Origin of the sequence: Pseudoalteromonas sp. SIMBA_162 (genome assembly GCF_046535955.1) — a bacterium.
GTDB classification, from domain to species: domain Bacteria; phylum Pseudomonadota; class Gammaproteobacteria; order Enterobacterales; family Alteromonadaceae; genus Pseudoalteromonas; species Pseudoalteromonas marina.
On the sequence record NZ_JAWJBQ010000024.1, the window covers coordinates 1 to 47298 of the forward strand.

43 protein-coding genes, 1 tRNA gene and 1 pseudogene are annotated in these 47298 nt (G+C 38.8%); 18 read left to right on the plus strand and 27 right to left on the minus strand.

Going from position 1 to position 47298, the window contains the following annotated elements:
* From R0J88_RS15730 to R0J88_RS15745, 4 genes are all read right to left on the minus strand, one after another.
* A partial coding sequence (locus R0J88_RS15730; RefSeq protein WP_410900395.1) for a FimV/HubP family polar landmark protein occupies positions 1-1602 on the minus strand: 1602 nt, incomplete at its 3' end.
* Positions 1603-1951: 349 nt separating this feature from the next.
* A complete protein-coding gene (locus R0J88_RS15735) occupies positions 1952-2968 on the minus strand; it encodes an aspartate-semialdehyde dehydrogenase (protein WP_410900396.1) in 1017 nt (338 codons plus the stop codon).
* A gap of 45 nt (positions 2969-3013) precedes the next feature.
* A complete protein-coding gene (locus R0J88_RS15740) occupies positions 3014-4135 on the minus strand; it encodes a 4-phosphoerythronate dehydrogenase (protein WP_410900397.1) in 1122 nt (373 codons plus the stop codon).
* A gap of 152 nt (positions 4136-4287) precedes the next feature.
* Positions 4288-6510, minus strand: coding sequence for a TonB-dependent receptor (locus R0J88_RS15745; RefSeq protein ID WP_410900398.1), 2223 nt, complete (start codon positions 6508-6510; stop codon positions 4288-4290).
* Between the two features lie 463 nt (positions 6511-6973).
* On the opposite strand from R0J88_RS15745, the gene R0J88_RS15750 reads away from it, so the two are divergent.
* Both R0J88_RS15750 and R0J88_RS15755 read left to right on the plus strand, forming a co-directional pair.
* Positions 6974-8119: a porin gene (locus R0J88_RS15750; RefSeq protein ID WP_350654701.1), complete on the plus strand. Its 1146-nt coding sequence runs from the start codon at positions 6974-6976 to the stop codon at positions 8117-8119.
* A gap of 12 nt (positions 8120-8131) precedes the next feature.
* The gene (locus tag R0J88_RS15755; protein ID WP_350654703.1) at positions 8132-8539 is read left to right on the plus strand and encodes a phosphate ABC transporter substrate-binding protein; all 408 of its coding nucleotides are present in this window, start codon (positions 8132-8134) and stop codon (positions 8537-8539) included.
* Between the two features lie 212 nt (positions 8540-8751).
* On the opposite strand, the gene R0J88_RS15760 is transcribed toward R0J88_RS15755, so the two are convergent.
* The 8 genes from R0J88_RS15760 to rlmE all read right to left on the minus strand — a co-directional run bounded on the left by R0J88_RS15760 (position 8752) and on the right by rlmE (position 16944).
* Positions 8752-10377, minus strand: a complete 1626-nt coding sequence (locus R0J88_RS15760) for a methyl-accepting chemotaxis protein (protein ID WP_350654705.1) — start codon at positions 10375-10377, stop codon at positions 8752-8754.
* A 291-nt stretch (positions 10378-10668) separates the two neighbouring features.
* Positions 10669-10753 (minus strand) — tRNA-Leu (locus R0J88_RS15765).
* 66 nt (positions 10754-10819) lie between these two features.
* Positions 10820-11173, minus strand: coding sequence for a preprotein translocase subunit SecG (gene secG / locus R0J88_RS15770; RefSeq protein WP_006793902.1), 354 nt, complete (start codon positions 11171-11173; stop codon positions 10820-10822).
* A gap of 1 nt (position 11174) precedes the next feature.
* Positions 11175-11924 (minus strand): triose-phosphate isomerase, encoded by a 750-nt coding sequence (gene tpiA, locus R0J88_RS15775; RefSeq protein ID WP_410900399.1) that lies wholly within the window; start codon positions 11922-11924, stop codon positions 11175-11177.
* Between the two features lie 71 nt (positions 11925-11995).
* On the minus strand, positions 11996-13345 hold the full coding sequence (glmM, locus tag R0J88_RS15780) for a phosphoglucosamine mutase (RefSeq protein WP_410900400.1): 1350 nt from the start codon (positions 13343-13345) through the stop codon (positions 11996-11998).
* Positions 13342-14190 carry a dihydropteroate synthase gene (folP, locus tag R0J88_RS15785; protein ID WP_410900401.1) on the minus strand — a complete coding sequence of 283 codons (849 nt, stop codon included), beginning with the start codon at positions 14188-14190 and terminating at the stop codon, positions 13342-13344. Before folP ends, glmM begins: the two co-directional genes overlap by 4 nt.
* Before the next feature lie 114 nt (positions 14191-14304).
* Positions 14305-16248 (minus strand): ATP-dependent zinc metalloprotease FtsH, encoded by a 1944-nt coding sequence (gene ftsH / locus R0J88_RS15790; protein ID WP_410900416.1) that lies wholly within the window; start codon positions 16246-16248, stop codon positions 14305-14307.
* 66 nt (positions 16249-16314) lie between these two features.
* Positions 16315-16944 carry a 23S rRNA (uridine(2552)-2'-O)-methyltransferase RlmE gene (gene rlmE, locus R0J88_RS15795; protein WP_006793907.1) on the minus strand — a complete coding sequence of 210 codons (630 nt, stop codon included), beginning with the start codon at positions 16942-16944 and terminating at the stop codon, positions 16315-16317.
* An 87-nt stretch (positions 16945-17031) separates the two neighbouring features.
* Here rlmE and yhbY point away from each other — a divergent pair, with 87 nt between their 5' ends.
* A complete protein-coding gene (gene yhbY / locus R0J88_RS15800; RefSeq protein ID WP_006793908.1) occupies positions 17032-17328 on the plus strand; it encodes a ribosome assembly RNA-binding protein YhbY in 297 nt (98 codons plus the stop codon).
* A gap of 78 nt (positions 17329-17406) precedes the next feature.
* On the opposite strand, the gene R0J88_RS15805 is transcribed toward yhbY, so the two are convergent.
* Both R0J88_RS15805 and R0J88_RS15810 read right to left on the minus strand, forming a co-directional pair.
* Positions 17407-17916 carry a SixA phosphatase family protein gene (locus tag R0J88_RS15805; protein WP_410900402.1) on the minus strand — a complete coding sequence of 170 codons (510 nt, stop codon included), beginning with the start codon at positions 17914-17916 and terminating at the stop codon, positions 17407-17409.
* Positions 17913-19067 (minus strand): serine hydrolase domain-containing protein, encoded by a 1155-nt coding sequence (locus tag R0J88_RS15810; RefSeq protein WP_410900403.1) that lies wholly within the window; start codon positions 19065-19067, stop codon positions 17913-17915. The genes R0J88_RS15805 and R0J88_RS15810 overlap by 4 nt, the downstream gene beginning before the upstream one ends.
* 112 nt (positions 19068-19179) lie before the next feature.
* Between R0J88_RS15810 and R0J88_RS15815 the strand changes: the two genes are divergently transcribed.
* The 6 genes from R0J88_RS15815 (at position 19180) to R0J88_RS15840 (ending at position 24900) form a co-directional block, all read left to right on the plus strand.
* A complete protein-coding gene (locus R0J88_RS15815; RefSeq protein WP_039038535.1) occupies positions 19180-19983 on the plus strand; it encodes a hypothetical protein in 804 nt (267 codons plus the stop codon).
* Positions 19984-20074: 91 nt separating this feature from the next.
* A complete protein-coding gene (locus R0J88_RS15820) occupies positions 20075-20932 on the plus strand; it encodes a MipA/OmpV family protein (RefSeq protein ID WP_008127970.1) in 858 nt (285 codons plus the stop codon).
* Positions 20922-21305 (plus strand): DUF3019 domain-containing protein, encoded by a 384-nt coding sequence (locus R0J88_RS15825; protein ID WP_410900404.1) that lies wholly within the window; start codon positions 20922-20924, stop codon positions 21303-21305. The genes R0J88_RS15820 and R0J88_RS15825 overlap by 11 nt, the downstream gene beginning before the upstream one ends.
* A 21-nt stretch (positions 21306-21326) precedes the next feature.
* The gene (locus R0J88_RS15830; protein WP_410900405.1) at positions 21327-22031 is read left to right on the plus strand and encodes a response regulator; all 705 of its coding nucleotides are present in this window, start codon (positions 21327-21329) and stop codon (positions 22029-22031) included.
* 19 nt (positions 22032-22050) lie between these two features.
* The gene (locus tag R0J88_RS15835; RefSeq protein ID WP_410900406.1) at positions 22051-23343 is read left to right on the plus strand and encodes a sensor histidine kinase; all 1293 of its coding nucleotides are present in this window, start codon (positions 22051-22053) and stop codon (positions 23341-23343) included.
* A 204-nt stretch (positions 23344-23547) separates the two neighbouring features.
* Positions 23548-24900 carry a sodium-dependent transporter gene (locus tag R0J88_RS15840; RefSeq protein ID WP_006793916.1) on the plus strand — a complete coding sequence of 451 codons (1353 nt, stop codon included), beginning with the start codon at positions 23548-23550 and terminating at the stop codon, positions 24898-24900.
* Between the two features lie 60 nt (positions 24901-24960).
* Here R0J88_RS15840 and R0J88_RS15845 read toward each other — a convergent pair whose 3' ends face one another.
* Together R0J88_RS15845 and R0J88_RS15850 are read right to left on the minus strand one after the other, a co-directional pair.
* Positions 24961-25407: a GNAT family N-acetyltransferase gene (locus R0J88_RS15845; protein WP_410900407.1), complete on the minus strand. Its 447-nt coding sequence runs from the start codon at positions 25405-25407 to the stop codon at positions 24961-24963.
* Between the two features lie 101 nt (positions 25408-25508).
* Entirely contained in the window at positions 25509-26252 is a 744-nt protein-coding gene (locus tag R0J88_RS15850) for a sporulation protein (RefSeq protein ID WP_006793918.1), read from the minus strand.
* A gap of 267 nt (positions 26253-26519) precedes the next feature.
* Between R0J88_RS15850 and R0J88_RS15855 the strand changes: the two genes are divergently transcribed.
* Both R0J88_RS15855 and R0J88_RS15860 read left to right on the plus strand, forming a co-directional pair.
* Complete coding sequence (locus R0J88_RS15855) at positions 26520-28097, plus strand: cation:proton antiporter (RefSeq protein WP_410900408.1); 1578 nt, start codon at positions 26520-26522, stop codon at positions 28095-28097.
* 328 nt (positions 28098-28425) lie between these two features.
* The gene (locus tag R0J88_RS15860) at positions 28426-28641 is read left to right on the plus strand and encodes a DUF3820 family protein (protein WP_006793920.1); all 216 of its coding nucleotides are present in this window, start codon (positions 28426-28428) and stop codon (positions 28639-28641) included.
* A gap of 103 nt (positions 28642-28744) precedes the next feature.
* Here R0J88_RS15860 and R0J88_RS15865 read toward each other — a convergent pair whose 3' ends face one another.
* The 6 genes from R0J88_RS15865 to ilvY form a co-directional block, all read right to left on the minus strand.
* Complete coding sequence (locus tag R0J88_RS15865) at positions 28745-29989, minus strand: ATP-binding protein (protein ID WP_410900409.1); 1245 nt, start codon at positions 29987-29989, stop codon at positions 28745-28747.
* Positions 29990-30010: 21 nt separating this feature from the next.
* Positions 30011-30703, minus strand: coding sequence for a response regulator (locus tag R0J88_RS15870; RefSeq protein ID WP_008130048.1), 693 nt, complete (start codon positions 30701-30703; stop codon positions 30011-30013).
* A gap of 14 nt (positions 30704-30717) precedes the next feature.
* The gene (locus tag R0J88_RS15875) at positions 30718-31086 is read right to left on the minus strand and encodes a DUF3019 domain-containing protein (protein WP_410900410.1); all 369 of its coding nucleotides are present in this window, start codon (positions 31084-31086) and stop codon (positions 30718-30720) included.
* 13 nt (positions 31087-31099) lie between these two features.
* Entirely contained in the window at positions 31100-31819 is a 720-nt protein-coding gene (locus R0J88_RS15880; protein ID WP_248519250.1) for a MipA/OmpV family protein, read from the minus strand.
* Between the two features lie 287 nt (positions 31820-32106).
* The gene (locus tag R0J88_RS15885; protein ID WP_410900411.1) at positions 32107-33153 is read right to left on the minus strand and encodes a GGDEF domain-containing protein; all 1047 of its coding nucleotides are present in this window, start codon (positions 33151-33153) and stop codon (positions 32107-32109) included.
* Between the two features lie 112 nt (positions 33154-33265).
* Positions 33266-34171, minus strand: coding sequence for an HTH-type transcriptional activator IlvY (gene ilvY, locus R0J88_RS15890; RefSeq protein WP_288337670.1), 906 nt, complete (start codon positions 34169-34171; stop codon positions 33266-33268).
* 134 nt (positions 34172-34305) lie between these two features.
* On the opposite strand from ilvY, the gene ilvC reads away from it, so the two are divergent.
* The 4 genes and pseudogenes from ilvC to R0J88_RS15910 all read left to right on the plus strand — a co-directional run bounded on the left by ilvC (position 34306) and on the right by R0J88_RS15910 (position 40078).
* Positions 34306-35778 carry a ketol-acid reductoisomerase gene (ilvC, locus tag R0J88_RS15895; RefSeq protein ID WP_410900412.1) on the plus strand — a complete coding sequence of 491 codons (1473 nt, stop codon included), beginning with the start codon at positions 34306-34308 and terminating at the stop codon, positions 35776-35778.
* 178 nt (positions 35779-35956) lie between these two features.
* Positions 35957-37870 (plus strand): methyl-accepting chemotaxis protein, encoded by a 1914-nt coding sequence (locus tag R0J88_RS15900; protein WP_410900413.1) that lies wholly within the window; start codon positions 35957-35959, stop codon positions 37868-37870.
* Positions 37871-37989: 119 nt separating this feature from the next.
* Positions 37990-39164 (plus strand): annotated as a pseudogene (locus tag R0J88_RS15905) (tetratricopeptide repeat protein).
* Complete coding sequence (locus tag R0J88_RS15910; RefSeq protein ID WP_410900414.1) at positions 39161-40078, plus strand: M20/M25/M40 family metallo-hydrolase; 918 nt, start codon at positions 39161-39163, stop codon at positions 40076-40078. Before R0J88_RS15905 ends, R0J88_RS15910 begins: the two are co-directional and overlap by 4 nt.
* Here R0J88_RS15910 and R0J88_RS15915 read toward each other — a convergent pair.
* Complete coding sequence (locus R0J88_RS15915) at positions 40051-40365, minus strand: GIY-YIG nuclease family protein (protein ID WP_006793932.1); 315 nt, start codon at positions 40363-40365, stop codon at positions 40051-40053. The two genes, R0J88_RS15910 and R0J88_RS15915, sit on opposite strands and share 28 nt — an antisense overlap.
* Before the next feature lie 107 nt (positions 40366-40472).
* Here R0J88_RS15915 and R0J88_RS15920 point away from each other — a divergent pair, with 107 nt between their 5' ends.
* Positions 40473-40832 (plus strand): outer membrane protein assembly factor BamE, encoded by a 360-nt coding sequence (locus R0J88_RS15920; RefSeq protein WP_006793933.1) that lies wholly within the window; start codon positions 40473-40475, stop codon positions 40830-40832.
* 53 nt (positions 40833-40885) lie between these two features.
* Here the strand turns inward: R0J88_RS15920 and R0J88_RS15925 are convergent, their stop codons facing one another.
* Complete coding sequence (locus R0J88_RS15925; protein ID WP_138527437.1) at positions 40886-41209, minus strand: RnfH family protein; 324 nt, start codon at positions 41207-41209, stop codon at positions 40886-40888.
* Positions 41206-41646 (minus strand): SRPBCC family protein, encoded by a 441-nt coding sequence (locus R0J88_RS15930; RefSeq protein ID WP_410900415.1) that lies wholly within the window; start codon positions 41644-41646, stop codon positions 41206-41208. Before R0J88_RS15930 ends, R0J88_RS15925 begins: the two co-directional genes overlap by 4 nt.
* 145 nt (positions 41647-41791) lie before the next feature.
* Here R0J88_RS15930 and smpB point away from each other — a divergent pair, with 145 nt between their 5' ends.
* Complete coding sequence (smpB, locus tag R0J88_RS15935) at positions 41792-42271, plus strand: SsrA-binding protein SmpB (RefSeq protein ID WP_006793936.1); 480 nt, start codon at positions 41792-41794, stop codon at positions 42269-42271.
* A gap of 421 nt (positions 42272-42692) precedes the next feature.
* Positions 42693-45284 (plus strand): TonB-dependent receptor, encoded by a 2592-nt coding sequence (locus R0J88_RS15940; RefSeq protein WP_039038522.1) that lies wholly within the window; start codon positions 42693-42695, stop codon positions 45282-45284.
* A gap of 61 nt (positions 45285-45345) precedes the next feature.
* Here the strand turns inward: R0J88_RS15940 and R0J88_RS15945 are convergent, their stop codons facing one another.
* Both R0J88_RS15945 and fadR read right to left on the minus strand, forming a co-directional pair.
* Positions 45346-45951: a peroxiredoxin gene (locus R0J88_RS15945; protein ID WP_006793938.1), complete on the minus strand. Its 606-nt coding sequence runs from the start codon at positions 45949-45951 to the stop codon at positions 45346-45348.
* Positions 45952-46185: 234 nt separating this feature from the next.
* Positions 46186-46899 (minus strand): fatty acid metabolism transcriptional regulator FadR, encoded by a 714-nt coding sequence (gene fadR, locus R0J88_RS15950; RefSeq protein WP_006793939.1) that lies wholly within the window; start codon positions 46897-46899, stop codon positions 46186-46188.
* Positions 46900-47298 lie beyond the last annotated feature (399 nt).

Genomic DNA, 47298 nt, shown 5'->3' on the forward strand with positions numbered 1-47298 from the left:
TAAGCTGTCGATATCGTCCAAATCAAAGTCATCACTTTCTTCAACTAACGACTCTGTTTGCGTTTCATTAGCTGAATCATCATTTGCTTCATCAATTAAGCTGTCGATATCGTCTAAGTCAAAATCGTCACTTTCTTCAGAAGTTTTATCAGACGTGTCTACTGGTTCGGCACTCGTTTGATCAAGTAAATCATCTATATCAAAATCATCGGTCGCAAGCTCTTCGCTCAATGCTGCCATTTCATCGTTAGATTCTAAACTATCACTTTGTGGCTCTTTTTCTGCTGGTGAATCAAACTCAGGTAAGCTGTCATCTTCGTCAAATAGGCTATCTAAGTCATCATTACTTAAAATATCATCAGTGCCAGACGGTTCTTGGTCTAAATCTAAATCAATATCGTCCAAGCTATCATCAGCACTGTCGTCAAATCCTTGTTGCGTGAAAATATCGACTTCATCGTCTTCGTCACTTTCATCATCAAAAACAATATCGTCGCTAAGAAGGCCTTCTAACTCGTCTTGATCAAGTAAGTTATCTGAATCATCAAGTTCGTCTGAGTCATCTTCTAATAAATCATCATCTGGAAGCATGTCACCTTCGAGGTGATCATCTAATTGAACGCTCAAGTCATCCAATGGATCTGGAATGATTGGGTCATCAAGTGTATCAGTTGCTAAGTCATCCTCATTAGAATAAGTTGGAGTTTGCGGTAAAAATTCATCATCTGCTTGAGACTCTTCTTGATTGCCTTTTCTTTTGCGAAGAAACATAACAATTGCAAAGATAATCAATAATCCGGGAATGAACATTAACAGCCCAAGCACAATTGGGTTTGACAACAAGGCTAATAAGTCAAAACTGCTTTGAGGTTCAACCTCTTTAGCTTTTTGCTGGGCAATTATTTCATTTTGTTTTAGTATTAATTCCTTTAGCTGCAGCTGTATTTCACTATCTTGCCCTAATTGTTGGCGAACATTTTCGAGCTCTTTAGAAATTCCAGTCAGCTGTTTTTTAAGGTTATTATTCTCAACTAAAATCTCTTCAACATTTGTTACTGAACTTTTAAACTGTTGCTGTAACTCAACTAATTTATTAGTTTGGTCGGTTTTGATTTCTTTTATTTCTTTTTGTAACTCTTTTTTGGCGTCGTCTACATCAACTTTACGCGCTTGTGTAACTTGTGTTTGAGCTGATGTTATTTCTGTTTGTGTAAGTGTTCCGTTTTTTTTCTTTTCCCATAACTCGTCATCTTGCTCAGAACGCTGCCTAGCTAGTTGAGTATTCACACGTCTAATTTCAGATAAAGTGGGTATTTTTAAATAGGCCCCACTTCGCATATGATTGAGGTTTTGATCTAAAAATGAGTCGGGATTTTTGTTATACAAAGCCTGCATAACTTGATAAATACTTACAGAGTTATCTGGACGCACTTTTACGGCTATGCGCCAAAGTGTATCGGTGGGTTTAATCGGACCAATAGACCGCCCTTGAGCACCATAGTCAACGCCTTTAGGCCCCTTTAATTGGGTACTATCTTGTGTATATACAGGCGTTACTACCAGTGCAGACGCTAATATTATAAGTATAGCCAAACCGCGCATGCTGATCCTTTAATGTCTAAATGTTACAAAGCACCCTTAAATAGGTGCGTAAACATTGATTACTCTTGCCTTATCAGTCTAATGACTGACTCACATTTGTTATTACAATCTATTTTTGTTGCAAGCTCTATTCCAATTACAAACTATAAACCACTTAGGGCACAATATCCATTGCAACACATTGAAAAGAAATGCCTTAACAACACATTTTTAATATTGATTTATTGAGTATTATCAGTAACTTTATTAAATATTATAAAAAACGGCAAAAAAGTGGCGCTCTATTTAAACAAAAAGCGGCAAACACATAGTGCTTACCGCTTTTAAAGAGTGCTTAACATTTAAAATGTTACATATAATTTTCTATTAACTCTTCAGCTATTTGAACACTATTGGTTGCAGCACCCTTGCGGGTATTATCACTAACAACCCACATATTTAAGCCATGAGGGTGTGAAATATCAGCGCGCAAACGGCCAACATATACAGTATCGTTGCCACTGGCATCGGAAACGGCTGTTGGATAATCACCTTCATCGTCAATTAGCTCAACGCCTGGTGCATCATTTAACAGCTGTTTAACGTGTTCGAAGTCGTATTGCATACGTGTTTCAATATTAATAGATTCAGAATGACCAAAAAACACAGGAACACGCACACACGTTGGGTTTATTGCGATTGTTGTATCACCTAATATTTTGTGCGTTTCGTTTACCATTTTCATTTCTTCGCGGGTATAGCCGTTATCTTCAAAGCTATCTATTTGCGGAATAACATTAAAGGCTATTTGCTTAGGAAATATTTGATTATCCATTGGGCGTGCATTCATCAAGTTAGCTGTTTGCTTTGCTAACTCATCAACAGCTTCTTTCCCAGCCCCTGATACCGCTTGGTAAGTTGATACATTTATTCGATCAATACCATACGCATCGTAAATTGGCTTTAATGCCAACATCATTTGAATAGTTGAACAATTTGGGTTTGCAATAATATTACGATTTCTAAAGTCGGCAAGACTTGAGGCATTCACTTCTGGGACAACAAGGGGAATTTCAAAATCATTTCTAAAATGTGAAGTATTATCGATGACTATACACCCTGCGTCTGCTGCAATTGGGGCATATTTTTCTGATACACTCCCACCGGCAGAAAACAATCCAATATGTGCTTGGCTAAAATCAAAGCCTTCAACGTCTTGTACTTCAATTGTCTCACCACGAAACTTAATATCTTCACCTGCACTGCGGCTGCTCGCAAGCAAAAATAGCTGATCAACCGGAAATTTACGATCTGCTAATGTTTCGATAATTTGACGCCCTACTAAACCAGTAGCACCAAGTACGGCAACGTTATATTTTTGCGACATATTTTTTCCTTTTTAAACGATATTAAAACACCGTTATATTAATAATTAGTTGGTTAATGTAAAACCAAGTTGGCCTAAGGCAGCTAACTGCGGGCCATCACCTTTAACGGTTAAGGTGCTAAATTCTCTTCTTACAGGATAGTTTTTACGTAAACTATCAAAGCCATGAGACTCTATATGACGAAGTAAAATCCCATCATCTCTTCGTACATCGTAAATTGTATGCACTAAACGTGCTATGTCTAGCTCTGTGAAACTTGAACTAACAGTGGCCTGCGTAATAGCTGGTACCGGTAAAAAATCGCCTAACGATTTCATAGCTTCAACGCCTTTGAGTTCGCATAGCTTTTGATACAGCATTTGTGTACCTCTTGCCTTACCCTCTAAGGTATGGCCTGCAATGTGTACACTGGCATAGCGTACATGTGCAAGTAAATCTGTTAAAATATTAGGTTCATTTTCCCACACATCAAGCACTAAATCTAAATCGGCCCCTGCTTCCATTAAATCTAGTAAAGCACTATTGTCAATAACATCCCCTCGGCTGGCATTAATTATCGTAGTACCCGGTTTTAAGGCGTTAAGCCTTACTTTATCCATCATGTGAAGTGTTTTATGAGGCCCTTTTTTAACAAGTGGCACATGGAAAGTTACAATATCTGATTGTGCAAGTAGTTCATCTAACTCTAAATGCTCATTTAATAACCCTTGTGCATGTTTTAATGGATCGCACAAAAGCAGCTTTACATTTAATGCTTTTAACTTTTTAGCCAAACAACTGCCAATACTCCCGACCCCTACTATGCCAATAGTTTGGCCTGTTAATGGGCGGGCGTTTTCTTGGCTTAACGCAAATAAGCTGCTAATAACATACTCTGCAACAGCAATGGCATTACAACCAGGCGCACTAGTAAATGTGATATTTCTTTCTTTTAGCAGCTGTGTGTCTATATGGTCAATTCCAATAGTGGCTGTGCCAACAAAACTTAAATTATTCGCTTTTGCTAATAACTCACTAGTAACATTGGTAACTGATCGTGTGAGTAATACTTCTACGTCTATCAGCTGGTCAGGTTTTAAGTTACGTCCATCAAACCGCTCAACCTCACCAAAACCTGAAAAGTACTGCTCAACTAAAGGCATGTTTTGATCGGCAAGAATTTTCATCACAGAGTCCATTTGGCAATTAAGGGCGCTATTGTATCGAACAACCAGACCTTTGCACAAACTAAAAAGGCCGAATCAAAAACTGATCCGGCCTTTTTAGCAAAATAAAATATAATGTTTAAATTACATTGTATTTTTACGCAAACTTAAGTTTATAACTCAAAATCTTTTTTGAATTTTAAACCAAATTCACTACGGTCGTTGCTTCTCATAACACCAACAAAGCCTGATTGTTGTAAACGACCTACATCGTATACTTCATTCAGAACGTTTTCGCCATAAAGTGTTACTTCCATATCGCCATATGCGTTAGTGTAAGAGATGTTAAAGCCAACTAACTCACGCGAATCAATTGTTTCACTTTGGCTATATACTGACTGACCTTGCATTTCACTACGGTATGAATAATTAGCATTTAGTGCAACCGTTGCACCACTGTCTAAATCCATAAAGTATGATGGGGCAACCATTACAGTCCAGCGAGGTGTTAAAGCCGGTGAATCACCTTTACCAATACCTTGAACGCCGGAATCAACCTCTGTAATTTCTGAATCTAAGTAACCTACCGCACTTCTTATTGTAAAGTCGTCAGTGATAGCAACGGTGGTTTCAAGCTCTATACCTTGTGCTTTTGATTGACCCGCATTTTCAACAATAGTTACAAAACCACCACCCGCTGTTGGATCTGAAAACGGAAGTGCTAAATCAGTGTAATCAGTAACAAATACCGCTAACATCATAGATACGTTTTCGTGTACCTGGCCTTTCAAGCCCATTTCGTAGTTAACGGCTTTAGTTTCGTCGAACGACACAAACTGATCAGGTCCACCAAATGGACGTGGTGGGAAGCCACCAGTTTGATAACCTTTTTGAATTTGACCATAAACGTTCATGTTGTTACTGATTTGGTAAGATGCATTAATATCCCACGTCACAGCGTCAAACTCTGCACTTACGTATTTACGTTCAGCAAATGTAGGGAAAATCGCATCGGCATCTTTCTCATCTTTTGAGTATCGAAGGCCACCACCAATACTTAAATCATCTGTTAAATCGTAACTTGTATTAAAGTATACAGCGTATGAATTTGTTTCTTGGTTTATTTCAAAGTCACCATAGCCACCAAATGAAGGTGTAACACCATCGTTTAATAAACCATTAGGTGTGTTGAATGGGCTAAATACAAATGGACCAGAACGAGTGAAACCGTCTTCATTAAAAAAGTAAAGGCCTGATACAAAGTCCATATTATCGTATGTAGCATTTAGCTGGATTTCAAACGAGTACTGGTCTGCACCACCCTCTTCAGGGAACTCAGATAAGTTAAGAGGTGACGCATCATCATCAAGACCACCTTCGTATTCAGAAGTACGGTAACTTGAAATAAATTTAGCTGTGTACGTATCATCGATTGCCCAATCAGCAGTAAATGACGTACCCCACCCTGAGTAAGACGTAGATTCAATACCAGCAACGGTAGTACCTAGATCATCAGGGTCTGATGGGATCATGTCCTGTGTTAATAAAGGGAAGTCACCATTAAATACATCATTTGCATCAAGCGGCTCAGTTAACTCAATAGTGTAAGGAGATTGACCCGACTCGTTATCAACACCATCAAGTGAAAAAGTAAACACTAAATCGCTATTAGCCTGCCATTTAAGGGCTACGCGGCCGCTAAACTCTTCTTCTTCACCAATTTCTTTTTCTGGGTTCGCTAGATTTACTGCTTCGCCAACGCCGTCACGTGTTTTGTATGACGCACTTGCTGACATACTTAACTCATCATTTAATGAGTTATTAAAGTACACATCGCCTGCAATACGGCCACGGCTACCTAACTTTGCAGACGTTGTTAAAATACCTTCATCGCCCGGCTGTTTTGTAATAACGTTTACTGCGCCACCTAACGTGTTACGGCCATATAAGGTACCCTGTGGGCCGCGCAGTACTTCAACACGCTCAACATTTGGTAATGATAAGTTAGACCCCATTTGACGACCTAAGTAAACCCCATCAAGGTATACACCCACACCTGGGTCAGTAGTAATAATGTGATCTTGCAAGCCAATACCACGAATAAATACCGAAGCATGTGCTGCGTTACCTACACCGTAACGTGTGATGTTTAAATTTGGAACGTATTTACCAATATCTTCAAGGTTACTCATATTGGCTTTATCAATTAAATTAGCACCAATTGATGTGATAGCGGTTGGAGATTCAAACAAGCTCTCTGTACGTTTACGAGCAGTAACTTCGATTTTTTCAAACGCATCTTGCTTTGCTGTTGTTTTGGTTTCTTCAGCGTTTACTGAGGTAGTCAGGGCAGCAACTATTGCTAGGCTTAACTGTGAGAGTTTGCGTAGTTTCAAAATATTCTCCAAAGGATACCGTAAATTATTTATTATGCATTTACTGGTGCAACCAGTAAGTTTTGGGCATAAAAAAAGATGCGTGGTAGCATCTTTCCTCTGGAAGGGCATTATATTACACAATTGTGAATTTATGTATTTATTTTTTGATAAAAGTAAAAATGTACCTAACGGAGGAAAAGTTAACACGTTGCAGCGATACTTACTTCTTATGCAATTACTGCATAAAACCTCACGCTATAAATATACGCTCTCAAATTTAATTGGCTGCAACTTATTTTGATATTTTACTTAAAATCAGCAACCTGCATTAATAATGTCAGGCATCCCCCCTTAAAAAATAATAAAAAAGCATTAAATTAATCGATTTTTACTACTAACTTGCTAAATTGATTAGATATAGCTCTATTTCACTTCTATAATACGTCTGAATCAACATCTAATTAACTAATAGGAAATACATATGAAAAAGCTATCTGTAGCAGTAGCATTATGTGCGGCTTTAGCAACAAACTATGCTAGCGCCGAAGTTCGAATTAATGGCTTTGCATCAATTGTCGGTGGAAAGAGCCTTGATAGTGACAGCACCTTATATGGATATGATGATGACATTTCATTTAAAAATGAAAGTATTTTTGCATTACAGCTATCAGCAGACCTAATGGAGAAGCTAACGGCAACAGCTCAAATTGTTGCTCGTGGTGATAATGATTTCGACGCAGAGTTTGAATGGGCCTACGTAACTTATGAACTAAGCGACGAGTTACAAATTAGCGCGGGGAAAATGCGCGTACCATTTTACCGTTACTCAGATTTTATTGATGTAGGTTACGCTTACCGATGGGTTCGCCCGCCTCAGTCTGTTTATAGCATTCCTTTTTCTACTTATGAAGGTTTAAGCTTATTACACAATACGCAGCTTGGCGATTGGGATTCAACAGTACAAGTCATGTACGGTAGTTTCGATGGTGAAATAAACGCAATCACTGAAAAAACTCAAGCTGAACTTAACGATTTTGCTGGCATTAACTGGACGCTTGCATATGACTGGTTCAGCGTTCGTGCTGCATATTTGGTTGCAGAAACATCATTTGCACTTGACGGAACAGACCCTAGCGGCGCTGCATTAAATGGATTAGAAGCCGCACTTCGAGCAAACAGCTTAAATACTTTAGCTGACGATATTGCAATAAACGAAGATGACAGCAGCTTCTTCGGGCTTGGCTTCTCAATTGATTACGATAATTTCTTATTTGATGCTGAATATACACAATTTGAAGTAGAAAACAGCATTTTGACTGAGCAAACACAATACTATGCATCTGTAGGTTATCGCTTGGATGACGTTATAGTTCATTTCACGTATGAAGATAATGACGACAAACATGATGCATCTCGCTTCGATCCAATTGCAACAGTACCAAGTCTGAATGCTGCTATAAACGGTGCATTGACAGGTGTTCAAGCGCAAAGCAATGTATACACTATCGGCGCGCGTTATGACTTCCACCCTTCTGCAGCGTTCAAAATTGATTTTAGCCGCTTTGAAGATGATGTAACTGATACAGAGACTGATGTTGTTGCTGTTGGCGTTGATCTTGTATTTTAATTGGAGCATATAATGAAAAAATTAATTTTAGCTAGTGCACTTTCATTGTGCTCAATTAATGCTTTTGCAGAAGTTGCGGTAATAGTTAATGCTGGTAACGCAAATGCTCTAGACGCAGATACAATTAAAAAGATATACCTTGGTAAAGCCAAGTCATTTGGTGATGGTACTAAGGTAAATCCAGTAAACCAAGATGGCACCGCTGCAGCAGATGAGTTTAACGATAAAGTTGTAGGTAAATCTAGCAGCCAGCTTAATGCTTACTGGTCTAAACTTGTATTTACAGGTAAAGGGACACCTCCAGAGAAATTAGGTTCAGATCAAGCTGTAATAGATTTTGTAGCAGCGAATGCTGATGCTATCGGCTACGTAGATAGCGCAAAAGTTAGTGACAATGTAAAAGTGGTTGCGACCTTTTAGCCGTTATCCCGTAAATTAAAAAAACCACCAAATGGTGGTTTTTTTGTACCTGTAAAAAGTTATGTCTGTTGGCTTAACAAGGTAATCTCGTGTCCATTCTTACGTTCTAAGTTGTTCTATTGTTGCAGGCTGGTAGTACATAACTAGCTAGATTTCAAAACAACAAAGCCTCCAAAAGGAGGCTTTATAGAAACTTTAGCTGTGCAAGTTAATTATTCAATTCTGAATTTGGCAGTAGCGTCTAATAGATTATCTGATAGGTAATGTAGGTTTTTAGCTACATCTCTTACAGCCAGTAATGAGTCCATGGTATCTTCAAAAGAAACATGCATATTAGATACATTTTCTACAACCATGGCTGCAACCGATGTTTGCTCTTCAGTTGCTGCTGCTATTTGTGAGTTCATGCCATTTATTTCTAGCATTTGCTCAGCAATTTTCTCAATTGATATTCCTGTTTTTTCAGCCGCTGTCGCATTATCTGTTGCCATATCTCGAGCTGAAGTCATAGCGGTAACCGAATCATTAGCAGCGGTAGTTAAAGCACCTAGCAATTCGCGTATTTCATTCGTTGAATGAGCGGTTCGTGAAGCAAGTTCTCGAACTTCATCAGCTACTACCGCAAACCCACGGCCATGTTCACCGGCACGTGCAGCCTCAATAGCCGCATTAAGCGCAAGTAAGTTGGTTTGATCGGCAATTGAAGTAATTACATTCAATATTTGTGATACGTTTTTTGTATCGTCCGCAAGTTTATTAATTGTTGTTGCTGCTTGGTTAATTTCATCACTTAGCGTACGAGATGCATTGACAGACATTTGTACCTGGGTACGGCTTTGCTCTACTTCTTTTTCTGCCGTTTCAGCCGCGTGTGATGCATTTGCTGCAGATTGAGAAATATCACCAACGCTTTGCTTCATCTCTTCCATTGATTGCTTAACAATTTCAGCATCTGTTGTTTGTTTTGTTGTTGCACGTTCCGCCTGCTCCATACCCTGTACTAAACGGGTAGAGTTTTCCATTAATGGTTCACATACAGCAATTACTTCAAGTACGGTTTCTTTTAACAGCGCAATAAAAGCATTAAAGTTAATAGAAACTTGGCCAATTTCATCTTTAGAATTCACGGTTAATTGAGTACTTAAAGACCCTTTACCATTCGCTAATAAGCTTAAGTTATTTGCAGCATCGCTTGCTGAGGAGCCGATATTTTTAGCAATCCAAATTGCCATAAATAAAAGCAGCAATAAAGACACGATAGACACAGCAAGCATTAAAGTAAGTGCATTGTCAGAACGTGTGTTAGTGCTTTCAACTAATTCAAAAAAACGATTATCAGCTTTTTGTTGCGCTGCTTTAAAGCTCTCTAAAACAGAACTATAAAGACTTGTTTTTAACTGGGCTTGCTGCTGAATTTTACTAAAATCGGCAGTGCCATTTACCATACCATTAGCAATTGTAGCTGATATCTTCTCGTAGTCGGCTAATTCTTTCACTACATCATTGCTAATGTAGCCATTACTCATTTGCTTAATTAAATTTATATTTGATTCAATTGTTTTGTAAGTATCATCAGCTTTAGTTATTAAGTCTTGCTCGCCAAATGTAACTGCTTGGGTGTAAAGCTCATCTAGTTTTTCTAACAGCCCTACGTTCGCTGATGTTAACTTTACAACCTTATATGAAGAGTTGCCCATTTCATCTAAAGAAGCTCTATTATCATCTATGGCAAGAAAATTAATTAATACCATAATTATAAAAGCAACAACTGCAATACATGTTATTGCATGTATTTTTTTAGTTATGCTTAGGTTTTGAAAAGAGAAGCCTGAAGCCATACTATTTACCTTTTTGAGTTATCTAAATTTATTATCGGCTCAATACTGATAAGTGTGAGTTAAATTTGTAAAATTTCTAGTTTTTTTTTCATTTTAATCATTAATTAAGCTAAAAAATGAAATTAACACAAATAAATAGACTTTATTGGGTACACGATGTGTTTCCTGTTAAAAATTTCACCAAAGAATCTAAATTATTGTTATAACACAAACGTTTCAAGTGCAAAAAACAATCAAAGCAAATTTTAGGTATAAAAAAACCAGTAGCATAATTGCTACTGGTTTTAAATTTGGTGCGGATGGGGGGACTTGAACCCCCACGCCCTAAAGCACTACCCCCTCAAGGTAGCGTGTCTACCAATTCCACCACATCCGCATTTTAAATTTTTGTTCGCTTATTTTATTTGTTTGAGGTTAACAAATAGCTGAACAGTAAACTGTATTAGTTTGGTACGTCTGAGTTACTTTCTTTATTAGAAGTAACTGGAACATCTTCTTCAACTGGGACTACTGTTTCAATAGCAGGCGCTGCCTCTAGGTTTTCCCATTCATCAGTCTGTTTAATCTGACCGGCTGTTAAATTACCTAAAACAATACTCAACACAAAAAAGACTGTCGCTAGGCTTGTTGTTGTCTTTGTCATAAAGTTACCAGCACCTGAAGAACCAAACACAGTCCCAGAAGCGCCTGCACCAAATGATGACCCCATATCAGCACCTTTACCTTGTTGGATTAAAACCATACCAACTAAAGCTAAAGCTACAACTAAATAAACTACTAATAAAATTTCGTACATCTTATACGGTCCCTTTTGCACTGTTACAGATAGCAGCAAAAGATGCTGCTTTTAGACTGGCACCTCCAATTAGGCCACCATCAATATCTGGTTGTGCAAATAATAATTCGCTATTTTTTTCGTTAACGCTTCCACCATATAAGATGGTAAGCCCTTGTGCTAAATCACTGTCTAAAGACGCAATTTTGTCACGGATAAATTTGTGAACAGCTTGTGCCTGTTCTGGCGATGCAGTCTTACCTGTGCCTATGGCCCAAACGGGCTCGTATGCTATCACAGAATCTTTCAGCGCTGCTACACCTAATTTTTTAATTACCGCATCTATTTGAGCAGCAACTACATGTTCTGTTTGTCCACTTTCTTGCTCTGTTTCACTCTCGCCAACGCAAAGAACGGGTATTAAACCAGCTGATTGAGCTCTAGCAAATTTATCAGCAATAACATCGCTTCTTTCGTTGTAAATACTACGACGCTCTGAATGGCCAACTAGCACATAATTTACGCCAAGGTCTTTCAGTAGTTGTGCATCAACTTCACCAGTAAAAGCGCCTGGCGTGTTTTCAGATACAGTTTGAGCACCAGTCTTAACACCGCTTGCAATCATTGCTGAAACAAGTGGGAATGGAGGAAATAAAATAACATCTATTTCTGGTGATTTAATACTATTAATAGCATCCGACATATCTTTGACTAGCTCTATTGAACCATTCATTTTCCAATTGCCAGCGACCATTGCCTTACGTATTGCCATTTTCCACTCCACATTAGAAAGCGGGCGAGATATTAACTTTTCTCGCCCAAAGTTACAAGAGGTTATTGTTATCAATCAGGTTGTTTGCTCATAGATTCGACAATCTCTGCAATCTTACGTGCACTGTCTAATACTATTTTTTCTTGTTCTGCTTCAACCATAACACGAACGACAGGTTCAGTGCCTGATTTACGGAGTAAAACGCGGCCTTTATTACCTAAGTTTTGTTCCACTTCTTCGACTGCCGCAAGGACTTTTGGCGCCGTTGTAGGATCGGTACCCGGTGTATAACGCACGTTAATCATTTTCATTGGGTATTTTGTAAACCCGGCGCCTAAATCTTGAAGCGTTCTATTTTGTGCAACCATAGCAGCCAGCACTTGCAAGCTTGATATAATACCATCACCCGTTGAAATTAAGTCTAGATTAAGTACATGCCCTGAGCTCTCTCCGCCAATTTTCCACCCTTTTTGCTGAAGTAATTCCATTACATAGCGATCGCCAACTTTGCTTCTAGCAAACTCAATGCCTTTTGCTTTAAGTGCATTTTCAAGGCCCATATTTGACATAACAGTACCAACAACACCGCCACCTAAAATATGATCGTTCGCTGCCTGACAAGCAATTATATAAACTAAGTCGTCACCATCAAATACACGGCCATTATGGTCAACCATCATTACACGGTCGCCGTCACCATCATAAGCTATGCCTACATCGGCTTTATGTTCAAGTACTTTGCGTTTTAACGTGTCTACATGAGTTGCACCACATTCATGGTTTATATTTACACCATTTGGCTCACATGCATGAGTAATTACGTCGGCGCCGAGCTCTCTCATGACTGATGGGGCTATATGATATGTTGCGCCGTTAGCGCAATCTACAATCACTTTTAATCCCTCTAAAGACAACCCTTGTGGAAATTGACTCTTACAAAACTCAATATAACGTCCATCTGCACTTGCTAAGCGTGTTGCTTTACCTAACTTATCTGAGGCCACACAGGTCATTTGCTCATCAAGCATGGCCTCTATTTCAAGCTCTACAGCGTCATCCAACTTTAAGCCTTGACCATTAAAAAATTTAATGCCGTTGTCGTAATAGGGATTATGTGAAGCGCTTATTACAATACCGGCCTCAGCCCTAAATGTTTGTGCTAAATAAGCAACGGCTGGCGTAGGCATTGGGCCAAGCAGAACAACATCAATACCGGCAGCTATTAAACCCGCTTCAAGTGCCGTCTCAAGCATGTAACCTGAAATACGCGTGTCTTTACCAATAATAACTTTTTTGGTTCCACCTTTTGATAATACACGTCCTGCGGCCCAACCTAGCTTCATTGCAAACTCAGGGTTTATAGGTGCTGTCCCCACTAAACCACGCACGCCATCTGTGCCAAAATACTTTCTTTGTTTCATTCTATTATTCCTTTTATGCACGCTTGGTAAACACCGAGTACATCTGCAGTTTCTTTTACGTCGTGAACACGAATTATTTTTGCACCATTTTGTGCGGCAATAAGAGCGCCGGCTAAACTACCGGCCATTCGTTCACTCGTGTCTCTGTTTAACAGATTGCCAATCATCGACTTACGAGATAACCCCGCTAATAATGGCAAACCTAATTTATTAAAATCATTAAACTTGGTTAAAATTTCGTAGTTATGGCTTAATGTTTTTCCAAATCCAAAGCCAGGGTCAAGAATAAGCTGTTGAGCTTTTATCCCAATTGTCTCACAGGCATTAATGCGACTTTTAAAAAACTCATTAATATCGCCCATTAAATCATTATACTGAGGAGACGTTTGCATACTTCGGGGCTGACCCTGCATGTGCATTAAGCAAATTGCGATGTTTTCAAATTGCGCAACAACATTCAGTGCGTCAGGCTCTTGTAATGCGCGAACATCATTTACCATATCTGCACCAGCTAAAATAGCTTGCCTCATCACCTCAGCTTTACTCGTATCGACAGAAATAACACAATCACTCTGAGCGCGTATTGCTTTTATTATTGGCACCACTCGTTCAAGCTCATCATCAAGGCTAACTGTCTGAGCACCAGGGCGAGTAGACTCACCACCAATATCTATTATTTTTGCGCCATCACTTAATAGTTTTATTGCGCGCTGTACAGCGAGATTAGGGTCTATAAACTTCCCACCATCTGAAAATGAATCTGGGGTTACATTTAATATACCCATAATCACAGGCTCAATTAAATTTAGTTCTCGACCATTTGGTAAATTAATAACATTATTCATCGTGAGCCTTGTTTGCATTTCAGCATCCAAACACACTCTAACTATAAATTAGAGCGAAATTAAAACCGATACAAAAAAGCCCCGAAGTACGGGGCTTTTTTAGTATTTTAACGATTATTCAGCTTTGTCATCAACATTTGTTTCATCTTTTTTAGACGATTCTGTTGTTGATTGGCTTTCATCATTAACAGGCTCCTTTACAGAATCTGTTTTTGCAGCTTTTGGCTCATGACGGTCATGAGCATCGCGTGGCTCACGCACTGGCTGACGCGCCATTAAATCGTCAATTTGCTTAGCATCAATCGTTTCATATTTCATTAACGCGTCTTTCATTGAGTGAAGAATATCAATATTCTCTTTCAATATTTTTTCGGCACGCTCGTAGTTTCTATCTGAAAATAAACGAACCTCAGCGTCAATTACTTTAGCTGTATCATCCGACATGCTAGATGCACGACTACCGCCACCACCCATGTACATTTCGTTTTGATCTTCAGCGTAAAGTAGTGGTCCTAATTTTTCGCTTAGACCCCAATGTGTAACCATTTTGCGTGCTATGTCTGTTGCACGTTCAATATCGTTACTCGCACCGGTAGTCACTTTGTCTGCACCGTAAATAAGTGCTTCAGCGATTCGACCACCATAAAGGCTAGAAATCATTGATTCTAATAGCTCTTTAGAATGGCTAACACGATCTTGCTCTGGTAAATACATAGTCACACCTAGCGCACGGCCACGTGGAATGATAGATACTTTATAAACAGGGTCATGCTCTGGCACCATGCGTCCAACAATTGCATGGCCGGCTTCGTGGTATGCCGTCATTTCTTTCTCTTGCTCGCTCATCACCATGGTCTTGCGCTCTGCGCCCATCATGATTTTGTCTTTAGCAGCATCAAACTCAGCCATGTTTACAACACGTTTGTTACCACGTGCCGCGTAAAGTGCGGCTTCGTTAACTAAGTTAGCTAAATCAGCACCCGAAAAACCGGGTGTACCGCGAGCAATAACAGCTGCATCAACGTTGTCACCTAATGGTACTTTACGCATGTGCACTTTAATGATTTGTTCACGACCGCGTATATCAGGTAAACCAACTTCTACTTGACGGTCAAAACGACCAGGACGAAGTAATGCCGGGTCTAGTACGTCTGGGCGGTTAGTCGCAGCAATAACAATGATGCCTTCGTTACCACCAAAACCATCCATTTCTACAAGCATTTGGTTTAATGTTTGTTCGCGCTCATCGTTACCGCCGCCCATACCTGCGCCACGTTTACGACCTACTGCATCAATTTCATCGATGAAGATAATACAAGGCGCTGCTTTTTTGGCTTGTTCAAACATGTCACGTACGCGCGATGCGCCTACACCAACAAACATTTCAACAAAGTCAGAACCCGAAATTGTGAAAAATGGTACTTTTGCTTCACCCGCAACAGCTTTAGCAAGCAATGTTTTACCAGTACCTGGTGGGCCAACCATTAGTACACCTTTAGGTATACTACCGCCTAATTTTTGGAATTTAGACGGGTCGCGCAGGAAGTCGACCAATTCGGTAACGTCTTCTTTTGCTTCATCACAACCAGCAACATCAGCAAAGGTTGTTTTAATTTGGTCTTCGCTCATTAAACGTGCTTTGCTCTTGCCGAATGACATAGCGCCTTTGCCGCCACCGCCTTGCATTTGACGCATGAAGAAAATCCATACACCAATAAGCAGTATCATCGGGAACCAAGAAATAAATATGCTTGCTAAAAATGATTGCTCTTCAGGCTTTACACCTTTCACGTTTACATCACTTTTAAGTAAGTCATTTAAAATGTCTTTGTCGTAGATTGGCATAATGGTTTGAAAGCGCTCACCATTATTTTTAGTACCTGTGATTGTTCCACTGGTGCTCTCTATTGCCACTTCTTGTATTGAGCCATTTCGGGCATCTTTTACAAACTGACTGTAACTTGTTTGACGGTCGATTTGCTCGCCACCATTAAAGCTCTGAAAGACTGACATAAGCACAACTGCAATGACCAGCCATAGTATTAAATTTTTCGCCATATCGCTCAAGGGGTTAACCTCTTGTATCCAATTAATTTAAATTCAACTAAACGCCAAGCAACTGTACTACAGTTTGTATCCAGTCGCTACTATATATACTTCCCGAGAACGGGCACGTGAGGCATCAGGTTTGCGTATTTTCACTGCTTTAAAACTATTACGTACTTCCTGCAAGTATTGATCAAAGCCTTCTCCTTGGAAAACCTTAACAATAAATGCACCATTTTTCTTTAGAACTTGATTACACATATCTAGCGCAAGCTCAACTAAGTACATGCTTCCAGCTTGGTCTACTGAGTTATTACCACTCATATTCGGTGCCATATCAGAGAGTACCACATCAACATTTTTTCCATCAATGCGTTTTAGTAAAGCATCTAACACGGCTTCTTCGCGAAAATCACCTTGTAAAAAATCTACACCGGCTAAAGAGTCCATAGGTAAAATATCACAAGCAACAACCTGCCCTTTGTCACCTACTTTTTCGGCTAAATACTGTGACCAACTACCTGGGGCTGCCCCTAAATCCACCACAGTCATACCAGGGCGAAGTAACTTATCTCTATTTTGTACTTCATCTAATTTAAAAACCGCTCTTGAACGCCAGCCTTTTTTTTGCGCTTCCTGAACATATTTGTCATCAAAATGTTCTTTCAACCATCGCTGTGAACTGGCTGACTGTTTTTTATTTGTCATAAATTACACGCAACTAATTAGTAATATTCTCTAGATGGCGTTAGAATACCCTTAATTCAAGCCATATTCAGCAAAATTTGTATAAACATGACATTATCAAATAAACAAAAGCAGTTTTTAAAAGGCGAGGCACATAGCCTCAAGCCTGTAGTTTTACTAGGTTCTAACGGTTTAACCGAAGGCGTAGTGATGGAAATTCAAAGCGCATTAGAAATTCACGAATTAATCAAAGTTAAAGTACCAACTGACGATCGTGAAACCAAAGCGCTTATTTTTGAAGCAATCGTTCGTGAAACAGGTGCGACAAAGCTTCAAACAATTGGCCACACAATTGTGCTTTACCGCCAAAGCCCTGAGAAAAAAATTCAACTGCCGCGTAACTAATTTACTTTTTGTATAATTTATCGCTTTAAATAAAAAACCAGCTATCAGCTGGTTTTTTTATTTATTTACCTCTGAATTCTAAAAAGTAAAATTCATTTCTAAGTCTTTGAGTAAATATTTGATTTCTGCATGATGCTTTTTTTTGCTTAACAAAAAATAGCGTGAAAACTGCATTTCACTCATTGGTTCTATTTCTTCATTTGAAAGCAACGTTGCAAGTTCTGGAGTTGTATTACTATGACCAATCACAGCAACTACGCCATTCAAAGAAAGTATCTGGTTTTTTAAATCTGCCAAATCTCTAGCATTGTAAATCTTTATTTCAGAATCAAAATGCGTAGCAAGGGGACCTGCTGTTTGTAAAGTACGTTTATAGTTACTACTAAATACATGAACCCTATCGTATTGTTTAAATAATGAAACTAAATGCTGAGCCCGCTTATTGCCTTGTTGTGTGAGCTCCGGGTTTATTCCCGCTAATTTTTCACTATGGCGAAAAAGGTATATTTTTTCTGGAGCCGAAAATACATATTGGCTATTAAATAAAACTGCACATAAAAAAATAAAAACACCGTATTTTACTTTCATATTGTCTGCTCACGTTTGTACTTCAACAAACGATTAATAAACTCGGTTGTTAACTCATTAATTAACCCTGTCTCGGCGTTTAACACCAAGCTAAAGCCAATATTTAAATGGGGGAATACCACTAAGTCGCTTCTGTATCCTTGTACCCAACCACTGTGGTAATACAAGGTTTCATTGTCGTAATTGTATACTCGCCAACCTAAACCGTAATAAGCTTCGTTTAACTGTTTTTTCCACACCCTGCGGTACATTTCTTTTTTAGTGCGTGTATAGGGCCGAGTTTGTTTAGACAAAGCATCAAGTGATAACACCTCAGGGTAGTGACCTAATTGCGCCTTTAACCAGATAGCCATATCGCTTGCACTGGCATTAACACCAGCTGCTGGTCCAACTTTGTAGTAATTTTTTTTAAGCTTTGCAGTGTACCAACGTTTTTTCCCACGTACGTGCGGTAAAGCGTAATTACTATCAACCACCATGGCTTCATAACCCAAGCTAGCATCAACCATATCAAGTGGCTGAAAAATGCCTTCATTTAGCCATTGTGAATAATCTTTATTTGTACTTTTTAAAATAACATCATCAATTAAACTAAACATGACGTTTTGATAACCGTAGCATTTACCAGGCTCGCAAATAGGTTTAACCGTCACTAACTTTTGTACTATATCGGAATAATCCATTCGCGACTCAATTAAATTGTCATATGCGTTTGGCACCAAGCCGCTAGAATGGCTAAGTAAGTGATAAACTTTTAAGTTTTTTTCGTATTCTGTGCCTATAAAATCAGGTAAGTAATTACTGACGGAGTTATCTAATTTTATGAGCCCATCACTAGATAATTTTGCAGCCAGAGAGCCTGCAAATGTTTTAGACACCGACGCCAGTCTAAAACGAGTGTGAACATTAACCTTTTGACCATTTCGGGCTTTTGTTCGTCCGACCGCATGGATGTAATCACTATTGCCTAAATTAACTATCGAAAGTGCAGCTCCTGGAATGCCTTTACTCGTGAGTTTTTTTTCTGCGTAACGGCCATACTTTTTTACAAAACTATCCCAATTTGGGTCTTGCTGCGCTGCAAAACTAACGGTTGCATACACAAAACACACTGCAGTTAAGCAATACTTTAAAAGTGGTAAGCGCTTCATTTTTTAATACTTTATCTTTTTAACTGCCTCTGTATGCATAATATCATGAACTTTTCTTTGGACTAACGTACAATACAAAAATTATTGTACTTTTTGTGGGTGTTAAGTATTTATGCGTTTTTTAGTTGTATTACTTTTTGTTTTATTTTCATCAGGTTGTGCCATTACCAAACAACCAGCAGAACCTTTGGCTATGCCGTTAAAGCCAGCATTAACAACGCAAACGTATCAGCTTAAATACCAAACAGAGCATGCTTCACCAAAAGTGAAGTCGGTGCAATTGCCTGCACACAAAGTTTTACAAAATCAAACTGTAAAAATAATTACCGATAAAGCAAGTGTAACCGACACTCTACTATCGCAAATAAGCCAAGCACTTAACGATAAACAGCTTAAAGTTACGAGTAAAAATAACAGTGATTACACGCTGACTATTCAAAAGCTCGACTTAACATTTAAAGAAAACACACAGTATTCAATTGCCACACCTGAAAAGCCATTTGTCTTGTTTGAAAATATTGCAAAGCAATACCCAACGCAGCAATGTGCATCTATTTTTGCAGAAGTTAATATGCGTTTAACACACAAAGCGTCTGGCGATGTGGTGTGGTTTGCAACGTCGTCAATAGATAGTGCCAGCTTTCACAGAGAGCCGCTAATTTACAGCTTAAGTGAAGAACAAAGAATTACAAACGAACTAGAGGTTGTTGCATTTATCCACCAGCAAAACACAGAAGAAGCACGTTTAGCTAGAGTGGGTAAAGAGGTGAAAATCCCTGAGTATCAAATGCTGTCTAAATTATCTAGCCTAAGTAAGTTAAGTGGTCCGTGTAGCCGCACAGAAGTCAGTGCTCTAACACCTATGATGCAATTTTACTTAAGCAGTATATTAATAGATAAAATTAAAGTTCAGTAAAAGTAACATTTGCTACATTTTTTTACAGATTAAGGGTACACCTTAACAATATACTACGCACTATAACAACAAATAATCAGGCTCAACGTGGATGAAATATACCTTACTTAACCGTACTCTTTTTAGTATTGTCTTGTTCAGTTTGAGCCTTATAGCGACCTCAGCCCAAGCAAGTAATCGTTATTATGCAGACAACACCCTTGAGCCCACTCAAGGCTTTGCATGGGACTGGAGCGCAGGGGCAAGTTATTTTGTAGAAGATACTTACCTAGTCGGCACCAATGCCTACGACACCGATTTAGAGCTCGATTTAAGCCTTGCTGTATCATACGACCGATTTTATCTCGACTTTGACCATAACCAACTCAGTGGCGGTCTTATTATCGGCTACAGTATCATTGATAAGTATGATTGGGGCTTGGATATACTGGGCACGAACACCCAAGCAGGCTTTGACGAAAAAGGGCTTGGCTTTTATAACAGTGGTGTAATTGCAGAGCTTGATGGCATAAAGTCTCGTCGCTATGATTTTGGTGTTGGCCTAAGGCTTACACGCCGATTCGAAAACTCTCAAATTTCATTTGAATACCTTTATGATGTTTCTGGCGCCCATAACAGCTGGGTTGTTAACACCTTCTTTAGCCAAATTTTACCGTGGCGAAACTGGGAATTTAGATCCGGTGTTGGCGTAAGTGCTTATTCAGCTGATTTTACAAATTATTATTTTGGCATTGACCAAGAAGAAGTAGCCGAAAACCGACCTTTTTATGATGCACATGCAAGTACCAGCCTAATATTTGAATTTCATGCTGAATACCCAATAAGCCAAGATTGGGTTTTTCTAGCTGGCTTTCTTTCCACATGGTTTTCAGCAGAAATCGACGACAGCCCAATTATTTCTCAAGGGTATCAGCATAAAGCCAAGGTAGGCCTACGTTATGTTTTTTAGATGGTTTTGTTTGCTAATAATTTTTCTTGTATCAGCGCTTGCGCAATCTAGCGATACACAAAATACTTTAACCGCGGTTCCTGATACGTGCGTAGCTCTTCGTGAAGGGCGCGATTGTTATGCCGACGTTGTTATTACGTGGCACCAACCCATTATTGGTAATTATTGCCTACGCGATGCAACATCAAAATACATTATGCAATGTTGGCTCAAACAGCAACAAGGCACATTAAATTACGCATTTGATTCTAAGCAAAGTATCGCATTTGAACTATTTGATAGTAATACATCAAAAATAATTGGCACTGCAGAAGTAAAACTTCAGTGGGTATATCAAAACAGACAAAAAAAGCGTCGCTGGCGATTATTTTAGCCACTGCATTAAGGATAATTTATGGATAATTACGGCACTATTTTATTAGTAGAAGATGATGCATCATTGGCTCAGTGGGTAGCCGAATACCTAACTGAACAAGGCTACACTACCCATGTTTGTCACCGAGGTGATGAAGTTGTCAGTCAGGTAAAAACCTTGAACCCAAGCATTGTCCTACTTGATATTATGTTACCTGGTCAAGATGGCATCAGTGTATGTAGAGAACTTCGTAGCTTTTATAATGCGCCTATTATTATGCTTACAGCACGTGATGAAGAAATGGATGAAGTTATAGGTTTAGAGGTAGGTGCGAGCGATTATATAATGAAACCAGTACGCCCGCGCGCTTTGCTCGCTCGTATAAAAGCGGCGCTTCGTCAAAGCAGTGAGCCCAATAAATTGGAAAAAGTAGAAAGCACAATTTCGGTCGGTTCGCTTAATATTAATACCGAATCGAGAAACGTGAAATTTAACGGCCAAGACGTTAATATCTCCAGTGCAGAATATTTACTTTTGCATTATTTGGCAAGTAATGCGGGCCAAGTTGTATCACGTGATGCGGTTTTTAAAGCCACTAAAGGACGTGAATACGACGGACTTGATAGAAGTGTCGATGTGCTTATTTCTGCACTAAGAAAAAAGTTTAGCGACGACCCACAAAACCCTGAAAAAATTAAGACAATTTGGGGGCGTGGTTACTTGCTCGTCTCTACTGCATGGTAACTTACAGCTGTATGCTTAAATGAAAAAGTTTTACATATCACTACTTGGCAGCGCACTGGTATCTATTGTGGTTTTAGGGTGGCTTATAGACGCCTTTAGCCAGCAAGCACATACCCCACAAGACGAATTTAGTGTGCAAAGTAAAATGATGATGGGATTTAGTAAACAACTGGCAAATATTCCCACCTCTGAACGTGGCGCATATGTTAAGCAGCTAGGTGAAGAGTTTGATCTATCAATCGATTATAAACCTAATGAATCACTTGCTTTACCTCCTTCATTATTACTTCAAATGCATGCTGTTGGCGGATTGATTTTAGAAGATCAGCAAGGTTTTTATATGCTGTATAGCAACCAAGCGCTAAACCCCTTTCATATTTCTATGCGACTTAAAAAAAGCGCAGACACCGATAAACGAAATGATATATTTTTAACTTTGCTTTTTTATGCTGGCTTATGCATTTTAATGGGATTCATTATTGCGCCACTCGCTAAGCGACTAAGTGTACTCAATGAGGCTGCTAAACAGTTTGCATCAGGCAATACACAAGCCAGAATTAACGCCTCGCATTTCACGTATATAAGAGATGTAGAGTTAACGTTTAACCGTATGGCGAGCCAAATTGAAAAACTTGTCGCTGAGAATAAATTAATGGCATCAAGTTTATCGCACGATATACGCACCCCTATTGCCTGTCTTCGCTTTGGCTTAGATGCCGCCTTAGATACCCATGATGAGAAAAAAATAAAAACCTATTTAGAGCGTATGGAAAACGATTTAGATCATATGGAATCCATGCTTAAAAGCTACTTAGCGTTTGCAACACTTGAGCAAAACGCAAACAAATTGACGTACTCTTCTACAAATATAAAGCATTACCTTGAAGACATTTTAGTTCAGCTTGCCCCAAAGTTAGAATCACAAATGCTAAGTGCTGATCTTAATAGCTCAACTGACATTATTGTGGCCGACCTTCATTGGTTAGCACGTGCAATTACAAACCTGCTGACCAATGCCTGCGATTTTGCCGAACAATATATCTACTTGAGCGCCAAGGTTCACGAACGCCAACTTATCATAACTGTTGAAGATGATGGCCCAGGGATTGCCCAAGAAAACTTTAAAAATGTATTAAGCCCATTTTTTAGAGAAGAAGATCATAGAAACCGCGCAGATAAAAGCTATGGCCTTGGCTTGGCTATTGTTGAAAAGGTCGCTGACTGGCATAACGGTACTATTTCTGTCAGCAAAAGTAAGCACTTAGGCGGAGCCTGCTTTACCCTTAGTATTACCCAGCATTATAAATCGTAAAGTATAAATTACGCGGTGTAATTAACATTTTTAAAACAAAATCAACCCATTAATTTTAATCTACTCCTAACATTTACTAAAAACAGCGCATTAATCACACCACTGGAAAACTAAATTATGTGGGATCAGCAAATAAGCACTTTTTATTTTTTTACATTTCCAGTAGATTGTCAGCGCCGTTAAAAAACAGAGAAGTATAATAATATGAGCGCAGTTAGAGGCGAGTTTAGTTCTCGCTTTGGATTTATTATGGCCGCCGCCGGCTCTGCCGTAGGTTTGGGCAACATATGGGGCTTTCCCACACAAACAGCCAGTAATGGTGGTGCCGCATTTTTAGTTGCCTATTTAGTGTTAGCTTTCTTTTTAGCTTATCCTGCGCTAATGGCCGAACTCATGATTGGTCGGCACGGGCAAGCCAACGCAGTCGTTTCTTTAACTAAAGTATCTAACAAACCTTGGCAAAAACACTTTGCATTTATTGTCGGCTTTGGGGGTATTTTATGCGCCGGCTTTATACTTAGTTTTTATGCTATTGTTGCAGGCTGGATGCTCAGTGCAACAGCCCAGCCTATCGCCGCCTTGGCCGGAGCTGACGCAGCATCAACCTGGCTAAGCGAGCAATCACTTACTCGCAATGTTATTTTTACCCTCGTTTTTATTGTTTTAACAATAGCAATCATTAGCCGTGGTGTTGAAAACGGTATCGAAAAATGGTCAAAGCGCTTGATGCCCGCTTTATTGGGTATTTTATTTTTATTAATTGCTTATGTACTGACTCAAGAAGGTGCAATGGAAGGGTTAAAAGCCTACTTGTTACCTGACTTTTCGTCTATTTTTGACACTCAGTTAATTGTGAGCGCATTAGGTCAAGCGTTTTTCTCATTATCACTTGGCACAAGCGTTATGATTATATACGGCTCGTATATTAGTAAAAAAGAAAACCTAGTCTCTCTCGGTGCATACGTTACGTTAATTGATGTGTTTATTGCCTTTGTTGCTGGCTTACTTATTATCCCTGCTATGTATGTAGCTCAAGCACAAGGTGTTGAGATATTTTCTGCCAGCGGAAAATTACTCTCAGAAGATACTTTAGTATTTCAGGTATTACCCGCTTTATTTGAAGGTATGGGCAGTGTAGGTTTATTTGTTGGCTTTGCATTTTTTGCCCTAATGAGTATAGCTGCGCTCACTTCGTCAATATCAATGCTTGAAGCACCTGTTTCCTATGCTGTAGAACGCTTTGCCTTGAAGCGCATTCAAGCAACGTGGGTCATTGGGGCCTTGATAGCAGTTGTTAGCATTACGATTGTGTGTAACCTAGGCGCATTATTTGGTTTAGTGATCACACTTACCACTAAGGTTGCGCAACCATTACTTGGCTTAATGTGCTGTATTTTTGTAGGCTGGATTTGGTACAGAAATTCATTACTACAAGCCATTCAACAGGGCAATCCCGAGGTACAAACTACGCTATTTTGGAAAATATGGCCTTGGTATACTAAGTTTGTGTGCCCTATCGCAATAGGTGCAGTGTTTGTCCACTCGTTATTAAGCTAACAACAACTCATATAAAAGCCCACACTTGTGGGCTTTTATATGAGTATAAATTTAACTAGCCTAGTTAATTTTTAGTATCATATCTTGATGCGGTATACCGTCCTCTAAATATGCATCCCCTGTACACTTAAAACCAAATAACTCATAAAAATCCAACAAATAGGTTTGCGCACCGATAACTATGTCCCGTTCAGGCCAATGCGTTTTACAACACGCAATTGCCTGTTCAACCAATTTATTAGCGATCCCCTTTCCTCTGTGATGCTCACTCACTAAAACACGCCCAATTGCGCTGTACTGTCCGTTTTTTTCATAACAACGGGCGTAGCTCATTAACTGCATATTATCTAACGTATAAATATGCTGAGTAGTTTCAGAATTATCAACATCATCCAGCTCAGGGTAAGGGCACTTTTGCTCTACAACAAATACGTCTACGCGCCCTTTCATAATTGAAAACAAGGTATGAGGGGTCAGTTTATCAAATGGTTCACAGTTAAAATGCATGGTAATCCTTAAACAAAAACCCAGCAGAAGCTGGGTTTAGTATCGCTATAGTACGAAATGAAAATAAAATTACATTCATCGCTGTATAGTGTAAAAAAGTATTAAGCGAATAAACGCTCTAACTGATCACATAACTGAGACAAGTTTACATGGTCATGTTCAATGGTAACATCAATATACCCATCGCCTCTAAATGCACGGTCAAGCTCAATTAAAACGTGAGTTTTGTGGGCTTCTGGTACAAATGACAACTCGATTTCTTGAATTCCAAATAAGCTTCTGCTGTTAGGTTTATATTCAAGCTCTTGGTAACAACCTGAAACAGAAGCAAACGTAGAGGCACGTAAAAAACCTTTTTCAACATCAGCTTTAGATAAACTAAACCCTAATTTATCCATTGCCTGCATACACGTTTTAACTGCTTCATTTGGATAAATATGAAGATGGTCTTTATCTGTTGGATCTAATGCTAAGTCAATATCTAGTCCAGTTTCTAACCAAACATGGGACTGGTTGTAACCTGCGTTAATTTCAGTGATCGGTGTTTCTGAATGCAAACGCGCTTCAAAAGGTATGCTTTTTACGTCACCGGGTTCCAACTTACCTATATCTGTAATTCGCCATTGATCAATTACATGATTAGTAAAATAATCACCTTCATCACCAGCCACTTTAACACGGGTCATTAGTAATAAATCTAAGCCTGCAATTTCTTGGCTAACGTCACCTGCTGTAATGACAATATTAGCGTTAAAAAGTTGCCCTGGTTGCAGATGTTCAGTCTCTAAAATAGTGTCAACTTTTGCTGCACCAATACCAACTGATGCTAAAATTTTTTTAAACATATAATTCTCCTTAAGCTGAGCCGCTCTTAAATATGCCCTAACTTAAACGTCTTCGTTATCTCATCTTAACCATAATTAAAAGCCGTTGTCAGTTTAAAAGTAGGATTTAAATGCTTTTAACGGTTAAATATGCATGATTTGTGCGTTTATTATCCAAATAACGTGTTAAAAGCGACTAAATAAACAAAGCTCAAGTGGTATATTTAATTTTCATTAATCGCTGTTTTTAGCTACACTGCAATACCAAATGATGTAATTTTAAGTATTATGGAACTAATCTACTTTGCTACCGCATTTGTGTGTGGTTTTGCCATTTATCAATTAAAACTTCCCCCTCTTATTGGCTTTTTACTTGCGGGCTTTGCGCTGAATCTAGCAGGTTATAAAAGCACAGAATTACTTGATACAATCGCCGCATTGGGCGTTACTTTATTGCTGTTCAGTATTGGCTTAAAACTTAAAGTAAAAAGTTTAATAAAACCCCAAGTGTGGGCACCTGCTTCCCTTCATATTATATTTAGTAGTGCTATTTTTAGCGGTTTCATGTTGTTATTAGGTGTGTTTGCCCTACCTCTTTTTGTTGACTTGAGTTGGCAAAGTGCCCTATTGGTCGGCTTTGCTCTTAGCTTTTCAAGCACTGTATTTGCTGTAAAGGTACTAGAAGAGCGCGGTGAAATGGCAAGCCTACACGGTAAAATCGCTATTGGTATACTTGTAATGCAAGATATTTTTGCGGTTATATTTTTAGCTATTAGTACAGGAAAAGTACCGAACATTTGGGCGCTGGCTATTATTATTGCCTTGCCTTTAATACGCCCTATTATGTATTTTATGCTCAACCGTTCTAAGCATGGTGAACTGCTGCCCTTATTTGGTTTCTTTTTTGCGCTTGTTGCTGGTTATAACGCATTTGAATTTGCAGGCCTTAAAGGTGATTTGGGTGCGCTGATCATAGGCATGATGTTTGCCCCACATAAAAAAGCGGGCGAGCTATCAAAATCCTTACTCAACTTAAAAGATATTTTACTTGTCGGTTTTTTCTTAAGCATTGGTTTAAATGCTGAATTAACAGTTGATTCGCTTATCATTGCCATTGTGCTTATTTTTGTACTCCCTGTTAAAGTTATTCTTTATTATGTGTTTACTAACGCGTTTAAATTACGTGCACGTACCTCGCTACTTACCGCATTTACCTTATCTAACTACAGTGAATTTGGCTTGATTGTATGTGCTGTTGCAGCTTCAACAGGTATTATTACCCCTGAATGGTTAGCCGTTATGGCTATTGCGGTATCTATTACCTTTGTTATTGCCTCACCCCTTAACAAACGCTCTAATGAATTATATGTAAAAGTAGAAAGCTGGTTAGTAAAGTTTGAAAGCAAAACACGCCTAGCCGAAGAATTACCAGTAAACCTTAATGATACAAAAATTGTTATTTTTGGTATGGGCCGTATTGGCACCGGTGCTTATGAAACTATTAATATGACTCACCCCAATTTAGTAGCGGGTATAGATATAAAACCCGAAGTTGTCGATAAACATATAAGTAGAGGCCGTAAAGTACTGATTGCAGACGCTACCGACCCTGATTTTTGGCAACGTGTAAACCACTCTCACGTTGAAATGGTCATGTTAGCAATGCCAAAACACATGCAGAACATTTTTGCATTAGAGCAGCTTCAAGCTTCAGGTTACACAGGGCAAGTTACTGCAATTGCAAACTACCCAGATCAACAAAAAGAGCTTGAAAATATGGGAGTTCATTCAACCTATAACTTTTACTTAGAAGCAGGAAGTGGTTTTGCTGAACATGTAAAACAAGAGTTGTTTGGTGAAAAATAATATTTACTATGTGTAAAGGCACAAAACAATCCTTTATTATTAGTAAATAAATAAAAAGCAATTGTATTTACATTCCTTTACAAGTGCATGCACCACGTCTGCAAAAAACAGGTAAACTGTCTTCGTTGGTTAAATATAACCCATGTTAAATACAACCTAGTTAGACTCCAGCTAACAAAAGTTGTGTCGGGCTTTTTACACCAACAAAAATTCTTAAATCAGAGGGCCTACTCCCTCACTCAATAGGCTGTTTCTTGCCCGTCACAGCCTATTTTATTACTCTAAAATACCTTACACTAACCCCATTGATACACTTAAAAGCAAACCTATGGATCCGGAACAATTAAAAATTGCAATAAACACTAAAATGCCATTTGGAAAATATTCAGGTCGTCCATTATTATTACTTCCCGAACCTTACTTAGTTTGGTTTAAGCAGCAAGGTTTTCCAGATTCAAAACTAGGCAGTCAGTTAGCTATGATGTACGAGGTTAAACTAAATGGCTTAGAGCAAATGCTTATGCCATTGCTAGAAAAAAAATAAAATTTTACGAAACTATTTTATAAATTGGCGGTCTATTTAATTGCTACTTGTTGATTTTGGTTTTAACCACAAAAAAAGCGCCTTTTGGCGCTTTTTTTATTTTTTAGTTTTGCTCTATGGGTAAGCTAATAATGAACTTTGCTCCACCTAAAGACGAATGTTCAATACAATAACTTCCCTGATGCCAAGCAATAATTTTAGCAACAATCGCTAACCCAAGGCCAAATCCACCTGTTTTTTTGCCTCTACTTTTATCAAGCCGCGTAAAGGGCTTAAATACGTTTTCTCGCTCTATTTCAGCAACGCCCCTGCCATCATCTTCAATTACAAACTGTACTTCGTTATGCTGAGTAACAAGCGATATTTTAACTTGGCTATTAGCGTATTTAATTGCATTGCCAATTAAATTTTGAAAAGCGCGCGCCATAAAATGCGGATCACATTGGTAAATCAGGCTACTTGGTAATGCTTCATCCAAACTAATTTTCTTATCAAAATTAAGCTTTTCAACGCTAACTTTTATTAACTCAACCAAATCAGTTGGGTATGGTTGTAGGCTAGGTTGTTGAGAGTCTAGTTTTGCGTAATCAAGCATCTCAGAAACTAAACTTTCAAGCTCATTAATATCGCTGTTCATATTAGCAATATAAACTTCACTTTTTTCATCTGATAAACGTTCATCTAGCATTACTGTTGCAAACTTTAAGCGAGCTAAGGGGGTTCTAAATTCATGAGAAACCGACGAAGTCAGCTCTTGTTGAGCGTTTAATAAAAAACTGATGCGTTGTTGCATTAAACTGAGTGTTTCAGTAATTGGTAAAAAAAACGACTTGGAAGTATCAGAGAGTTGAAAGTCTTGAGCACCTTCAACGGCTTTACATGCATTACGCAATTTAGAGAAGTCACGCCAAAGTAGAAAGCTCCATAAGCCTACAGGAATCCCCACTATAGTGAGCAATAATACGTATGGCCATACAGAGGTCGTTACGGGGGTATCTAATCCTATAGGCCCTACCTGCAAAAGCTCATTGTCATTGAGGGTAATATACCAAACAACTCGCTGTTGTTTGTCATATAAATACAGATAGTGCTGACTATTTAACTGAGCCAGTTGTTTTTGAGGTAGTGCTAAATCAGCACGACTAATAACAAGGCTTTTGTAGTGCTCCTTTAATTTTGCTAATCCATTGGGTGTTTGTGAAAGCAGCCAAAGCGACTGCCCAAATTCGTCATCAAGAAAAACGTGCTGTTGCGATTCATCATATGGCCATAATTGTTCTATAACACCGCTAACAACAAACAATGAAACCACAATATAAATATATAAACTTGCAAACAGCTTTCCCATTAATGCCTATTAACCTTGTATTTAAAGATCCCACGCATCGGAAACAAATAAGTAGCCTTGACCCCATACTGTTTTTATACGAAATGGCTTGTCGCTATTATCACCCAGCTTTTTACGGATACGCGACACTCGAACATCAACGGTGCGATCGAGCCCGTCATATTGGCGACCAATCATATGTTGATGTACATGCTCTCTACTAAGCACTTGGCCAGCGTTTGAGGCTAACAACCAAAGTAACTCAAACTCATGCGACGTTAACACTATCTCTTTGTCAGATAATTGCACTATACGGCTAGTCTTATCAATGATTAAATCACCAAACTGTAATTCTTCACTCGTTTTTGTCACTGTTTGACCACGGCGCAATAGCGCATTGACTCTTGCGAGTAACACACGAGGCTCAGCTGGTTTAATAACATAATCATCTGCGCCAAGTTCTAAACCCAATACTTGGTCAAAATCTTCGCTTTTAGCGGTTAACATTAAAATTGGTAAAGAAAACTTATCACGCACTTGACGACACACGCTAAATCCATCTTTGCCCGGCAACATAACATCTAAGATCATTAAATCGGCGTGATTATTTTCTAAATAACTAAACACCTCATCACCACGTTCTAAAACTGCGACTTCTAATCCATTATGTTCAAGGTAATCTTTTGTGAGTTGCTGTAAACCAAGATCATCTTCAACAAGTAGAATTTTTGGCATTGATTGCTCCTAAATTAAAAAAAGCTCCATGGTGAACGAAGCCGACGCCTACTTTTTTGTACATGAGTACTTTGTACTTCAACCTGTGCTTTAGCTATTAACACGCCAGATTTCGAATTGATTAAGGAGTATATGGTTTCGACCTGAACACGCGCTTTATAATTAAACTCTCCTGCGCGCTGCTGTTGCCAGCAATGTATCTTTTTACTCTGTTCATATATGCAAACGTCCCCCACCACATCGCCCTGCCATTCAAACTTTAAATCAAGATCGCAAAAGTCCTGTACCTGAGAAATGACACAAACTTTGGGTGACACAGTAAACGACGCAGCTTGCGCATTACCGAGGGGGATAAGTAGTGGCGCTAAAAATAAAATGACCATTAGATGTTTCATATTAAAAAGTGCGTTCGAATCCTATAAATGCAGTCATTGAATAGTCACGCTCTAACAGCGGACTATCATTAATAGCCGAGTAGTCATAATAAGCTAAATGGAAACGAACAGAATATTCATCTCTTAAGGGTAATCGCCCATCAATTTTTGCATAAGGTTGCCAACTGCTGGCAACCTCAACATGGCCCAATAAAGTTTCGCCGTCTTTAAGGCCATAATAATAGGTATTTAGTTCCGCAGATTTATAATTTAAACCAAACGATGGTTTAATATTTACGGGCCCAAGTTGAGTATGGTATTGCCACTGTAATGCACCGCGAACACCGTTATAAACATTTGTCACATCATGCAGTAGTTGAACAGAAAACACATGGTGATCACTCACATAATGATAAGCAACCCCTGTGTCTAAGGCTAGGTGGCGTTTATGTAGGTCATTTAAATTAACATTTTTTACTGATGAGGCCTCTGCAGCCTGCAAATAAAAAGGGCTATCTGCACTGCTGCTTTGCAGCGTAAGCACATTACTTGGATGCCAATCTATAAAAAAACGAGACTCAGTATTAAGCTCGCTAACAACGTTAAATTGGTGTTTAGAAGTTTGAAGTAAAGAATAGCCTAAACGACCATTATCAAAAAACCAATCTTCAGCATAAAACGCTATTTGAGGAATAACGACTAAAGGAACATTATCACCACCACGCAAAGGATTAGTGATCACACCGACCCCTGCGTTAATACTAAAAATTAGCTGATGAGATTGAACATGCTGCTCTGAGAACTCTTGATCCGAATACGTATTTGGCTTGGCACTTAATGTAAAACAAGTGAGCAAAAAATTTAAACAAAGAATGGTAAATAGAGAGAAATTAAACCGCATCAGCGTAAATCAGAGCATAAGATTATTCATTTACGGATAGTAACAAGGTTACCTAAAACTATCTGTAGCTGATTACAATCATTCACACTTTTTATACACAAAGTAAAAGTTTAAACCCCTTATAAAAATTAGATATCAGGGGCTATTTCTACTCGGTTGCGTCCATGTGTCTTAGCAATATAAAGTGCTCTATCGGCACGCTCAACCAGCACTGAGCTTTTTGTAAACGGTCGTAGCATAGCTAAACCAAAGCTTGCTGATATTGCACGTTTGTTGTTTACATCTTGTTTTTTACGAATAGCTAATTTCGCAATTTCTTGCCTTATACACTCAGCAAAAGCAACTAAATCATTTATGGTGTCAAAATAAGCAGTAATACAAAACTCTTCTCCGCCATAGCGATACACTTTTGCTTTGTCAGTTAAGTTTTCTTTTACTTTTTTTGCCACCAGTTTAATAACTTCATCGCCTTTTTGGTGGCCAAAGTCATCGTTAAATCGTTTAAAGTGATCAATATCAAACATAATCAGTGCAGCAAGGGAGCTTTCTGTCGTTTGCTCTGAGTACTCACGGCAAAAGTCATTAATATCAGAGTCAAATTTACCTCTGTTATAAAAACCTGTTAATGGGTCTGTGTCGGCAGCTTCTTTAGAAAGATTAAGCGCTTCTTTTAAGTCTTTAATTTCATTATATGCAACCGATAGCTTTGTTTGAAATTCGCGAGCAGAGTCTTGCATTGCAATAGACTCATCAGTCAAACGCTCAACACAACCAAGAATATCGTTAAAAGAGTTGGTATCTATCAGGCTGTTTATTTCGTTCTGCGAGTCAATCAGTGAAGTACTAAAACTTTTAGAATGACCAAGTGTGATACTTATATCTTGCTGGATATTTTCAACCGTATTATGAAATTTATCCGACATTTCCTGAAAAAGAGCTAAATCTTCATCACTAAGATGCTTATCAAATATTTCTTTTGCTTTACTTTGAGTGCATGTTTGGTGCTCTGAAATAGCTTGATCTAATTCAATGTTTAAAGACGGTTTATTACCCTGAAAATAGCAATACCAAATAGCATAATTAATAGGTGTTACCGGCATACGGTACTTCACCATCATGGGTACTGCTTTTTTTAAATACTGAGCGGAATGAGAAAGTGATACAGCATTATTCATAAAGAACTCTCAAGCGTCATTTTTATTATTAGCATTCAATGTTAAGTAATAGTAAACCTTTACGCAAGCCATAATAATACTATTTTATGAACTTATTTAACGGTAAAAAAATCTAAATCGCTTTTGCGTCTAAAGTTTGTGCAATATTCCACAAAGCACTAATAGCGGGGTCGTTGAGCTCTTTTCTTAAAACTGCTAAGCCAATGTCAAAGCCTTCAGGGGCTTGCATTTTTGGTGTGAGTATCTGTACTTTGTCTTTTAGTGGGCTGTTATCTAATACTATTTTAGGAACCATTGCTACACCAAATCCTAGGCTAACCATAGAGACCATTGCCTCATGCCCCGCCACTTGTGCATAAATTTTTCCGTGAATATTGTTTTTTCGCCACCACATTTCTAGGCGCTGCCTAGAAAAGCCTTGTTCAGGCACAATAAACTCTAATTCAGACCAATCAAGCTCTGTATTGTTTGATGTTAATTTTTCAGTAATCGTACATTGAACTTTTGGCCCAATAAGTACTAATGGTGAATGGCCTATATCTACAAAAGCAATTTGCGCGGGTAATTTTCCAGGTTTAGCTGCTATTGCCATTGATTCATGACCATCTAGCACACGGTTTATAGCTAACGCAGGGTCGCCCGTATTTAGGGTTATTTCTATATACTGATGCTGCGCTCTGAGTTGCTCTAAAATTTGATGCAAAAAACTATAAGAGGCGGTAACAGAGCAATAAATACTGACTTTTCCATAAATATGTTGCTGTGGCTCTTTCACATTAGCTTTAAATCGTTGCCAGTTAGCAAGGGTAGCAGTGGCGTAATCAATAAAAGACTCCCCCTCTTTTGTTAATTTTACACTGCGGTTATCGCGTATAAATAGCGCAACGCCCACCTCTTCTTCTAGGTGTTTAATATTACGACTTAATGTAGGCGCACTCACATGGCAAAGCTCGCTTGCTCTAGCAAAGTGCAGTGTTTTAGCCAACGCTAAAAAATATTTTAAATGCTTATGATCCATAGCAACACCAGTATTTCATATTTTGAAATACTTTAATTCAAATATATCATTTTACGCAAGCAACATTTTTAAATATGGTGTTTACAAGCGCAAAATAAAGCGCATCTAACAAACATATTTATAGGACACTAACAATGGCGAATTACTTTAATACCTTACCTTTACGCGAACAATTAGCGCAATTAGCGCAATGTGAATTTATGGACGCAAGCGAATTTACAGACGGTGTTAACGCACTTAAAGGTAAAAAACTAGTTATTGTAGGCTGTGGCGCACAAGGCTTAAACCAAGGCCTTAACCTACGCGATTCAGGTTTAGACGTGTCTTATACGTTACGCGATTCAGCTATTGCTGAGCGCCGCCAATCATTTTTAAATGCATCTGAAAACGGCTTTACTGTAGGTACTTACCAAGAGCTAATTCCAACAGCTGACGTAGTACTTAATTTAACGCCAGATAAACAACACACAGCAGTCGTTAACGCCATCATGCCATTAATGAAACAAGGTTCTACACTTGCTTACTCACATGGCTTTAATATTGTTGAAGAAGGCATGCAGATTCGCGAAGATATCACAGTAATCATGGTTGCACCTAAATGCCCTGGTTCTGAAGTACGTGAAGAGTACAAACGTGGTTTTGGTGTACCAACACTTATTGCCGTTCACCCAGAAAACGACCCACAAGGTCATGGCCTAGCACAAGCTAAAGCTTACGCTGCTGGCACAGGTGGTGACCGCGCAGGCGTGCTTAAATCGTCATTCATTGCTGAAGTAAAATCTGACCTTATGGGTGAGCAAACTATTTTATGCGGCATGCTACAAACCGGTTCTATTTTATGTTTTGACAAAATGATTGAAAAAGGAATTGATGCAGGTTACGCATCTAAACTAATTCAATTTGGTTGGGAAGTGATCACAGAAGCCCTTAAATACGGCGGCGTAACAAACATGCTTGACCGTTTATCTAACCCAGCAAAAGTGAAAGCATTTGAACTTAGTGAAGAGCTAAAAGTAATTATGCGTCCACTTTATAATAAGCACCAAGACGACATTATCGACGGTACATTTTCACGTGTAATGATGGAAGATTGGGCAAACGATGATGCTAACCTTCTTAAATGGCGCGCAGAAACCGCAGAAACTAATTTTGAAAAAACACCCGCTGGTGATGTAGAAATCTCAGAACAAGAATTCTTCGACAACGGTATTTTGATGGTCGCTATGGTTAAAGCAGGCGTTGAACTTGCGTTTGAAACTATGACAGCAGCAGGCATTATTGAAGAGTCAGCATATTACGAGTCGCTTCACGAAACACCGCTGATTGCTAATACTATTGCACGTAAAAAGTTATTTGAAATGAATCGTACTATTTCAGACACCGCTGAATATGGGTGTTACTTATATAACCATGCTTGCTTACCATTACTTGCTGACTTTATGAAAAATATCGACACCGATGTAATTGGTAAAGGCCTAGGTGAGCAAAGTAACCAAGTAGACAACAAAGCGTTAATTGAAATTAATACAGCGCTTCGTGAGCATCCGGTTGAAAAAGTAGGTGCTAAATTACGTGGCTACATGTCAGCGATGAAAAAAATTGTTTAACGTTATCCTTTAAGTTTCGCTTGTTAGAAACCAAGCTCACATGCTTTGCGTGTGGGCTTTTTTATGCCTTATAGTTTAGTTAAAAAGAGGCTATTTTTATGTTCATTCGCTTTATTTAACTCTAAATAAATTGTGTGCTAACATCGTATTCTACTTCGTTGTAAAAAATTATTATAAAATGATACAAAACCTTTCTATTACTCAAAAAATCACAGCACTTGGCAGTGGCATCGCTATTTTTGTTGCAGCACTCATTGGCATTACATCGTTATACAGTTCTGAAGATATAATAGAACAACGTATGATTGAGTCTGAGCTACCAGGTAAGCTGCAAACAATTAGTAACCACATTGGCGGTGAAATAAACATGCTAATTGGTGCTGCAGAGCAACTTTCATCAAATGAATTTATTTTACAATGGGCAGAAACTAATAATAACGATGCATTGCTTTTAAAAGAGCTAAACCGCTTGGTAGAACAATACGACTTAGCCACTGCATCGTGGGCTAACCGAAACACCGCACAATACTGGAATCAAGAAGGCTTTTTACGCATACTAAAAAACGATGAAGCCGATGGGTGGTTTTTTGCCTTCAAAGAATCAAGAAAACCCTACTCTATCAGTATTTACCAAGAGTCAGTGAACGACGTAAAAATGTTCATTAACCACCAACAAGTGAATGGTAAAGGTTTAGCAGGGCTTGCAAAAAGCATCACTGACATGCAAAAGCTACTGCAACAATTTAAAATTGAGCAAACAGGATTTGTATTTATTGCTGACAAAAGCGGCCTTATTCAACTACATAAAGACTCAAACAAAGTAGCCAAAGCTAATATTGATTCTGTTTATGAAGCCAATATTAGTAATGAAATATTAAGCTCAAACGGATTTAGGTTAAAAGAAATCGATCTTGATGGCCAAGCCACCCTTGTAGCAGCAACCCCGATAGAAAATACCGATTTATTTATTGTCGCCCAAGTTCCAAAAAGTGAAGTATTTGCAAGTGTAAGTACACTTCAGTGGCAAATATTTACGTTTACCCTAATCATTGCCTTAATTGCCAGCTTAATTAGTTACTTGTTAGCGCGCTCGTTGTCTTCACCATTATTTAAAATGGGCGAATTATTCTCTCGTTTAGGTTCTGGCGACGCAAACTTAGCATACAGGTTACCCGAATCAAGCCAAGCCGAGCTTAATAACTTAAGCGCGGGCTTTAATCAGTTTATTAGTAAAATTGAAGTAGCCATTGGCCAAGTTGCTACAGAAAGCCATGATATAAAGCGCAGTTCTGACCATGTGTTTGAACAAGCTAAACGTAATTCTCAGGCTATAGACAGCCAAAAAGAACAAACTATTTCTGTAGCCGCAGCCATTAACCAAATGGGTGCAACAGTGCAAGAGATTGCTCAAAGCGCAGCTAACGCCGCCAAGCTTACCGATAGCAGTCGCGAAAACACAATGCAAAGCCACAATCAGGTAATGCAAAGCCAGGCAACCATCTCTGCGCTTGCAAGCGACATTGACGGCATAACAGAGCAAGTGTCACTGCTCTCTAAAAAGACGGTTGATATTGCTAGTATTATTGATGCGATTCGCAGTATTTCAGAACAAACAAATCTATTGGCGTTAAATGCGGCAATAGAATCTGCTCGTGCTGGTGAGCATGGCAGAGGGTTTGCGGTTGTTGCCGATGAGGTAAGAGCGCTGGCAAACCGCACTTCACAATCAACTAACGAAATTCAATCAATGATTGAAGAGCTGACCCAAATATCAGATGACGTAGTAAAAGATATTAGCCAGTCAAAAGATAAAGCACAGCAAAGTGTTGGGGCCATGCAAAACTCCGTTGAGTTGCTTGATGTGATTAGCGAAACATCTAATCAAATAAATGACATGGCAACGCTTATTGCAACGGCTACCGAACAGCAAAGTAATGTAGTCGCCGATGTAGGGCGTAACATTGAACAAATTAGCGAAATTAGCGACAACGCCATGAGTGAGCAGATGAATACTGAGCAAGCTATTCGTGACCTAGCAAGCAGCGCTCAAACATTAGATGCCTTAGTGGCAACCTTTGAAAAACACCGTTAAAATCTCTGAATTATACCAATTCGCTTAATCAATGATCCCAATGGGTTGATATCAACGCGAATTGGTATTAAACGCCTCCTCTAAACAAAATTGCGACCACAATTAGTTTGGAGGTGGTTATGCAAACCAATCAATTTAAGTTTTTGATCATATTTGTAGGGCTGTTTACGCTGAACGCATGCAGTTCAACACCGCTTGTCGCACCACCAGTTAAACTGCTCCAAATAAATTCGTTTGAGTCACATACTCTAGAATCACCAGAAGAAATATTTACTCTTAGCGACAGCCTCAAGCAGCAACTCAAAAGCCATTTAAAAAGTAAGCAATCTGCCCAAACGCTGGCACACAATATATTGAGCTTTTTACTTAAAAATGGTGATGATTCGCTTTCATATCAATCGGGGGCAACCCTCACCGCATCACAAATTTTAAAAACTTAAATGCAAATTGCTTATCGCTCTCTATTTTAGCGTATAGCCTTGCTGACTATTTAGGTATAAAAGCACGGTTTAATAAAGTTCATATCCCAGAATATTGGGCTCTTAACAATGGATTTAACTTACTGACAGGCCACATTAACTTAAGTATTGATATCGCCACTGAACCTTCTAACCAGTCGATATTTGTTTACCAAGGCAAAAAACGCTTAATAATAGACTTTGACCCTAATAGCCGCCAAGCTCGCTTTAAAACAACACCTATTAGTAAAAACACTATTACAGCCATGTTTTATAACAATAAAGGGGCTATTTCACTTGTTAATAAGCAGTACGACTTAGCTTATAACTACTTTCGTAATGCAGTGAAAGCCGACCCTAATTTCAGTGCTGGGTGGGGGAATTTAGGTGTATTGTTTAGACAATTAAACTACTTAACTGAAGCTGAAAAAGCCTACACCCACGCAATATTGCTTAATCAAAACAACAATAGTGCACAAGGTAACTTGGCTGTTTTGTATCAGCTAACAGGCCGTTCGGAGTTAGGCACTGGGATCTTAAAAAAATTACACATCAAGCGTCAAAACAACCCTTATTACCATGTATCCCTAGGTAATACAGAGTTTGAGCAATCTAATTTTGCACTTGCATTAGCACATTATAAAAAAGCCTATAGCCTTGCGCCTTCATTACACGAAAGCCACTTTGGTCAAGCTAGCGTGTACTTTAAATGGGGAAACACCCAAAAAGCGATATACCATCTTGAACAAGCAGGCAAAAAAGCTGACTTTTTACATGACAAAAAACGTTATGAGAGTAAATTAAACGCATTACTTTTATTAACAGCAAAACTATGACCATTAAATACTTTTTATGCTTAATTTTAATATGTGTGTGCACTAATAGTTATGGAAGTGCCCTACACACGCAGCTTATTGATGATTTAAACCATTTAGCAAGCAATGCGCTCATGGGCCGAAAAACAGCAACAGAAGGTGCAGCAAACACGCGAGCATACCTACATAGTAGGCTTTCTAAGTTTAACTTAAATGTAAGTGAGCAAACGTTTACTTATAAGTCAGGCATTTTTGAGCATGCACAAGGCATTAATATTATTGCAGTCCCCACCAAATCTACACAACGTAAAAAAATAATTATTACAGCCCATTACGATCACCTTGGTAAGCGAGGTGGAAAATATTATTTTGGGGCAAACGACAATGCAACAGGCGTTGCTGCCCTGCTTTACTTGGCGTCTTCGTTACAAAATAAAGAATTCCCTTACGAATTGGTATTTGTATTAACTGACGCAGAAGAAAATGGCTTACATGGCAGTAAACACTTTGCACAAACGCTTAACTCAAATAACGTTTTAATGAATATAAATTTAGATATGCTTGGGGTGAAAAAACATAAATCCCGCGTGTATGCATTAACATCCTACTCATTAAAACAAAAACTTAAGCCCGTATTCACCGCCTTAAATAACACTAAAATAACAATCAAACCTGTCTATTCGTCAAAACAAATGAATCGGCTAATTAAATCACAAAATATTGATTGGCATAAGGCAAGCGATCATTATTCATTTGCGCAAAACAACATACCGTATGTTTACTTTGGAATGGGTCACGACACTCATCACCACACAACTAAAGACACCGTACAGCACATTGATATACCTAAGTATGTAAGTACCGTACTCGCAATAGAGGGCTTTATTAAACAGTTAGCGCACCATCATTATGATGATTTAAACGCTGAAACATAAGCCTCTTTTTTTGCCCTTGGTAACTTTTTTATTTTACACTCAAGCTTACTCGCTTCGCTTTTACTCCCAACTTCCTGCTGATGAATAAGTATAAGAGGCCCTTTACCTTTTAAATTTTTCGCCCCTTTACCCGCTTGATGCGTTGCAAAGCGCTTATCTACATTAGTAGTAATGCCGGTATACCAGTGCCCAAACCGTGTTTGCACTATGTACAAGTGCCATAAAGTGCCTGAAGTATGTGTTTTTGGCTCTAGGGTTTGTAAACTTTTTTCATTATTGGTGGTCAAAATATTACCTTAATACCCTTAACTCAAAACAATTGCTTAAAAGGGTTTTACCTTCAGTGACTAATCGGTATCATGCAGATTATAAAAAATAAGGATCACAACAAACAATGCAGTCGTTAAAAACTTTTTCTCTTTGGCTTATCGTCGCTTTAACACTTAGCTCTGCAGCAGGTTGCTCTAGCTGGGTATACAGAATAAACATCCCTCAAGGTAACTTTTTAGAGCAATCGGATGTTGAAAAGCTTCGTGTAAACATGACTCGAGACCAAGTTATTTATGTATTAGGCCGTCCTATTGCCACAGATGCTTTTGATAACAACACATGGCGTTATGTTTACAGCTTCAATAAAGGCCGTGAAAACGAGCAACATAAAGAGCTAGTGATTAACTTTGAAAATGAAAAACTTGTTTCGCTTTCAGGTGACTACGATCAGCCAGAAAATTTTAACACCCCTTTAGAACAATAATATTGACGCTAAAGTAAAAAGGTAAGCTTTGCTTACCTTTTTTTATACCTAAATTATCGCTCGAGTGGGCGACCGCCCGTTATTTTATTGGCTCGGCCTTCTTCTTTTGCCTTTTCAGCGCGTTTTCTTCGTGCATCTTTAGGGTCTGCAATTAATGGACGGTATATTTCAATACGATCCCCATCTTTTAATTCGTAGTTTGCCTTAACCGTTCTATTCCATACACCTAATGTAAGTGCATTTGCGTCTATTTCAGGGCACTTTTCAATAATACCCGACTGAATAACCGCTTGTTCGGCCGTGCAGCCCGGCTGCACCTCAAGCGATAAACAGGTTGCAGTGGTGGGTAAAGCAAACACAACTTCAATGTTAATCATATTCGCGCTCCGTATACTTCTTTAGCTCGCGAAGTAAAGGCACTTACCATATTTTTTGCAACATCATTAAAAATTTTACCAAACGCGAGCTCAATAATTTTGCTCGAAAATTCAAATTCAAGCTCTAAATAAACTTTGCATGCATGGGCATCTAATGCTTGAAAATGCCAACGCCCTTTAAGCGTTTTAAATGGACCATCAACCAGTTTTAATAACACGGTTTTTTCGTCTATAAAGGTGTTTTCGGTGGTAAACCACTTTTTTATACCCGCCTTAGATATTTCTATACTCGCGGTCATGTTATTATGCTGCTGCGAAACAATTTTTGAATCAGAACAATTTGGTAAAAACTGAGAATAAGCTTCTACATCATTAACTAGATCAAACATTTCTTTAGTGCTGTACATAACCAGCGCACTTTTTTCTATTTGTGGCATACTCACTCCCAAATGTGTGGGAGAATTTTAGCAAGCTTTGTTCGTTTCCCCAAACTTTCATGACGCATAAATTAGATCTAATTTTTTAAAATCATTACTAAAAATCGATGTAAAACATCTCACATTACGTATATTATAGGGCACTATGGCTAAGAAAAATTCATCAAAATCGACAAGCAATACCATCGCGCTAAACAAAAAAGCGCGACATGAGTATTTTTTACACGATAAGTTTGAAGCAGGTGTCGAACTACAAGGCTGGGAAGTAAAAAGTATCCGAGCTGGTAAAGTAAATATCTCTGAAACTTATATACACCTTAAAAACGGCGAAGCATTTTTACTTGGTAGTCAAATTCAACCATTAAATAGTGCCTCTACTCACGTTATTTGCGACCCTATGCGTTACCGAAAGCTTTTACTAAGCAGACGAGAACTAGACCGCTTAGTGGGAGCAACTGAACGTGACGGCTATTCACTAGTGGCTACAGCCATGTATTGGAAAAAATGTTGGGTGAAACTTGAGTTTCATTTAGCAAAAGGTAAAAAAATGCATGACAAACGCGAAGACGGTAAAAATAAAGACTGGTCGCGCGAAAAAGAGCGCTTAATGAAGCACAAAGTTTAAATAAAACGCCTAACTCAGTTAGGCTTTTTTTTATAAAAAAACCTAGCACCATTTGTTTTATTAATGCACAACAAAACCATTATTCAGCCTAAATATACCTATAAATAATTTATTACAATTTTATTGTGAATCAATTAATTTAATTATTACTCTCATTAAGGTTGTATTTTTTATTTCTAAAATAAAGCATATGCGCCTATTTAAACCTGCTTCAGCGCATAATATCTGCTTTAAAATCATCCAAAATCACACTAAAACCCATACTAAAATCACATTTCAGTCTCATTGCTAACACTTAAGTTACATGATATTAATGTCGTCGCTTGTTATATCAATCCGCTTAAATATGGGATTTATTTAACAATTTAAAAGGATTGGTATTGAGCAACTAAACTTATTACATATCAACAAGGATTTAAGGATGAAGCAATCAATTGCATTTACGCCAAGTATTATTATTGGCGCAACACTTTCATTATCAGCGGGCTTTACAACAACAACTTACGCCGCTGAAGAAGCAAAAAAAGTAGAACGCATTGAAGTTACAGGCTCGCGTATTAAACGCTCTGACATTGAAGGCCCATCACCGGTGCAATCAATCAGTAAAGCCGATATTGAAAACATGGGTTACGATAACCTTCAACAACTACTCGAAAGAATGCCTGTTGCAGGCAGTGGTACTTTTTCTACACGTGGTAACAACCAAGACTCGACGGCAAATGGAGCTGCCGCTGTAAGCTTGCGAGGCTTAGGTGCCGACGCAACACTTGTACTGATTAACGGGCGCAGAGTCTCAATTAGTGCGTTTGCAGAAGGGATAACTAATTCATTTGTCGATATAAACAGCATTCCAGTATCGGCTATTGAACGAATCGATATTTTAAAAGACGGAGCATCTGCAATTTATGGCTCTGATGCTGTAGCCGGTGTTGTTAACGTTATTTTGAAAAAAGATATCGATGGCGTAGAAGTAAACTTAGGGTACGGCGGAACTGACGGCCCTAACTATGAAGAAACGACAGCAAGTGTTGTTTGGGGTACCACTAGCGAAAAAAGCAGTGCGTCAGTAATCATTGATTACTTTAAAAACACATCGCTTTCATCAGATGAAATGGGCCGTTTAGGCACCGCAAACCAATCTCCTTATGGCGGTGAAGATTTCCGTTCATCTCGTGGCTTCCCTGGCTACTTTTACGTTGATGGTGTAAAAACAATTGACCCAGATTGCCCAGCAGAAAACGCAACTGCAAGCGGAAGCTGTTTATTTGATTATGGCCCGTTTGGCTACATAGCCCCAGCTGCTGAGCGTATTGGTGCAATATCGCAATTTGAATATCGTTTTGACAATGGCATTACGGGCTTTTTAGAAATGGCCGTTCAGCACAATACGTCGGTTGCAGCGGGTGCACCAACCCCACTTGACGAAGATGCAGGCTTAACGGTACCAGCAAATCACCCTAATAACCCATTTGGGCAAGACATCGAAATTGGCCGCTACCGTACTGTAGACGCGGGTGCCCGCCAATGGGATATTGAATCAGACACAATGCGAATTGTAGCTGGCTTAAAAGGCGAAATTAACGACTGGAGCTGGGAAACAGCAGTACAAAAAGGTCGCAGTAAATCAATGCAAACCGGCGACCGCTCGCAAGGTTGGGTTCGTACTGATTTCTTACAACAAGAAATTGACGCAGGTAATTACAACCCATTCGGCGGTACATACAACGATCCGGCAGTTGTAGACAGAATTACCACCAGCCTGGTTCGTCGTGGCGAATCGCATATGACTTCATTTGACGCAAACATTACTGGTGAAGCATTTAGCTTTGGCGACGATGTTGTGATGATGGCCGCAGGTATCGAATACCGTGAAGAAGACGTCAGCGACATCCCTGATGATCAATTCCAACGAGGTTTAATATTTGGTACTGAATCTGTATCAGCATCAGCAAACAGAGACCAGTACGCCGCGTATGTTGAGTTTTCAATTCCACTTGCAGAAACCCTAGAGCTACAACTGGCTGGTCGTTACGATGACTACAGCGACTTTGGCACCACGACCAATCCAAAGGTTGCACTTCGCTGGGCACCAACCGATGAAATTACGGTTCGTGGTTCATGGGCGCAAGGCTTTAGAGCCCCTTCTCTTGCACAAGTTGGTTTAGGTCCATCTCAAGAAAGTCAGTTTTTTGTAGACACGTACCGCTGTCAAGCAACAGGGAAAGACTGTAGCGCACTTGATTACAATATTGAGTTTGCAGGTAACCCCGATCTACAACCAGAAGAATCTGAATCTTGGAACGTTGGCTTTATTTGGGCACCAACAGCCGAATTTGGTCTGAGCGTAGACGTGTGGAGCATCACACAAGATAACAAAATTGACGAGCAAGAATTTGGCCCTATTTACGCCTCTGAATGTAATAACCAAAACAGCACAGTATGTGTTCGTTTATCACCAAATGGTGGCGATGCGTTAGGTACTATTCAAAAAATATTTAGCACCTTTGAAAACGTATCATCGCAAGAAGTGTCGGGCGTTGATATTTCAACAAACTACAATCACTCGCTTGACGATTTAGGCTTATTAAAATTCAATTTAGAATGGGCATACCAAGATAAATTTGAAAAAGATGGCCGCGATTATACCGGTGAATATGGGTACCCAGAGCACCGCTTTATCTTCTCAACTAACTGGGAAATGGGCGCGTTTAACACTAACTTAAACATTAGTTATGTTGGTGAGTTTGAAGATACACCAGATATCGACTTCGATGGTAACTTAGATTTCGATACTAATACATCACGTATGGTTGACTCGCAAACACTGGTTGACTTACAAACGTCTTACCGTGTTTCTGACTCTGCTAAAGTATCGTTAGGTATTAATAACTTATTTGATGAAGAGCCACCATTTGCAATTGGTGACGGTGATTCTGATTTATACGGCTACGCCTCGGGTGTTCATAACCCACGCGGCCGTTATATCTATACTAAAGTAAGCTTTTCTTTCTAAACGCTACACAAACAAAAAAACCGCCAACTGGCGGTTTTTTTATTTAAACAAAAGGGCTAAATTATAGCTCGCCTTCGTTTTCAGAAAGGAACTTAGCAACACCTTCAGGGCTTGCATCCATACCTTTTTTACCTTCAGTCCAACCAGCAGGACAAACTTCACCGTTCTCACTGTGGAACGCTAGTGCATCAACCATACGGATCATTTCGTCAATGTTACGACCTAGTGGTAAATCGTTAACTACTTGATGACGTACGTTACCTTCTTCGTCGATTAAGAACGAACCACGAAATGCAACACCCGCTTCAGGGTGTTCAACGTCGTATGCTTTACAAATTTCGTGTTTAACGTCTGCAACTAATGCGTATTGTACTTTACCAATACCGCCGTCAGCTACAGGCGTATTACGCCATGCATTATGAGAAAACTGAGAATCGATAGAAACACCAATTACTTCAACGCCACGCTTTTTAAACTCTTCAAAACGCTTATCAAATGCAATAAGTTCAGAAGGACATACAAACGTGAAATCTAATGGGTAAAAGAAGATTACAGCTTTTTTACCTTTAATTGTTTCGTGTAGATTGTAGCTATCTACAATTTCACCATTACCTAAAACTGCTGCAGCGGTAAAGTCTGGTGCCTGGCGGCCTACTAATACACCCATTTTATTCTCCAAATATTTTGAGTTTGTTTTCAATTGCTTTCGCAATGCTGGTACATATATGGGCGCTAAAAGTTAAAAACCAATAGCACCTACACATAATTGTTTTGTATATTAGATATAAACTTTTAAAAAAGATAATCGTATTTACCGATGTGGGCAATCGAAAATACCGAACATTAAATTAAAACACCGCAAATACAAAAAAACCTGCATATGCAGGTTTTTTTAAAATGTTTAGTCCATTATATCCGACGGCATATCGCCACGAATTTTCTGCCAAATTTCACCCGTTTGATGACCATATTTACGCATCATCGAAATTGCACCGTCGTGCTCATTATTTTGCGCTAATACAGTTAAATCTTTATAAAACTGGCGGGCAAGCTCGCGGGTACCCGGATCTGAAAAGTAATGACAACCAATTTTAGAATAGAACCCTCTAAAACCGTTTAAAATTAAAACATAAATTCGGTTATTACCTGCAACGGCCAATTCGTGATGCACTTTATAGTCATAATCAGCAAATGCTTGTGCCGTATCTTCAAGTTCGTGACTTAATGATAAAATTTCAATGACACGCTCAGGGTTAAGCTTAATTGCAGCACGGGTATAAATAGCACTTATATTTGTTCGTGCAGACAATAGCTGATCTGTCAGCTCAGGCATTTTATCTTCATCTAAACGTGCTAACGTTTCTAATATATTTAAGCCCGACGTTTCCCAAAAGTTATTAACCTTTGTTGGTTTGCCGTGCTGAATAGTTAGCCAGCCGTCTCGCGCTAAACGCTGTAACACTTCGCGTAATGTGGTTCTTGTTACGCCAATTAACTCAGAGAGTTCTCTCTCAGCTGGTAGAATTGAACCTGGAGGGAAATCGCCATTCCAAATAGACTCAACTATGTATTCTTCAGCAAATCCTGCTGGGCTTTTCGCTTTAAAAATTCTCATCCAATTCCCACTCGAATTAATCTACAACGTTTCGCTTACGCGAATAACTGACTGATTGTACCAGACGAAACTCAACTAACAAGTAAAGTAAGATATATTGTTAAATTGAACATACACATCAAGGTAAAGTTACTGAACGGCAAGAGCGACTGGCCATTTAAAAGGAACAAAAATCGCTTTTAATAAACAAATTCATTGAAAATACCATATTACAATTAGGCTAAACATAGGGGAAATGTTGCAAGTAACGAGACTCAACTTAGTGGCTGAACTAACAGCCAATTGTACACATTGAAGATTTTAAATGTCTGAAGTCAAGATCTGATAATCATATAGAAAGCTCCTCGAGTTTTTCGATACAGTTGTGTTGACCAAAACATAAACTGTATCTCGAGGAGC

What these genes read in the sequence shown, in the direction of transcription:
- R0J88_RS15735 (WP_410900396.1), bottom strand. Translation starts at nt 2,968, where the DNA reads ATGTCGCAAAAATATAACGTTGCCGTACTTGGTGCTACTGGTTTAGTA.
- R0J88_RS15740 (WP_410900397.1), bottom strand. Translation starts at nt 4,135, where the DNA reads ATGAAAATTCTTGCCGATCAAAACATGCCTTTAGTTGAGCAGTACTTT.
- R0J88_RS15750 (WP_350654701.1), top strand. Translation starts at nt 6,974, where the DNA reads ATGAAAAAGCTATCTGTAGCAGTAGCATTATGTGCGGCTTTAGCAACA.
- R0J88_RS15755 (WP_350654703.1), top strand. Translation starts at nt 8,132, where the DNA reads ATGAAAAAATTAATTTTAGCTAGTGCACTTTCATTGTGCTCAATTAAT.
- R0J88_RS15760 (WP_350654705.1), bottom strand. Translation starts at nt 10,377, where the DNA reads ATGGCTTCAGGCTTCTCTTTTCAAAACCTAAGCATAACTAAAAAAATA.
- secG (WP_006793902.1), bottom strand. Translation starts at nt 11,173, where the DNA reads ATGTACGAAATTTTATTAGTAGTTTATTTAGTTGTAGCTTTAGCTTTA.
- tpiA (WP_410900399.1), bottom strand. Translation starts at nt 11,924, where the DNA reads ATGGCAATACGTAAGGCAATGGTCGCTGGCAATTGGAAAATGAATGGT.
- glmM (WP_410900400.1), bottom strand. Translation starts at nt 13,345, where the DNA reads ATGAAACAAAGAAAGTATTTTGGCACAGATGGCGTGCGTGGTTTAGTG.
- folP (WP_410900401.1), bottom strand. Translation starts at nt 14,190, where the DNA reads ATGAATAATGTTATTAATTTACCAAATGGTCGAGAACTAAATTTAATT.
- ftsH (WP_410900416.1), bottom strand. Translation starts at nt 16,248, where the DNA reads ATGGCGAAAAATTTAATACTATGGCTGGTCATTGCAGTTGTGCTTATG.
- rlmE (WP_006793907.1), bottom strand. Translation starts at nt 16,944, where the DNA reads ATGACAAATAAAAAACAGTCAGCCAGTTCACAGCGATGGTTGAAAGAA.
- yhbY (WP_006793908.1), top strand. Translation starts at nt 17,032, where the DNA reads ATGACATTATCAAATAAACAAAAGCAGTTTTTAAAAGGCGAGGCACAT.
- R0J88_RS15805 (WP_410900402.1), bottom strand. Translation starts at nt 17,916, where the DNA reads ATGAAAGTAAAATACGGTGTTTTTATTTTTTTATGTGCAGTTTTATTT.
- R0J88_RS15810 (WP_410900403.1), bottom strand. Translation starts at nt 19,067, where the DNA reads ATGAAGCGCTTACCACTTTTAAAGTATTGCTTAACTGCAGTGTGTTTT.
- R0J88_RS15815 (WP_039038535.1), top strand. Translation starts at nt 19,180, where the DNA reads ATGCGTTTTTTAGTTGTATTACTTTTTGTTTTATTTTCATCAGGTTGT.
- R0J88_RS15820 (WP_008127970.1), top strand. Translation starts at nt 20,075, where the DNA reads ATGAAATATACCTTACTTAACCGTACTCTTTTTAGTATTGTCTTGTTC.
- R0J88_RS15825 (WP_410900404.1), top strand. Translation starts at nt 20,922, where the DNA reads ATGTTTTTTAGATGGTTTTGTTTGCTAATAATTTTTCTTGTATCAGCG.
- R0J88_RS15830 (WP_410900405.1), top strand. Translation starts at nt 21,327, where the DNA reads ATGGATAATTACGGCACTATTTTATTAGTAGAAGATGATGCATCATTG.
- R0J88_RS15835 (WP_410900406.1), top strand. Translation starts at nt 22,051, where the DNA reads ATGAAAAAGTTTTACATATCACTACTTGGCAGCGCACTGGTATCTATT.
- R0J88_RS15840 (WP_006793916.1), top strand. Translation starts at nt 23,548, where the DNA reads ATGAGCGCAGTTAGAGGCGAGTTTAGTTCTCGCTTTGGATTTATTATG.
- R0J88_RS15845 (WP_410900407.1), bottom strand. Translation starts at nt 25,407, where the DNA reads ATGCATTTTAACTGTGAACCATTTGATAAACTGACCCCTCATACCTTG.
- R0J88_RS15850 (WP_006793918.1), bottom strand. Translation starts at nt 26,252, where the DNA reads ATGTTTAAAAAAATTTTAGCATCAGTTGGTATTGGTGCAGCAAAAGTT.
- R0J88_RS15855 (WP_410900408.1), top strand. Translation starts at nt 26,520, where the DNA reads ATGGAACTAATCTACTTTGCTACCGCATTTGTGTGTGGTTTTGCCATT.
- R0J88_RS15860 (WP_006793920.1), top strand. Translation starts at nt 28,426, where the DNA reads ATGGATCCGGAACAATTAAAAATTGCAATAAACACTAAAATGCCATTT.
- R0J88_RS15865 (WP_410900409.1), bottom strand. Translation starts at nt 29,989, where the DNA reads ATGGGAAAGCTGTTTGCAAGTTTATATATTTATATTGTGGTTTCATTG.
- R0J88_RS15870 (WP_008130048.1), bottom strand. Translation starts at nt 30,703, where the DNA reads ATGCCAAAAATTCTACTTGTTGAAGATGATCTTGGTTTACAGCAACTC.
- R0J88_RS15875 (WP_410900410.1), bottom strand. Translation starts at nt 31,086, where the DNA reads ATGGTCATTTTATTTTTAGCGCCACTACTTATCCCCCTCGGTAATGCG.
- R0J88_RS15885 (WP_410900411.1), bottom strand. Translation starts at nt 33,153, where the DNA reads ATGAATAATGCTGTATCACTTTCTCATTCCGCTCAGTATTTAAAAAAA.
- ilvY (WP_288337670.1), bottom strand. Translation starts at nt 34,171, where the DNA reads ATGGATCATAAGCATTTAAAATATTTTTTAGCGTTGGCTAAAACACTG.
- ilvC (WP_410900412.1), top strand. Translation starts at nt 34,306, where the DNA reads ATGGCGAATTACTTTAATACCTTACCTTTACGCGAACAATTAGCGCAA.
- R0J88_RS15900 (WP_410900413.1), top strand. Translation starts at nt 35,957, where the DNA reads ATGATACAAAACCTTTCTATTACTCAAAAAATCACAGCACTTGGCAGT.
- R0J88_RS15910 (WP_410900414.1), top strand. Translation starts at nt 39,161, where the DNA reads ATGACCATTAAATACTTTTTATGCTTAATTTTAATATGTGTGTGCACT.
- R0J88_RS15920 (WP_006793933.1), top strand. Translation starts at nt 40,473, where the DNA reads ATGCAGTCGTTAAAAACTTTTTCTCTTTGGCTTATCGTCGCTTTAACA.
- R0J88_RS15925 (WP_138527437.1), bottom strand. Translation starts at nt 41,209, where the DNA reads ATGATTAACATTGAAGTTGTGTTTGCTTTACCCACCACTGCAACCTGT.
- R0J88_RS15930 (WP_410900415.1), bottom strand. Translation starts at nt 41,646, where the DNA reads ATGCCACAAATAGAAAAAAGTGCGCTGGTTATGTACAGCACTAAAGAA.
- smpB (WP_006793936.1), top strand. Translation starts at nt 41,792, where the DNA reads ATGGCTAAGAAAAATTCATCAAAATCGACAAGCAATACCATCGCGCTA.
- R0J88_RS15940 (WP_039038522.1), top strand. Translation starts at nt 42,693, where the DNA reads ATGAAGCAATCAATTGCATTTACGCCAAGTATTATTATTGGCGCAACA.
- R0J88_RS15945 (WP_006793938.1), bottom strand. Translation starts at nt 45,951, where the DNA reads ATGGGTGTATTAGTAGGCCGCCAGGCACCAGACTTTACCGCTGCAGCA.
- fadR (WP_006793939.1), bottom strand. Translation starts at nt 46,899, where the DNA reads ATGAGAATTTTTAAAGCGAAAAGCCCAGCAGGATTTGCTGAAGAATAC.